The 42,929-nt window shown below is 72.2% G+C and carries 46 protein-coding genes and 1 pseudogene; 24 read left to right on the plus strand and 23 right to left on the minus strand.

All coding sequences use genetic code 11. The features are described from left to right. Positions 1-154: 154 nt before the first annotated feature. A complete protein-coding gene (locus LB823_RS17265; protein WP_224649249.1) occupies positions 155-1,192 on the plus strand; it encodes a LacI family DNA-binding transcriptional regulator in 1,038 nt (345 codons plus the stop codon). A gap of 34 nt (positions 1,193-1,226) precedes the next feature. Here LB823_RS17265 and LB823_RS17270 read toward each other — a convergent pair whose 3' ends face one another. After that, the gene (locus LB823_RS17270) at positions 1,227-1,580 is read right to left on the minus strand and encodes a sterol carrier family protein (RefSeq protein WP_224649348.1); all 354 of its coding nucleotides are present in this window, start codon (positions 1,578-1,580) and stop codon (positions 1,227-1,229) included. 132 nt (positions 1,581-1,712) lie between these two features. Between LB823_RS17270 and purF the strand changes: the two genes are divergently transcribed. Together purF and purM are read left to right on the plus strand one after the other, a co-directional pair. Further along, a complete protein-coding gene (purF, locus tag LB823_RS17275) occupies positions 1,713-3,275 on the plus strand; it encodes an amidophosphoribosyltransferase (RefSeq protein WP_224649251.1) in 1,563 nt (520 codons plus the stop codon). Between the two features lie 73 nt (positions 3,276-3,348). Beyond that, positions 3,349-4,425 (plus strand): phosphoribosylformylglycinamidine cyclo-ligase, encoded by a 1,077-nt coding sequence (gene purM, locus LB823_RS17280; protein ID WP_224649253.1) that lies wholly within the window; start codon positions 3,349-3,351, stop codon positions 4,423-4,425. 73 nt (positions 4,426-4,498) lie between these two features. Here the strand turns inward: purM and LB823_RS17285 are convergent, their stop codons facing one another. The 3 genes from LB823_RS17285 to LB823_RS17295 all read right to left on the minus strand — a co-directional run bounded on the left by LB823_RS17285 (position 4,499) and on the right by LB823_RS17295 (position 6,486). Then, positions 4,499-4,699, minus strand: coding sequence for a DUF3073 domain-containing protein (locus LB823_RS17285; protein WP_224649256.1), 201 nt, complete (start codon positions 4,697-4,699; stop codon positions 4,499-4,501). A 135-nt stretch (positions 4,700-4,834) separates the two neighbouring features. Continuing rightward, a complete protein-coding gene (locus LB823_RS17290) occupies positions 4,835-5,473 on the minus strand; it encodes an MOSC domain-containing protein (protein ID WP_224649259.1) in 639 nt (212 codons plus the stop codon). Then, positions 5,470-6,486: a folate-binding protein YgfZ gene (locus tag LB823_RS17295; RefSeq protein WP_224649350.1), complete on the minus strand. Its 1,017-nt coding sequence runs from the start codon at positions 6,484-6,486 to the stop codon at positions 5,470-5,472. Before LB823_RS17295 ends, LB823_RS17290 begins: the two co-directional genes overlap by 4 nt. Before the next feature lie 92 nt (positions 6,487-6,578). Here LB823_RS17295 and LB823_RS17300 point away from each other — a divergent pair, with 92 nt between their 5' ends. The 6 genes from LB823_RS17300 to cydC all read left to right on the plus strand — a co-directional run bounded on the left by LB823_RS17300 (position 6,579) and on the right by cydC (position 14,820). Further along, the gene (locus LB823_RS17300; RefSeq protein ID WP_224649261.1) at positions 6,579-7,442 is read left to right on the plus strand and encodes an aminodeoxychorismate lyase; all 864 of its coding nucleotides are present in this window, start codon (positions 6,579-6,581) and stop codon (positions 7,440-7,442) included. A 60-nt stretch (positions 7,443-7,502) separates the two neighbouring features. Further along, on the plus strand, positions 7,503-8,885 hold the full coding sequence (locus LB823_RS17305) for an amino acid permease (RefSeq protein ID WP_224649263.1): 1,383 nt from the start codon (positions 7,503-7,505) through the stop codon (positions 8,883-8,885). A gap of 218 nt (positions 8,886-9,103) precedes the next feature. After that, complete coding sequence (locus LB823_RS17310; protein ID WP_224649265.1) at positions 9,104-10,609, plus strand: cytochrome ubiquinol oxidase subunit I; 1,506 nt, start codon at positions 9,104-9,106, stop codon at positions 10,607-10,609. A gap of 9 nt (positions 10,610-10,618) precedes the next feature. Further along, positions 10,619-11,653: a cytochrome d ubiquinol oxidase subunit II gene (gene cydB / locus LB823_RS17315; protein ID WP_224649278.1), complete on the plus strand. Its 1,035-nt coding sequence runs from the start codon at positions 10,619-10,621 to the stop codon at positions 11,651-11,653. Next, entirely contained in the window at positions 11,646-13,250 is a 1,605-nt protein-coding gene (gene cydD / locus LB823_RS17320) for a thiol reductant ABC exporter subunit CydD (protein WP_224649280.1), read from the plus strand. Before cydB ends, cydD begins: the two co-directional genes overlap by 8 nt. Then, positions 13,243-14,820, plus strand: coding sequence for a thiol reductant ABC exporter subunit CydC (gene cydC / locus LB823_RS17325; RefSeq protein ID WP_224649282.1), 1,578 nt, complete (start codon positions 13,243-13,245; stop codon positions 14,818-14,820). The genes cydD and cydC overlap by 8 nt, the downstream gene beginning before the upstream one ends. Here cydC and LB823_RS17330 read toward each other — a convergent pair. Beyond that, positions 14,787-15,614 carry an SDR family NAD(P)-dependent oxidoreductase gene (locus LB823_RS17330; protein WP_224649285.1) on the minus strand — a complete coding sequence of 276 codons (828 nt, stop codon included), beginning with the start codon at positions 15,612-15,614 and terminating at the stop codon, positions 14,787-14,789. The genes cydC and LB823_RS17330 overlap by 34 nt on opposite strands. A 23-nt stretch (positions 15,615-15,637) precedes the next feature. Next, the gene (locus tag LB823_RS17335; RefSeq protein WP_224649287.1) at positions 15,638-16,213 is read right to left on the minus strand and encodes a TetR/AcrR family transcriptional regulator; all 576 of its coding nucleotides are present in this window, start codon (positions 16,211-16,213) and stop codon (positions 15,638-15,640) included. Between the two features lie 78 nt (positions 16,214-16,291). Between LB823_RS17335 and LB823_RS17340 the strand changes: the two genes are divergently transcribed. Continuing rightward, the gene (locus tag LB823_RS17340) at positions 16,292-16,825 is read left to right on the plus strand and encodes a pyridoxamine 5'-phosphate oxidase family protein (RefSeq protein WP_224649289.1); all 534 of its coding nucleotides are present in this window, start codon (positions 16,292-16,294) and stop codon (positions 16,823-16,825) included. A 49-nt stretch (positions 16,826-16,874) separates the two neighbouring features. Next, positions 16,875-17,552: a DUF899 family protein gene (locus LB823_RS17345; RefSeq protein ID WP_224649292.1), complete on the plus strand. Its 678-nt coding sequence runs from the start codon at positions 16,875-16,877 to the stop codon at positions 17,550-17,552. A gap of 219 nt (positions 17,553-17,771) precedes the next feature. Here LB823_RS17345 and LB823_RS17350 read toward each other — a convergent pair whose 3' ends face one another. Beyond that, positions 17,772-19,322, minus strand: a complete 1,551-nt coding sequence (locus LB823_RS17350; protein ID WP_224649294.1) for a hypothetical protein — start codon at positions 19,320-19,322, stop codon at positions 17,772-17,774. Next, entirely contained in the window at positions 19,319-20,269 is a 951-nt protein-coding gene (locus LB823_RS17355; protein WP_224649296.1) for an ABC transporter ATP-binding protein, read from the minus strand. Before LB823_RS17355 ends, LB823_RS17350 begins: the two co-directional genes overlap by 4 nt. A gap of 90 nt (positions 20,270-20,359) precedes the next feature. On the opposite strand from LB823_RS17355, the gene LB823_RS17360 reads away from it, so the two are divergent. Beyond that, positions 20,360-21,055 carry a TetR/AcrR family transcriptional regulator gene (locus LB823_RS17360; RefSeq protein WP_224649298.1) on the plus strand — a complete coding sequence of 232 codons (696 nt, stop codon included), beginning with the start codon at positions 20,360-20,362 and terminating at the stop codon, positions 21,053-21,055. On the opposite strand, the gene LB823_RS17365 is transcribed toward LB823_RS17360, so the two are convergent. Together LB823_RS17365 and LB823_RS17370 are read right to left on the minus strand one after the other, a co-directional pair. Continuing rightward, positions 21,052-21,699 (minus strand): FABP family protein, encoded by a 648-nt coding sequence (locus LB823_RS17365; RefSeq protein ID WP_224649300.1) that lies wholly within the window; start codon positions 21,697-21,699, stop codon positions 21,052-21,054. The two genes, LB823_RS17360 and LB823_RS17365, sit on opposite strands and share 4 nt — an antisense overlap. A gap of 116 nt (positions 21,700-21,815) precedes the next feature. Then, positions 21,816-22,835, minus strand: coding sequence for a LacI family DNA-binding transcriptional regulator (locus LB823_RS17370; protein ID WP_224649303.1), 1,020 nt, complete (start codon positions 22,833-22,835; stop codon positions 21,816-21,818). A gap of 133 nt (positions 22,836-22,968) precedes the next feature. Here LB823_RS17370 and LB823_RS17375 point away from each other — a divergent pair, with 133 nt between their 5' ends. The 5 genes from LB823_RS17375 to LB823_RS17395 are packed head-to-tail and all read left to right on the plus strand — an operon-like array spanning position 22,969 to position 27,142. Beyond that, positions 22,969-23,973, plus strand: a complete 1,005-nt coding sequence (locus LB823_RS17375; protein ID WP_224649305.1) for a substrate-binding domain-containing protein — start codon at positions 22,969-22,971, stop codon at positions 23,971-23,973. Next, positions 23,970-24,929 (plus strand): ABC transporter permease, encoded by a 960-nt coding sequence (locus LB823_RS17380; protein WP_224649307.1) that lies wholly within the window; start codon positions 23,970-23,972, stop codon positions 24,927-24,929. Before LB823_RS17375 ends, LB823_RS17380 begins: the two co-directional genes overlap by 4 nt. Beyond that, on the plus strand, positions 24,926-25,720 hold the full coding sequence (locus LB823_RS17385) for an ATP-binding cassette domain-containing protein (protein ID WP_224649309.1): 795 nt from the start codon (positions 24,926-24,928) through the stop codon (positions 25,718-25,720). Before LB823_RS17380 ends, LB823_RS17385 begins: the two co-directional genes overlap by 4 nt. Further along, positions 25,710-26,537 (plus strand): PfkB family carbohydrate kinase, encoded by an 828-nt coding sequence (locus LB823_RS24120; RefSeq protein WP_224649311.1) that lies wholly within the window; start codon positions 25,710-25,712, stop codon positions 26,535-26,537. The genes LB823_RS17385 and LB823_RS24120 overlap by 11 nt, the downstream gene beginning before the upstream one ends. Beyond that, positions 26,519-27,142 (plus strand): nucleoside/nucleotide kinase family protein, encoded by a 624-nt coding sequence (locus LB823_RS17395; RefSeq protein ID WP_224649313.1) that lies wholly within the window; start codon positions 26,519-26,521, stop codon positions 27,140-27,142. The genes LB823_RS24120 and LB823_RS17395 overlap by 19 nt, the downstream gene beginning before the upstream one ends. Before the next feature lie 8 nt (positions 27,143-27,150). Here LB823_RS17395 and LB823_RS17400 read toward each other — a convergent pair whose 3' ends face one another. The 10 genes from LB823_RS17400 to LB823_RS17440 form a co-directional block, all read right to left on the minus strand. Beyond that, positions 27,151-27,819 carry an alpha-ketoglutarate-dependent dioxygenase AlkB gene (locus LB823_RS17400; RefSeq protein WP_224649315.1) on the minus strand — a complete coding sequence of 223 codons (669 nt, stop codon included), beginning with the start codon at positions 27,817-27,819 and terminating at the stop codon, positions 27,151-27,153. Position 27,820: 1 nt separating this feature from the next. After that, positions 27,821-28,528 carry a 2OG-Fe(II) oxygenase gene (locus tag LB823_RS17405; RefSeq protein ID WP_224649317.1) on the minus strand — a complete coding sequence of 236 codons (708 nt, stop codon included), beginning with the start codon at positions 28,526-28,528 and terminating at the stop codon, positions 27,821-27,823. Continuing rightward, the gene (locus LB823_RS17410) at positions 28,525-29,127 is read right to left on the minus strand and encodes a methylated-DNA--[protein]-cysteine S-methyltransferase (RefSeq protein WP_224649320.1); all 603 of its coding nucleotides are present in this window, start codon (positions 29,125-29,127) and stop codon (positions 28,525-28,527) included. Before LB823_RS17410 ends, LB823_RS17405 begins: the two co-directional genes overlap by 4 nt. Next, a complete protein-coding gene (locus LB823_RS17415; RefSeq protein WP_224649322.1) occupies positions 29,124-29,594 on the minus strand; it encodes an RNA polymerase sigma factor in 471 nt (156 codons plus the stop codon). The genes LB823_RS17410 and LB823_RS17415 overlap by 4 nt, the downstream gene beginning before the upstream one ends. Continuing rightward, on the minus strand, positions 29,591-30,124 hold the full coding sequence (locus tag LB823_RS17420) for a methylated-DNA--[protein]-cysteine S-methyltransferase (RefSeq protein ID WP_224649325.1): 534 nt from the start codon (positions 30,122-30,124) through the stop codon (positions 29,591-29,593). Before LB823_RS17420 ends, LB823_RS17415 begins: the two co-directional genes overlap by 4 nt. A gap of 83 nt (positions 30,125-30,207) precedes the next feature. After that, a complete protein-coding gene (locus LB823_RS17425; RefSeq protein ID WP_224649328.1) occupies positions 30,208-31,251 on the minus strand; it encodes an alpha/beta fold hydrolase in 1,044 nt (347 codons plus the stop codon). Between the two features lie 145 nt (positions 31,252-31,396). Then, positions 31,397-31,702 carry a DUF1416 domain-containing protein gene (locus LB823_RS17430; RefSeq protein ID WP_068522737.1) on the minus strand — a complete coding sequence of 102 codons (306 nt, stop codon included), beginning with the start codon at positions 31,700-31,702 and terminating at the stop codon, positions 31,397-31,399. A gap of 11 nt (positions 31,703-31,713) precedes the next feature. After that, positions 31,714-32,541, minus strand: coding sequence for a sulfurtransferase (locus LB823_RS17435; RefSeq protein ID WP_224649331.1), 828 nt, complete (start codon positions 32,539-32,541; stop codon positions 31,714-31,716). Positions 32,542-32,673: 132 nt separating this feature from the next. Further along, positions 32,674-32,757 carry a putative leader peptide gene (locus tag LB823_RS24175; RefSeq protein WP_369123335.1) on the minus strand — a complete coding sequence of 28 codons (84 nt, stop codon included), beginning with the start codon at positions 32,755-32,757 and terminating at the stop codon, positions 32,674-32,676. Between the two features lie 71 nt (positions 32,758-32,828). Further along, positions 32,829-33,644, minus strand: coding sequence for an LmeA family phospholipid-binding protein (locus tag LB823_RS17440; protein ID WP_224649333.1), 816 nt, complete (start codon positions 33,642-33,644; stop codon positions 32,829-32,831). A gap of 109 nt (positions 33,645-33,753) precedes the next feature. Here LB823_RS17440 and LB823_RS17445 point away from each other — a divergent pair, with 109 nt between their 5' ends. From LB823_RS17445 to LB823_RS17475, 7 genes are all read left to right on the plus strand, one after another. Next, complete coding sequence (locus LB823_RS17445; protein ID WP_224649335.1) at positions 33,754-34,488, plus strand: response regulator transcription factor; 735 nt, start codon at positions 33,754-33,756, stop codon at positions 34,486-34,488. After that, positions 34,489-35,364 carry a mycothiol synthase gene (mshD, locus tag LB823_RS17450; RefSeq protein ID WP_224649337.1) on the plus strand — a complete coding sequence of 292 codons (876 nt, stop codon included), beginning with the start codon at positions 34,489-34,491 and terminating at the stop codon, positions 35,362-35,364. Positions 35,365-35,533: 169 nt separating this feature from the next. Then, the gene (gene pstS, locus LB823_RS17455; RefSeq protein ID WP_255603900.1) at positions 35,534-36,619 is read left to right on the plus strand and encodes a phosphate ABC transporter substrate-binding protein PstS; all 1,086 of its coding nucleotides are present in this window, start codon (positions 35,534-35,536) and stop codon (positions 36,617-36,619) included. A gap of 110 nt (positions 36,620-36,729) precedes the next feature. Then, on the plus strand, positions 36,730-37,737 hold the full coding sequence (gene pstC / locus LB823_RS17460; protein ID WP_374201346.1) for a phosphate ABC transporter permease subunit PstC: 1,008 nt from the start codon (positions 36,730-36,732) through the stop codon (positions 37,735-37,737). Next, positions 37,734-38,648 (plus strand): phosphate ABC transporter permease PstA, encoded by a 915-nt coding sequence (gene pstA / locus LB823_RS17465; RefSeq protein WP_224649339.1) that lies wholly within the window; start codon positions 37,734-37,736, stop codon positions 38,646-38,648. The genes pstC and pstA overlap by 4 nt, the downstream gene beginning before the upstream one ends. 14 nt (positions 38,649-38,662) lie before the next feature. Further along, positions 38,663-39,439: a phosphate ABC transporter ATP-binding protein PstB gene (pstB, locus tag LB823_RS17470; protein WP_224649341.1), complete on the plus strand. Its 777-nt coding sequence runs from the start codon at positions 38,663-38,665 to the stop codon at positions 39,437-39,439. 49 nt (positions 39,440-39,488) lie between these two features. After that, a complete protein-coding gene (locus LB823_RS17475; protein WP_224649344.1) occupies positions 39,489-40,628 on the plus strand; it encodes an FHA domain-containing protein in 1,140 nt (379 codons plus the stop codon). A 66-nt stretch (positions 40,629-40,694) separates the two neighbouring features. Here LB823_RS17475 and phoU read toward each other — a convergent pair whose 3' ends face one another. From phoU to LB823_RS17490, 3 genes and pseudogenes are all read right to left on the minus strand, one after another. Then, the gene (gene phoU / locus LB823_RS17480; RefSeq protein WP_212553810.1) at positions 40,695-41,357 is read right to left on the minus strand and encodes a phosphate signaling complex protein PhoU; all 663 of its coding nucleotides are present in this window, start codon (positions 41,355-41,357) and stop codon (positions 40,695-40,697) included. Positions 41,358-41,422: 65 nt separating this feature from the next. Then, a complete protein-coding gene (gene dusB / locus LB823_RS17485; RefSeq protein WP_224649346.1) occupies positions 41,423-42,625 on the minus strand; it encodes a tRNA dihydrouridine synthase DusB in 1,203 nt (400 codons plus the stop codon). A gap of 131 nt (positions 42,626-42,756) precedes the next feature. Further along, a pseudogene (locus LB823_RS17490) lies at positions 42,757-42,929 on the minus strand (acyl-ACP desaturase); the annotation flags it as partial.

The following is a 42,929-nucleotide window of genomic DNA, read 5'->3' on the forward strand; positions in this document are numbered from 1 at the left end:
GGGCGGGCTTCGGGATCGGCGTCATCGGGCCTCCACGGGGATCGGTCGCGCCGCGCGGGGCGGCGGCGCTGTGTGGCGCGGATCACGCTAGGTAGCCAAATCGATTTGGACAAGGGAGCGGGCGAGAATTCTTCGCGGGGCTAGCGTGGGGGTCATGAGCAGCCGCCCGCGGATCGCCGACGTCGCCCGCCGCGCGGGCGTCTCGGTCACCACGGTCTCGCACACCTTCAGCGGCAACGGCGTCGTCGCCGCGGAGACCCGCGAGCGCGTGCGCGCCGCGGCGCACGAGCTCGGCTACCGACCCGACGTGCTCGCGCAGGGCCTGCGCCGCAACCGGCTCAGCGTGCTCGCGCTCGTCGTCCGCCCGCTTGACCGGATCGACCCGGGCGACCTCCACGGCGTCGACTACTTCCTCCGGCTCGCCGGCGCCGCCGCGATGGCCGCGCTCGACGCGGGCTACTGCCTCATGCTGGTCGGCGACCCCGCGCGGGACGACGCCCCGTCGGCCGCCCTCGCCGCCGAGGGGATCCTGCTGACCGAACCGACCCGCGACGACCCGCTGATCGACCTGTGCGAGCGCATCGGGACGCCGTGCGTGACCGTCGGACTGCCGCCGCGCGCCGACGGGACCTGGGACGACGGTGCGCCCGGGCACGTGGGGATCGAGACCGAGCGGATCACGCGCGACGTGCTCGAGCACCTCGCGGCCGCCGGCAGCCGGGCGATCGCCTTCCTCGCGGCCGACGAGCAGGACGAGTGGTCCTTGCGCTCGATCGAGGTGTACCGCGCCTGGTGCGCGGACCGGGGGATGCCCGCCACCGTGATCGTGCACGCCGACGCGCTCGGCGCTCTGGCGGGCGTCGACGCGGTCGACCGCTGGTTCCCGGAGGGCTCCGTGCCGGGCGTCGACGGTGTGCCCGACGCGGTGTACTGCCTCGCCGCCGCGCCCGCCGTCGGGGCGGCCGACCGGCTGCGCGCACTCGGCCACGAGGTGCCGGGCGCGGTGCGGATCGCGGCGGGCTCCGACGCCGAGGAGGCACGCGCCGCGGACATCACCGCCGTCGACCTGCAGCCCGAGGAGCTTGCCCGGCGGGCGGTCACGACGCTGGTCGCGGCGCTGCGCGGCACGGACGCCCCCGGTCCGTCCGGCGGCGTCGGGCGACTCGTGCCCCGCGGCTCGACGGCGCGCTGAGGCGCTACCGCCGCGGGATCCACAGCCTCGGGATCTACAGGCGCAGGATCGGCAGGTAGCGGGCGATCTCGCCCGCGCGGGAGCCGCTGGCGGCCAGGTCGGCGGCCTCCGTCGCCTCGTCGACGGTGACGAGGCCCGTCGCGAGCCGCAGCCAGACGCGGGGCGCGCACTCCACGACGTTCGGGGGCGTCCCGCGGGTGTGCCGCAGGCCCTCGATGCACTGCACGGCGACGAAGGGCGGCACCCGTACCTCGACGGATCCGCCCGGCGCGTCCTGGGCCAGGGTGCGGGCCGTCGACCGGACCGCGGCGGCGATCGCGGCGCGCGGGGGAGCGGGCGCGTCCTCGTCGACGATCCAGTCCCGGACGGCCAGTACGGCGGCCCGCATCTCCGCCGGATCGATCGCCTTTGCCACGCGAACCCCCTGTCTCCGGGAAGAAACCTACTCGGCGATTCGTTTCCGCTGGCGGATCGGTCCTACAATCGGATCAGGCCACGCCCCCAGCCCCAGGAGTCAGCCGTGCAGCAGCTTCCGCTCAGCGTCGTCAACAACGCCCCGCTCGATGACGGTGAGGAGCAGGAGCCCCGGGAGGAGTGCGGCGTCTTCGGCGTCTGGGCCACCGGGGAGGATGTGGCGAAGCTCTCCTACTACGGCCTCTACGCCCTGCAGCACCGCGGCCAGGAGGCCGCCGGCATCGCCGTCGGCGACGGCCAGCAGGTCCTGGTCTTCAAGGACCTCGGTCTGGTCAGCCAGGTCTTCGACGAGCAGACGCTGAGCTCGATGCCCGGCCACGTGGCCATCGGCCACTGCCGCTACTCGACCACCGGCTCCACCACCTGGGAGAACAGCCAGCCGATCTTCCGCACCACCAGCGCGGGCAACGGCGTGGCGCTGGGCCACAACGGCAACCTGGTGAACACCGCGGAGCTCGCGGAGCGCGCCGTCGAGCTCGGCGTCGCCGGCGGGCGCCCGCGCAGCGCGGCCACGTCCGACTCCGACATCCTCACGGCGCTGCTCGCGCACGCCGCGGCCGACCGCACCCTGGAGCAGGCCGCGATGGAGCTGCTGCCCACGGTGAAGGGCGCCTTCTGCCTCACCTTCATGGACGAGCACACGCTGTACGCGGCGCGCGACCCGCACGGCGTGCGCCCGCTGAGCCTGGGCCGCCTCGATCGCGGCTGGGTCGTCGCCTCCGAGACCGCGGCCTTCGACATCGTCGGCGCCTCCTTCGTGCGCGACATCGAGCCGGGCGAGCTGCTCGCCATCGACGAGGACGGCGTGCGCTCCACCCGGTTCGCCGAGCCCACTCCGAAGACCTGCATCTTCGAGTACGTCTACCTGGCACGCCCCGACTCGGTGATCCACGGCCGGTCCGTGCACTCGACCCGCGTCGACATCGGCCGCCGCCTGGCCCGCGAGCACCCCGCCGACGGCGACCTGGTGATCCCGGTGCCGGAGTCGGGCACCCCCGCGGCCGTCGGCTACGCGCAGGCGTCGGGCATCCCGTACGGCCAGGGCCTGATGAAGAACGCCTACGTGGGCCGCACCTTCATCCAGCCCAGCCAGACCATCCGCCAGCTGGGCATCCGGCTCAAGCTCAACCCGCTGCGCGAGGTGATCCGCGGCAAGCGGCTCGTCGTGGTCGACGACTCGATCGTCCGCGGCAACACCCAGCGCGCGCTGATCCGGATGCTCCGCGAGGCCGGCGCCGCCGAGATCCACGTGCGCATCGCCTCGTCGCCGGTGAAGTGGCCCTGCTTCTACGGCATCGACTTCGCGTCCCCGGCCGAGCTCATCGCCAACGGCGGCGGCGCCGATTCCATGGAGGCCATGGTCGAGTCGGTGCGCGCCGCGATCGGCGCCGACTCGCTGGGCTACATCTCCCTCGACGAGATGACGGCCGCCACCGAGCACGCCGGCGAATCGATGTGCCGTGCCTGCTTCGACGGCGTCTACCCGATCCCGCTGCCCGAGTCGACCTCGATGGGCAAGGCGGTCCTGGAGAACATGCTCAAGGCGGGCACGCAGGGCGACCCGCTGCAGGCCGACAACGACAACGCCTCGGCGCTGCGTCGCCCCTGAGCACGCTCGTCCCGGCGGGGTCGTCGACTCCGCCGGGCGCCCGAGGGCTCCCGGTCCGGTAGCCTATGGATCCGTGACGGATTCCAACACCCACCCGCCTCAGGGTGCCTCGTACGCCGCTGCCGGAGTCGACATCGAGGCCGGTGACCGGGCCGTCGAGCTCTTCAAGCCGCACGCCAAGCGCGCGACCCGCCCCGAGGTCCTCGGCGGCCTCGGCGGATTCGCCGGCCTGTTCGCGCTCAAGAAGTACCGCGAGCCCGTGCTCGCCGCGTCGACCGACGGCGTCGGCACCAAGATCGCGGTGGCCCAGGCCATGGGCAAGCACGACACCGTCGGCATCGACCTCGTCGCCATGGTGGTCGACGACCTCGTCGTGACGGGCGCCGAGCCGCTGTTCCTGCAGGACTACATCGCCGTCGGCAAGGTGGTCCCCGAGACCGTCGCCGAGCTGGTCGGCGGCATCGCCGAGGGCTGCGTCCGCGCCGGCTGCGCCCTGCTGGGCGGCGAGACCGCCGAGCACCCGGGCCTCATGGCGGAGGGCGAGTACGACCTCTCCGCGACCGGCGTCGGCGTCGTCGAGGCCGACGAGGTGCTCGGCCCGGACAACGTGCGCGCCGGCGACGTGGTGATCGCCATGAAGAGCTCCGGCCTGCACAGCAACGGCTACAGCCTGGCGCGCAAGGTGCTGCTCGACTGGGGCCACATGGACCTCGGCGGCTACGTCGAGGAGTTCGGCCGCACGCTGGGCGAGGAGCTGCTCGAGCCCACCGCCATCTACGCCCTCGACTGCCTGCGCCTCGCGCAGGAGACGCAGGTGCGCACCTTCTGCCACGTCACCGGAGGCGGGCTCGCCGCCAACCTCGGCCGCGTGATCCCCGAGGGCCTCGTCGCCGAACTGGACCGCAACACGTGGAGCCCGTCGGCCGTCTTCGCGCTCATCGCCCAGCGCGGCCGCGTGGAGCAGGCCGAGATGGAGAAGACCTTCAACATGGGCGTCGGCATGGTCGCGATCGTCGCGCCCGAGGACGTGGACCGCGCGCTGGCCGTGCTCACGGCACGCCACATCGACAGCTGGGTCCTGGGGACGATCAAGAAGTCCGACGGTGCGGGAGATCGGGCCGTACTGAGCGGCTCGCACCCGAAGTTCTAGGAACGCCGTAGGCACCGTGACCCACGGTCACGGTGCCCAACGGCTCCGGTACGAAACGAGAAGGCGCGACGCGTCAGGCGCGGCGCCACTCCTCTTCGCGATACGGCTCCCCCGCGACGTCGCTCCACTCGGGGTGCGAGGCGATCACGTCCGCCTCGTCGCTCTCACCCGTCGTCAGCTCGTCCTGCAGCCTTTTCAGGTCAGTGCTGGGCGAGCTGTACTTGAGCTCGCGTGCAACCTTCGTCTGCTTCGCCTTTGCCCGGCCGCGGCCCATGGGGGACCCCCTTGCGCAATGAAGGGGCGGCCAGCTACCGGATTGCCCGGCGGGTGGCGGCCCCTTTCTCCGTTTAGTAATTCTTCCTGACGCCCAGTTTAGCGTGCTCGCGCCGATGGTGCTGCCGCCTGGGTGTCAGTCGGCGCGTTTGAGGGCCTTCGCGGCGTCCCGTTCGACCTTCGGGGGCAGGTCACCGGCCATGAGGAGGGCCCGCAGCCGGTCCGGCCGCGTCGCGCGGAACAGGTCCCGCACGGTCGCTCCGTGCTCCGGGACCTCCGCGACGACGATCGGGTCGCCCGCCGCCACGGGGCCGGGCGTGACGACGCGGAAGTAGGCGCCCGAATCGCCGCGGGCCATGAACCGCGCCAGCCAGTCGTCCTCGCCGGACCACAGCGCGAACGTGCGGCACGGGGTCCGGGGGATCGTCACCTCGAGCTCGAGCGTCGCCCCGACCCGCAGCCGGGTGCCGACCACGAGGTCGGTGGTGTCGCCGTCGAGGCGCAGGTTCTCCCCGAACCAGCCGGGCGGGAGGTCGCGGTCGAGCTCGTCGGCCCAGCGCCGCGCCTCGTGCTCGGAGTAGGCGTAGACGGCCTGCTCCTCGCCGCCGTGGTGCCGGGTGTCGCAGACGTGGTCGGTGACCGGGCCCAGCGGGCCCACGTCGACGGGGCCGTCGGCCGGCCGTTTGTCGATGGCGGTGCGCTGCTCCGGCTTGCGCGGGTCGAGCCGTCGTTCCTCGCCGACGACGCAGACCGCGACGACCCTGGTCGGCGTCACCGGCCGCGCAGCCGGTCGACCGCGGACCGTCCGGCCTGCTGCCCGGCGTCCGCGGAGGGCGTGACGTCGGTGTCGATCGCGGCGGCGGCGCCGCCGGCGTCGAGCTTCGCGTCGTCGGGGATCGAGCGCTTGATCAGGGCGAGGGCGATGGGCCCGTAATCGGCGTGCTCGACGACGGTGCCGAGCCGCCCGACGGTGCGCCCGTCCAGCGTCACGGGGTCGCCCGTCGCGGGCCGCGCGTCGGCGGAGCCGTCGAGGTGCAGCAGCACGAGGCGGCGCGGGGGCCGGCCCAGGTTGTGCACGCGCGCGACGGTCTCCTGCCCGCGGTAGCAGCCCTTGTCGAGGTGCACCGCGGTGCCGATCCAGTCCACCTCGTGCGGGATGGTCTTCTCGTCGGTGTCGACGCCCTGCCGGGCGCGGGCGGCGGCGACCCGTCGGGCCTCGTAGGCCCAGGTGCCGGCGGGGCGCGCCCCGGCGGCGACGAGGGCGGCGAAGTCCGCGCCCAGCCGCTCGCGCGGCACGATGAGGTTCACCTCGCCGGGATCGGTGCGGCGGACGCCCTCCACCTGCGCTGCGACGGTCTCGGCCTCGGGTCCGATCACGGTGAGCACCGCGAGGTCGTCCCGCGCCTGCACCTGCACGTCGGCCCGGAAGACCATGCGCTGCAGGTACGTCGCGAGGTCCGGGCTGAGCGGGGCCTCCTTCGGCGCGAGCGCAGCGGGCTCGGTGTCGAGGTAGGTCGTGCCGTCGACGTCGATGAGGTGGAAGTGGTCGAGCACGCGACCGCTGCCGTCCAGGTTGAGGTTCTGGGTCGCGGTGCGATCCGGCAGGTGCGTCAGGTGCTGGCTGGTGATCGAGTGCAGCCAGGACAGGCGCTCGGGGCCGGTCAGGGTGATCACGCGGCGGTGCGAGCGGTCGATCACCGCGGCGCCGCGTTCGGCCGCGCGTTGCTCCCCGAACGGATCCCCGAAATGCCAGGTCACGCCGGTGTCCGGCGTGTCCTCGGGGTTCATGATGCCGGACGTGGAATGTTCTTCAGTCGACACTCCTCAAGCCTACCCCGCTGGCCGCGCGGCGCTTCGGGGCGTCGAATACTGTTGCCGCCATGGCATCCGTGGTGGTCACCCTGGACGGTTCCGTGCGCGCTCCCGACGCGCCCCTGCTGTACGCCGACGACCTCGGCGCGGTCCGCGGCGACGGCTGCTTCGAGACGGTCCTGGTCCGTGACGGCGCCCCGCTCAAGGGCCGCGCCCATCTCGACCGGCTGGGCCGTTCGGCCGCCGCGCTCGGCCTCCCGGCGCCCAACGACGGCGCCTGGTGGGCTGCGATGCAGCGCGCCGCGATGCTCTACGGCGAGGAGGCGGGGAGCGCCGAGGGCGCGTTGCGGCTCGTCTACACGCGGGGCCGCGAGTCCGCGCCCGGCACGCCCACCGCCTACGTCTCGGTCTCGCCGCTGCCCGACCGGGCGCGGCGCGCGCGGACCGAGGGGATCTCGGCCATCACGCTCGGCCGGGGCTATTCGACGGGGCTCGGCACCGACGCGCCGTGGCTCCTGCTCGGCGCGAAGACCCTCTCCTACGCCGTGAACATGGCCGCCGCGCGGTACGCGGAGAAGCAGGGCGCCGACGACGTGATCTTCACCTCCAGTGAGGGCCGCGTCCTCGAGGCGCCCCGCGCCACCGTCGTGGTCGCCCGCGGCCGCACCCTCGTCACCCCGCCCGCCGAGCAGGGCATCCTGCCCGGCACCACCGCCCGCGCCCTGTTCGACGCCGCGGAGGACAAGGGCGTCGCCACCGCGGTGGAGCCGCTCTTCCCCGTGGACCTGGTCATGAACGACGGGGTGTGGCTGGTCTCGTCCATCACGCTGTGCGCGCGCGTGCACACTCTGGACGGCCGCGCCCTGCCCGACGCGCCCATGGACGCGACGGTCCGCTCCCTCATCGAGGCGGGAATCGCGAACACCCCCTAGCGTTTCCGGACAATCCGGGCACGGCCTGCGGCGGCGCCGCGACGGGCATAGCGTCGCGGGATGAGTACGCGCGAGGACACCGGCACCGAGGGCGATCAGCTCGGCACCAGTCTCAAACCCCGGCACATCACGATGATCTCGATCGCGGGCGTCATCGGCGCGGGCCTGTTCGTGGGTTCGGCGAACGCGATCAAGCTGGCGGGGCCGGCGGTGCTGATCTCCTACAGCCTCGCCGGGCTGCTCGTGATCCTGGTGATGCGGATGCTCGGCGAGATGGCGACCGCGCACCCGGACACGGGCTCCTTCTCGACCTACGCCGAGCGGGCGCTGGGCCGCTGGGCGGGCTGCAGCATCGGGTGGCTGTACTGGCTGTTCTGGGTGCTGGTGATCCCCGTCGAGGCGACCGCCGCCGCGGTGATCCTGTCGAAGACGGTCGGCGGCCCGCAGTGGTCGTGGGCACTGCTGGTGGTGGTGCTCCTCACCGTGACGAACCTGTTCTCCGTCGGCAACTACGGCGAGTTCGAGTTCTGGTTCGCGCTGATCAAGGTTCTCGCGATCGCGGCCTTCCTGGTGCTGGGCGCGCTCGCGATCTTCGGGCTGCTGCCGGGCTCGGGGGTCTCCGGCGTGAGCCATCTCTGGGACACCGGCGGGTTCATGCCGAACGGGGCCGGGGCGGTGATCGCGGCGATGCTCACGACCATGTTCACGTTCATGGGCTCGGAGATCGTGACGATCGCCGCCGCCGAATCGCCCGAGCCGGCCAAGGGCATCACCAAGGCCGTGAACTCGGTGGTCTGGCGGATCTGCCTGTTCTACATCGGCTCGATCTTCGTGGTGGTGGCCCTCGTCCCGTGGAACACCCTCGACTCGGCGACGGGGTCGTACCAGGCGGTCCTGCAGGCCATGAACATCCCGGCCGCCGCGGGGATCATGGACGTCGTGGTCCTCGTAGCCGTCGCGTCGTGCCTCAACAGCGCGCTCTACACCGCCTCGCGGATGCTGTACTCGCTCGCCAGCCGCGGCGACGCTCCCCGGGCCGCGGGCCGGACCACGAAGCGGGGCGTCCCCGCGGTCGCGGTCCTGGCGTCGATGATCCTCGGCTTCCTCGCGGTGATCGGCAACTACGTGCTGCCCGAGAAGCTGTTCGGCTACCTCCTGGCCACGACGGGCGCGGTGGCCCTGTTCGTCTACCTGGTCATCGCGATCAGCCAGATCGCCCTGCGCCGCCGGGAGAGCACCCCGTCGCCGCTGCGCATGTGGTTCTTCCCGTGGGCGACGTACGCGGTGATCGCCTTCATCGTCTTCGTCATCGTCGCGATGATCGTCGACCCGGACCAGCGCAGCGCGGTCGGCCTGTCGACGGCGCTGGCCGTGATCGTGGTCGCCGCCAGCGTCGCGCATCAGAAGCGCATGGAACGACGGTCCGCCGTCACCTCGCGCTGAGCGCGGAGGGGCGTCGGCGAATCCGCCGTGCGCCCCGCGGGCGGGGCGCGCCGGGCCTACGGTGGACACAACGGGTTGGCCAGGGCGCGCGGACGTGGGCTGTGTCTCAACACTTGGGATCGGAGGCGATCTCTACTACCATCGGTAGTAATTACTACTGAACGTAGTAGAAGGGTCGGCGACGATGCCGGCCCGACCCCTCGGCCCAGGGAGTACGCATGACCGCGTTGGACATCGCCCGCTGGCAGTTCGGCATGACCACGGTGATGCATTTCATCCTGGTGCCGCTCACGATCGGCCTCGCGCCGATGGTCGCCACCATGCAGACCCTCTGGCTGGTGACGGGGAAGCAGGCTTGGCTCAAGGCCACGAACTTCTTCGGCAAGCTCTTCCTCATCAACTTCGCACTGGGCGTGGCCACCGGCATCGTCCAGGAGTTCCAGTTCGGCATGGCCTGGAGCGAGTACAGCAAGTTCGTCGGCGACGTCTTCGGCGCACCGCTCGCGCTCGAGGGCCTCGTCGCCTTCTTCATGGAGTCGACCTTCCTCGGCCTGTGGATCTTCGGCTGGACGCGGCTGCCGAAACTCGTGCACCTGGGCTGCATCTGGATGGTCGCGCTCGGCGTGAACGCCTCCGCCTTCTTCATCATCGCCGCGAACTCCTGGATGCAGCACCCCGTGGGCGCCACCTTCAACCCGGAGAAGAACCGCGCCGAGCTCACGAGCATCTGGGAGGTGCTCACCAACTCGACCACCCTCGCGGCGTTCCCGCACACCGTCTTCGGCGCGTGGCTCACCGCCGGCACCTTCGTCGCCGCGATCGGCGGCTGGTGGATGGTGCGGGGCATGCGCAAGGGCGACCCCGACGCGATCGAGCTGGCGCAGTCGATGCGTCCCGTCACCCGCTTCGGTCTCGGCGTCATGATCGTCTCGGCCGTGGGCCTGGGCATCACCGGCGACGCGCAGGCCAAGCTCATGTTCGAGCAGCAACCCATGAAGATGGCCTCGGCGGAATCGCTCTGCCACACCGAGACCGGCGCCAGCTTCTCCCTGCTCACCATCGGCACGCACAACAACTGCGAGTCGGTGACGCACGTGCTGCAGGTGCCGTACGTGACCTCCTTCCTCGCCAACGGCGACCCCAACTCGACGCTCAAGGGCGTCACCGAGCTGCAGGCCGAGGCCGTCGAGAAGTTCGGCCCGGGCGACTACCGCCCCAACCTCTTCGTCTCGTACTGGGCCTTCCGCGCGATGATGGGCTGGTCGATCGGCTCGGGCGTGCTGGCGCTGGCCGGCCTGTGGGTAACCCGCCGCGGCCGCGTCCCGAACCAGAAGTGGTTCAGCCGGATCTGCCTCATCGCGCTGCCCACGCCCTTCCTCGCCAACACCTCCGGCTGGGTGTTCACCGAGATGGGCCGGCAGCCCTGGGTGGTGGTGCCCAACCCGAACGGCGACCCGACGATCCGGCTCACCGTGGGGCAGGCCGTCTCCGGCCACTCCGTGACGATGATGGCCTTCTCACTCGTCACCTTCGCCGCCGTGTACGGCACGCTCTACCTGCTGTGGTTCTTCCTGCTCCGGCGGTACGTGATCAAGGGCCCGAACCTGCACAGTCCGCTGGACCCGCCGCACGACGACGATGATCCGCCCGCCGACACCGACGCCCCCGAGGGCGCGGAGCCGGGCCGGAAGGCATCGTCGGACCACCTCTCCTTCGCGTACTAGGAGGCCGCCATGACTCTCCCCGACTACTGGTTCCTCGCCATCGGCTTCCTGTTCACCGGCTACTTCGTGCTGGAGGGCTTCGACTTCGGTGTCGGCATGCTCATGCCGATCCTGGGCCGCAAGCGCTCCCACGCCGACGCCGAGGAGCGCCGCCGCGTGCTGCTCAATACCATCGGCCCCGTCTGGGACGGCAACGAGGTGTGGCTCATCACCGCGGGCGCGGCGATGTTCGCCGCCTTCCCCGTCTGGTACGCCGAGGTCTTCTCCGGCTTCTACCTCGTGCTGCTCGCGATCCTGGTGGGGCTCATCACCCGGGTCTGCGCGATCGAGTGGCGCGGCAAGATCGACGAGCCGCGGTGGCGCGGCTGGGCGGACGTCGGCATCGGCCTCGGCTCCTGGATCCCCGCCTTCGCGTGGGGCCTGGTCTTCGCGAACATCGTGCACGGCGTCGACCTCGACGAGCGCGGCGGCATGACCAGCGAGGTCTGGGACCTGCTCAACCCGTACGGGCTGCTCGGCGGGATCGCGACCCTCGGCCTGTTCCTCCTGCACGGCGCGATCTTCGTCGCGCTCAAGTCCGACGGTGACGTCCGGGTGGACGCCCGGAGCCTCGCCGTGCGGATGTGGCTGCCCGTCACCGCGATCGGCGCCGTCTTCGCGGTGTGGACGCAGCTCGAGCACGGCAAGCCGTGGACCTGGGCGATGGTGGTCCTGGCCGCCGCCGGCCTGCTGGCCGCGGGGCCGCTCGTCCGCGCCGGGCGGGAGCTCGCGGCGTTCCTCGCGACCTCGCTGACCGTCATCGGCGTGAGCGTCCTGCTCTTCGGCTCGCTGTTCCCGAACGTGCTCAACGCGACGGACCCGGCCCGCACGATCACCATCGAGGCCGCCGCGTCCTCGCACTACACCCTGGTCGTGATGTCCTGGTGCACCGTCGTGCTGCTGCCGCTGGTGATGATCTACCAGGCGTGGACCTACTGGGTGTTCCGCCAGCGGATCTCCGTCGCGCAGATCCCGCCGTCGATCGGCCTCAGCCCCCGTGCCTGACACCCGGGCCCCCGTCGACCCGCGGCTGCTCCGGTACGCGCGCAGCTCGCGCGGGTTGATGGTGACCGTGATCGCCTGCGGCGTCGTGGAGACCGCCGCGGTGATCGCGCTGGCCTACGCGCTCGCGACGGCGCTGGCGCGCCTGGTGACCGGCAACGCGGACGTGACGCAGCCCGTCGTGCTGGCGGTGGCCGCCGTGACGGTACGGGTCGCGGTGAGCCACCTGCGATCCCGCATCGAGCGACGCTCCGCCGACCGGGTGGTCTCCGAACTGCGGTCCGCCGCACTGGACGCCGTCGGTCCGGGCCGGACCCCCGTCGACCGGGAGGAGCTGCGCACCGCGCTCACCCGCGGCCTCGACGACCTTCCGCCCTACCTCACCGGCTACGTCCCCGCCCTCGCGCTGAGCGCCATCGCGACGCCGGTCCTCATCCTCGCGATGTTCCTCGCGGACTGGGTCTCCGGCGCCATCGCGCTCGGCACCCTCCCGCTGCTGCCGATCTTCATGGTGCTCATCGGCCTGCTCACCCGCGACCGCACGCGGCGCCGCCTGGACGCGATGTCGCGGCTCTCCGCGCGGCTGCTCGACCTCGTGGCCGGCCTGCCCACGCTGCGGGCCCTGGGCCGCGAGCGCGGACCCGAGCGCACGGTCCGCGACCTCGGCGCGCGCAACGAGACCGAGACGATGGGCGCGCTGCGGATCGCGTTCCTCTCGTCCTTCGCGCTCGAACTGCTCGCCACCCTGTGCGTCGCCCTCGTCGCGGTGAGCATCGGCCTGCGGCTCGTCTACGGCGAGATGACCCTGTTCGCCGGTGTTTTCGCGCTGATCCTCGCGCCCGAGGTGTACCGGCCGCTGCGCGCGGTCGGCGCCGGCTTCCACGCCGCCGAGCAGGGGCTCGAGGCCACCGGCCGGGTCTTCGCCCTGCTCGACGCCCCCGCGCCCGCCGCGGTGCGCGGCACCGCGCGCCCGGGCGTGCTCGTCGCCCGCGGCGTCACGGTCGACGGGCGGGACGGGGCGGCACCGTCGGGCTTCGACGGTGCCTTCGCCCCCGGCCGGCTCACCGTGCTCACCGGGCCCAACGGCTCGGGCAAGTCCACGCTGCTCACCGTCCTGGCGGGCCTCGCGGCGCCGGACGCGGGCGAGGTCACCGTCGACGGTGCGCCGCTCGCCGGGGGCCCGGAGTGGTGGGCGCACGTGGCGTGGTGCCCGCAGCACCCGTACCTGGAGCCCGGCACCCTGGAACACAACTTCACGCTGCTGGGCGCCCCCGCAACGGATTCCGTGCCCGAGGTGCTCGCCGCGACCGGCCTCGAGGAGGTGATCGCGGAGCGCGGCTGGGAGCGGCCCGTCGGCACCGGCGGGGCCGGGCTGTCCGCCGGGCAACGGCAGCGGCTCGCGCTGGCCCGCACCCTCGCGCTCGGCCGGGACGTGCTGCTCTTCGACGAGCCCACCGCGCACCTCGACGAGGAGCTCGCCGCGCGCGTCCTCGCCGAGCTGCGCGCCCGCGCGGACGCCGGCGCGACCGTCGTGGTCGCGGCGCACGACCCGCAGGTGCTCGCCGCCGCCGACGAGGTGCTGGAGGTGACGCGTGCATGACCTGCTGATCTGCCTGCGGGCCATGCGGACCCGTCCGCTCGCCGTGCTCGGCGCGGTGGGCGCGGGCGTGCTCACGGCCGCCAGCGCCCTCGCGCTGGCGGGGCTCTCCGCGTGGCTCATCACCAAGGCGTGGACGATGCCGCCCGTGCTGGCGCTCTCGCTCGCCGTGACCTCCGTGCGCGGGCTCGGCATCACCCGCGGGCTGATGCGTTACGTCGAGCGGCTCGCGTCGCACCGGCTCGCGCTGCGCGGGCTCACCGAGCTGCGGGCCGCGCTGTACCTGCGGCTCGCCGGGGCCGCGCCGGCGGAGTCCGTGCGGCTCTCCGGCGGCGAGCTGCTCGCCCGCACCGGCGCCGACGTCGACGCGGTCGGCGATGCGCTGGTGCGCACCGTGATCCCCGCCGCGGTCGCGGCGACGGTCTCGGTCGCGGCCACCGCCTGGATGTGGTTCCTCGATCCCCGCGCCGGGATCGCGCTCGCGGTCTGCCTGCTGGCGGCGGGGCTCGTCGCGCCGTGGCTGACCGCGCGCGCCACCCGCGACCGCGCGGCCGCGGAGGCCGCGGGCAGCGAGGCCTTCGGCGCCGCGGCCTCGGCCGTGCTCGACCACGCGGGGGAGCTCGCCGTCGCGGGCCGGCTGGACGAGGTGCGGGCCCGCGCCGCCCGCGCCGAGGACGCCCGACGGTCCGCCGTCGACCGCGCGGCCCGCACCGGCGCGCTGGCGGACGCGGCGATCCCGCTCGCCGTCGGCGTCGCCGTGGTCGCCGCGCTGCTCGTCGCCGTCGCCCGGATCGACTCGGCGGCCGCGACCACCCTCGGCATCCTCATCCTGCTGCCGCTCAGCGCCTTCGAGGCCGTCTCCGTGCTGCCCGACGCGGCGCGGCAGTACGTGCGCTCCGCCGACGCTGCGGGCCGGCTCGCGCCCCTGCTGACCCTGCCCTCGGTGCCGGCCGGCACCGTCCCGGTCGCCCCGCACCCGCGGCTGGAGCTGGGCGCGCTGGCGCTCGACCCCGGCGACCGCCTGGCGGTGCGCGGCGCCTCCGGGGCGGGCAAGACGACCCTGCTGCTCGCCCTCGCGGGTCTCGACGACCGCGGCGGCGAGGTCCTCGTCGACGGGACGCCCGCGCGCGACTGCGCGGACCTGCCCGCGTCGGTGGGCTTCTTCGGCGAGGCCGCCCACGTCTTCGCGACGACGGTGGCGGAGAACTGCCGCGTGGCGCGCGGCGACGCCACCGACGCCGAGATCGACGCGGCCCTGCGCCGGGTCGGGTTGGGGGAGTGGATCGACGGCCTGCCGGACGGCGTGCGGACCCCGCTGGAGCACGGCGCCGACTCGCTCTCCGGCGGCCAGCGCCGCCGGCTGCTCCTGGCGCGGGCGCTGCTCAGCCCCGCGGGCGTCGTCCTGCTGGACGAGCCGACCGAGCACCTGGACGCCGCCGACGCGGAGCGGCTCCTCGCCGAGATCCTCGACCCCGCCGGGCTGTTCCCCGGGCGCACCGTCGTCGTGGCGGGGCACGCGGAGCCGCCCGCGGGCGTGCGTCAGTGGGAGATGGACCGGCTCAGGTCCGCGTAGCGCTCGGCCTCCGCGTGCTGGGCCTCCGTCGCGCGCAGGATCGCGTGCAGCGCATCCTTCCCGAGGTAGAGGCGCGTCGGCGGGTCGGGCATCGCCGCGACAGCGACGAGCGCCCGCGCCAGGAGCGCGGGGTCGCCGCCCTGGTTGTGGTTGAGCCGGTCGAGCGCGGCGAGGGTGCCGGCGACGGCGGCGTAGTCGTCGATGGCGGTCGCGGGGCGGCGGCTCGACGAGGCGTCGAGGAAGTCGGTGCGCACCCCGCCCGGGCAGATCGCGACGGCGTGCAGCCCGAGCGGCGCTATCTCTGCGGCGAGGGCCTCGGTGAGCAGGAGGACCGCGGCCTTGGACGCGCTGTAGATCCCCTGCGCGGGGCCGGTGACGCTCGCGGAGATCGACGCCAGGTTGAGGATCCGTCCCGACCGGCGCGCCCGCATGCCCGGGAGCACCGCCTGCGTGACCGCGAGGACGCCGAAGACGTTGACGTCGAAGTTCGCCCGCACGTCGTCGAGCGCGACCTCCTCGACCGCGCCGAGCAGCGAGTAGCCGGCGTTGTTGACCAGCACGTCGATGCGGCCGAGCTCCTGCTCGACCCGCGCGACGGCGCGGCGCACGTCCGCCTCGTCGGTGATCCGCATCGGCAGGGCCAGGACGTTCGGGTCGTCGAGTTCGGCCGCGAGCTTCTCGGGGCTGCGGGTGGTGGCGGCGACGCGGGCGCCGCTCGCGAGCGCTGCCTTCACCACCTCGAGGCCGATGCCCTTGGACGCTCCGGTCACCAGCCACACGGGGGAGTCGCTCATGACCCCATGGTGCTCCGCCGCGCTCAGTCGCGCAGGATTCCCGCGATCGCCGCGTCGACCGCGGCCTCGGCGAGCGGCCACTGCTGATCGCCCGGCAGGTGGTGCAGCGGCCCGCGCAGGGCCATCTCGGCGAAGCCGTGGACCATCGACCAGCAGGACCAGGTGGCGGACCGTCGGGCCTCCGGGCGCAGCAGGTCCGCGTGCACCAGGAGGTCCAGGGCCTCCGACAGCGCGACGTACGGCGGGATCCCGTTGAGCGACTCCGGGTCCGGTGCCTCGTCGCCGAAGAAGCACACCGAGAACCAGCCCGGCTCGGCGAGCGCGAAGGCGATGTAGCCGAGGCCGACGGCCCGCAGGCGCTCGACGGGGCCCTGGCCAGGGCTGACGGGCATCGCGTCGGCCATCCGCTGCTCGATCGCGGCGCTCACGGCCCGCAGGAGCGCGAGGCGGTCGGGGAAGTGGCGGTACGCGGCGTTGGGGCTGACCCCGACCCGGCGGGTGACCTCACGGATGGTCAGCGCCGACGGTCCGCCGGCGCGCGTCACCTCGAGGCCCGCGTCGACCAGCGCCTGCGCCAGGTCACCGTGGTGGTACGCCATGCTCTTGTGTCCCCCGTCCCTCAAGTGTACGGTGTGAACATAACAGATGTGGACGCTGTGAACATGCCAGGAGGCGCGATGACCACCAGCACGACGCCCGAGCCGGTCCTGCACCCGGAGTTCAGCAGCCCCGGGGCCGTCGCCACGTCGTGGGCGGAGGTCGCCGCGGCGCTCGACGGTGCCGAGATGTTCCGGCTCAGCACCGTCCGCGCCGACGGGAGGCCGCACGTGTGCCCGCTGCCCGCGATGTGGCTCGACGGCGCGCTGTACTTCGTGACCGGCTGGGAGGAGCAGAAGGCGCGGAACCTCGTGCACGATCAGCGCTGCGTCCTCACCACCGGGACCGACGCGTACCGCCACGGGCTCGACGTCGTCGTCGAGGGCCGCGCCGAGCGCTGCACCGATCGCGCCGTGCTCGAGACCCTCGCGCGGATGTGGCGCGACCGGCTGGACTGGCCCTACGACGTCGACGACGACGGCTTCCGCCACCACGCCGACGGGCTCGCGCCCAACCCGGACGCCGCCTCGCTCCCCGTCTTCGGCGTGCGCCCCGACAAGGTCCTGTCGTTCTCCCGCGGCGATCACTTCGCTCAGACCCGCTTCCGGCCCTGAGCCCCGCCATGTCCGTCCCGAGACTCCCACCCCGAGAGAGGAACCCGTCATGAACGCCATTCCCACCGTCGTCGACCGCGAGACCTGGCAGAAGGAGCTCGACGCACTCCGCATCCGCGAGAAGGCCGCCACCCGCGAGCTCGACGCCATCGCCGCGCAGCGGCGCGCCCTGCCCGCCGTGGAGCTGCCCGAGTACCGGCTGATCGCCGAGGACGGATCGTCGGTGACCCTCGCCGACGTCTTCGACGGCCACTCGCAGCTGCTCACGTACCACCACATGTGGACCGACGGGAACGAGTGGCAGTGCCCGGGGTGCACCGGGTACACCTCGCAATTCACGCGGCTCGACTCGCTCGCGAACTGGGACGCGCGCTTCGTGATCGTCACCAACGGCCCGATCGACGAGGTGCTGGCGTACAAGCAGCGCGTCGGCAACACCATGACCTGGTACTCGAGCGCCGGGAGCACCTTCGGGGCCGACGTGGGCGCGGGGCCCGGCGAGGGCTTCGGGCTCAACACCTTCGTCCGCGACGGCGACACCGTCTACCGGGTCTGGGGCACCGAGGGCCGCGGCTCGGAGCAGCTGAGCTACCTGTTCGGCATCCTCGACGCGCTGCCCTACGGCCGGCAGGAGAAGTGGCAGGACGCCCCCGAGGGATGGCCGCAGAAGGAGACTTACTCGGGATGGGCGTCCTCGCAGCAGATCGCCGGCTGGTACGGCGCCTGACCAGCATGTTCGCCCTCCGGATAATTCCGTTGCCGACGCCCAGGAGCGGGCGTAGCGTCGAAGACGTCAACGGAAAGGAGGTGATCCAAGAAATGGTGAATTTCAGGATCAAGGAGGTGGCTGACCGCTAGGCGGCCACCCACCTGGAATACGGCAGGCCCCGGGAGCGCGTGATGTTCACGCACCCGGGGCCTGTTTCCGTTCCGGGGCCGGCGCGGCTCAGCCCGCGGCGAGGTCCCGCCGCGCGGCGAGGGCCGGCGTCGCCGCGCCGAGCACGACGGCGAGCGCCCCGAGGACGACGGTGGCGGTCAGGTCCGGCGCGTCGATCGGCAGGGTCCCCACCGCGTGCAGCGGGGACAGGTCCCGCGCCCAGCCGGGCAGCCGCAGCGTCTCCGCGAGCAGTCCGACGACGCCCGCCCAGGCGAGCGCGACCCACCCGAGGAGGACGGGGCGCACGGTTGCCGCCCGGGAGGCGAGCCCGACGAGGACGATGACGGCCACGGGGATCAGGTAGCCGGCGCCCGCCGCGAGGGCCGAGCCCACCTCCGCTCCGCGCCCGGTCGCGAGCGCCGTCGCGACGCCCAGGACCGCGGCGCCGCCGAGCAGGACAGCGCCCGCGCCCGCGAGCGCGACCGCGCCCCAGGAGGGCCACCAGGTCCGGAGCGGGACGCGCGTCGCGGCGACGAGGCCGAGCCGGCCCTCCGATTCCTCCGCCGAGAGGGTGCCGGCGGTGCTGAGCCCCGCGGCGCCCGCGCTGAGCGCGATGAACAGGAGCGCGAGGCTGCTCACGAGGTCGGTCGCAGACCGCACCCCCATCGCCTCCAGCAGAGCGGGATTCGCGTCGATGAGGCGGGTCACCTCGTGCGAGAGGGCGCCGAACACCGCCGCCCAGACGGCGGCGAACGCCGCCCAACCGACCAGCGTTCCGGCCGCGAGCCGGGCGGCCAAGCCCAGCGGCGAGGCGAGCCGCGCTCGCGCCCGCGGCGGACCGAGCCGCGGCGCCACCACGCCGGCGCCCAGGTCGCGGCGCCGCGCGATCGCCACCGCGCCGGCCGTCGTCAGCGCCGTCATCGCGGCGAGGGCCACCAGCGGCCACAGCTGCGGCGCGGCTCCGAACGGGCGGATCTCGGCGGGCCAGCCGAGTGGGCTCAGCCAGGTGGCGTCGAGGCCGCGGCCGTCGACCGTCGCGCGGACCAGGAAGGTCGCGAGCAGGAAGCCCAGCGCGAGGGCCCACGCGGTGCGGGCGGTCTGCGCGAGCTGTCCGGCGACGAGGCCGACGCCCGCGTACGCCGCCATCAGCAGCCCGATCCCGGCGCCGTAGCCGGCGCTTCCGGTGGCGAGCGTTGAAAGGACGCCCGCGGCCGTGCACGCGCCGCCGATCACGATCGCCGCGGAGGCCAGGGGCGCGAGCGGGGCGATGCGCGTCGCGGTGATGAGTTCCGTGAGGCCGGACTCCTCCTCGCGGCGCGTGTGCCGGATCGCCAGGCCGATGCCGCACGCCGCCACCAGCAGTTGGCCGAACAGGCCGACCTCCAGCGCGGTGATGCCGCCGGCGGTGTCCAGGTCGTAGCCGCGGCCGTTGAAGGCCGCGCCCGCCGCGGAGTCGCCGATGGAGGCGGCGTACCCGGCGCGGGCCTCCGCGGTGCCGTAGAGGCCGGCGATGCTCACGGCCGTCACCGCGACCAGGCCCGCGATCGCCGCCGGCGCGGCGAGCAGGCCCACCCGCCCGGAGCGCAGGCGCAGCCTGATCACGGTGACGAGGCCGTTCATCGGTTGCTCCCCGCGGTCTCGGCGCTGCCCGCCTCAGCGCCGTCCGCCTCGTCGCGGTAGTGACCGAGGAAGAGCTGCTCCAGGCTGGGAGGGTGCACCGCGAGCTCGGTGGGCCCGGCGGCCGCGACCGCGGCGACGGCGCCGGCCAGCCCGGCGTGCGAGGCCGTGAGCCGCGTGCGGATCCCCGCGGCGGTGCCGGCGGTCTGGAGGTCGGCGACGCCGGGCAGGCCCTCGAGGCCCGTGGGCGGCGCGGGGGTGACGGCGTCGATCGCGGTGCGGGTGCCGGCGCGCAACTCCCGGAGCGTGCCGGTGGAGACGGTGACGCCCGCGCGGACGATGGTCACGCGGTGGCACAGCGCATCGACCTCGGCGAGGATGTGGCTGCTCAGCAGGACCGTCCGGCCCTCGGTGTTGCGCTCGCGGACCGCGTCCTGGAAGTGCGCCTCCATCAGCGGGTCGAGCCCCGAGGTGGGCTCGTCCAGGACGTACAGGTCCGCGTCGCAGGCGAGGGCGGCGATGAGCGCGACCTTCTGCCGGTTGCCCTTGGAGTAGGTGCGGGCCTTCTTGCGCGGGTCCAGTTCGAAGCGCTCGATCAGCTCGTCGCGGCGACGCGGGTCGAGGTGTCCCTGTAGGCCACCGAGCACGTCGATGCACTCGCCGCCGCTCAGGCCCGGCCACAGCGAGACGTCGCCGGGCACGTAGGTGAGGCGGTCGTGGACCGCCGACGCGTCCGCGCGCGGATCGAGACCGAAGACCCGGGCCTCGCCGCCGTCGAGCCGCAACTGCCCGAGCAGCGCGCGGATGGTGGTCGACTTGCCCGCGCCGTTCGGGCCGAGGAAGCCGTGCACCTCGCCCTCCTCGACGGTGAGGTCCAGTCCGTCCAGCGCGACGGACCGGCCGAAGTTCTTGCGGAGGCCTGATGCGGAAACTGACAGTGACTTGCTCATGACAGTGACTGTACGACTTTCGTCCGCCCTTGGGAAGATGATTCTGCGAGTGACTGTCAGAATGGACGGTGATCGAAGGAAGGGGTCCTGATGCCGGAGCCGATGAACACCGCGGTGCGCGATGCCGCCGGGCACGCGGACGGCCCGGCGCCGCAGCCGACTCTCCGCGAGCGCAAGAAGATGGCCGCGATGGTCCACATCCAGCGGTTGGCGCTGCGGATGATCGACGAGCGGGGTTTCGACTGGGTCACGGTCGAGAAGATCGCGGCCGAGGCGGAGGTCTCCCCGAGCACCGTCTACCGGTACTTCGGCACGAAGGAGGGGCTCATCCTCACCGACGCCTTCGACTCGCGATCGCTCGCGACGATGGGACATCTTCTTGCGCAAGGGGTCCCACCCTGGGAGGCGGTGACGAAGGCGGTCATCGACATGTCGGTCGAGACGAAGGACGAGCTCGACGAGACGGCCCCGATCCGCGCGCGGCTCTGGTTCGAGATCCCCTCGGTGCGCGCTGCGGCGTTCCTCATGATCGACGAGGCGACCGAGCATCTCGCGGAATCCGTGGTCGCCGGAGGGCGGTACGACCGCTATGAAGCGCGGGTGATCGCGAACGCGATCCTGTGGTCCCTCGTCGCCGCACTGCGGAACTGGCACGAGGCCGGCGGTGGGGACGACTGGCACGCGCACATCACGGGCGCGATCGACACCCTGCGTCGGTTGGGGGTTCCGCCCGCGCCGGGAGCTGCGGCGCCGAATGATCCTGAGGGGATCGCGCCGGGGAACTAGCCCGCGTAGCGGTTGAGCTTGGCGCTCAGGCGGGGGATGAGCTCGCCGTCGGCGTCGATGCGCTCCTCGACGTAGGCGAGCGCGCCACCCTGCTCGACGAGGCCGTACAGCCGCTTGGCGGCGCCGGCGAGCGGCGACGACTTGGAGCGGATCACGACGTCGGCCTCGAGCTCCCACGCGGTCTGGGAGACGGGCTTGCCGTAGTAGAGCTCGACGATGCCGCTGGCGTGGGTGACGACGAACTCGATCTCGTCGTCCTCGCCGATGCGCCAGAAGCCGGCCTCGCGCAGGTCGGGCTCCGAGAACTCGCCCTTGTCGTCCAGCTTCCAGGACCGCGCCTCCCACGAGAGGAAGTTCTGGCCGTCGTGGCTGACGACGATCTGCTGCCCGAAGTGGTAGTCGCCGGCCGCGTCGTGGCCCTCGCCCTCGCCGCGCCAGATGCCGACGAGGGGGAGCAGGCCGAGCAGGCCGGAATGCAGGTCCGGGCCCTGCCGCAGGTTCGCCGTGTCGTCGGCGAGCGGCAGCCCGGGGAGGTTCGAGATGTTGCGCGACGAGGTGGTCTCGGCGCGCTCGACGGCGGCGTCCAGCGCCTCCTGACCGGTACCGGCGGAGACGGAAGCGTCGGGGGTGGCCTCGTCGGTCACGGCGGGCTTACTGCCCGTCGGTGAGGACGCGGTACATCACGAAGATCGCGAACGCGAAGATCGCGACCGACGCCACCGCCATGAGGATCTCGAAGAAGATGACCATGGCCTCGATACTAACCCCCGGCGTGCGGCCGCTCGCAACCGCACGAGTCGCGGTGGTGGAAGGCTGTGGGCAATCTCTCGACCCGCCGCGGACCGTCGAATCCCTCGATCCGTTCGACGAGGAGGTCGACGCACCGCCGTCCGATGGCCTCGACGTCCTGGGCCGCGGCGGTGAGGCCGGGGGAGAACAGGTCGGACCACTCGAAGTCGTCGTAGGCCACGAGCGCGACGTCGTCGGGAACGCGCAGGTCCAGATCGCGCAGAGCCCGCATCGCGCCGACCGTCATCTCGTTGTTGAGCACGACGAGGGCGGTGGGCCGCGGCGCCCGCGCGCGGAACATGGCCAGGGTCTGGACGCGGGCCTCGTCGGCGCGCGAGTCGCCGCAGCGCACGTGTCGGGGCGCGGCGCGCAGCCCCGCGGCGTCCATGGCGCGGACGAAGCCCTCGGTCCGCTCCTCCGTGGATTGGATGCCGGGCCGGCCGGTCAGGACGCCGATGCGCCGGTGGCCGAGTTCGGCGAGGTGGGTGGTGAGCCGGACGACGGGTTCGGCGCCCTCGGACGCGACCTGGTCGACGTCGGCGGGGGAGAGTCGGTCGATGAGCACCAGGGGCGTCCCCGCCGCTTGGACGGTCGGGATGGTCCGCTCCTCGGATCCCGGCGACGGCGCCATGATCAGCCCGTCCACACGGCGATCGAGCAGCGAGCCGACGAGGCGGTGCTCGATCTCGGTGTCGTCGTGGGAGTCGCCCATCATCAGCGTGTAGCCGAGCTCGCTGGCGCGCGACTCGATCGCGCGCATGAGGGGGCCGAAGTACGGGTTGCGTCCGGCGGCGATGCTCAGCGCGAGGACGCCCGACCGCGACGTCGCGAGCGCGGCCGCCAGGGCGTTCCGCCGATAGCCCGTGGAGGCGATCGCGGCGAGCACCGCGTCGCGGGTGCGGGGGTCCACGCGCCGGGTCTCGTTGATGACGTGGGAGACGGTGCTGATCGACACGCCGGCGGCGGCGGCGACGTCGGCCATGTTTCCCATCGGCCCAGTCTGCCCGCCCGCGATTCGGTGGCGCAAGCGTTTGCGCAAACCCTTGCGCGGGTTTCAGCTGCGGGTATAGCGTCGCAACCACTCGTCAGTCGTGTGATCCGCAACACAGTCGAATGGAGTCCTCATGTCGAATCGGAAGAGCCTGCGCATCGCGGCGGTGTGCTGCGCCCTCACGGTCAGCCTCACCTCGGTGGCCGCCTGCAACCGCGACGGCGGTTCGTCGGGCGACGTCAAGGTCGGCCTGATCACCAAGACCGATACGAACCCGTTCTTCGTGAAGATCCGCGAGGCCGCCAAGAAGCAGGCCGACGCGAAGGGCGCGAGCCTCGTCGCGCTCGCCGGCAAGTTCGACGGGGACAACGAGGGCCAGGTCGCCGCGATCGAGAACCTGGTCAGCCAGGGTGTCAAGGGCATCCTCATCACCCCGAACTCGTCGACGGGCATCCTCGCGGCGATCAAGAAGGCCCGCGACGCGGGCGTCGTCGTCATCGCCCTCGACACCGCGACCGACCCCGAGAGCGCCGTGGACGCCACCTTCGCCACCGACAACAAGGAGGCCGGCCGCCTGCAGGGCGCGTGGGTCAAGGGTGCGCTCGCGGGTCAGCCGGCGAAGCTGCTCATGCTCGACGGCACCCCGGGCAGCACCGTCTCCGAGTTCCGGCACCAGGGCTTCCTGCAGGGCATCGGGCTGGCGGAGAACGCGCCCGAGGTGGCGGGCAAGGAGACCACCAACGGCGACCAGACCAAGGCGCAGACGGCGATGGAGAACCTGCTGCAGCGCGTCCCGGACGCCAACGCGCTCTACACGATCAACGAGCCCGCGGCGGCCGGCGGGTACGAGGCGGCGAAGAAGGCGGGCAAGGCGGCGCAACTGGCGATCGGCTCGATCGACGGCAGCTGCACGGGCGTGGACAACGTGAAGAAGGGCGTCATCGGCGCCACCGTGCTGCAGTTCCCGGCGAAGATGGCCGAGCAGGGCGTGGACGCGGTGGTCGCCTTCGCCAAGGACGGCACCAAGCCGACCGGCTTCACCAACACGGGATCCCAACTGGTGACCGACAAGCCGGTCGCCGGCGTCGAGTCGAAGGACACCGCGTGGGGCGCGCAGAACTGCTGGGGACAGGCGTGAGCCTGGCCCGGCCGTCCCTGGCGGGCGTCCTGCGGGAGCCTCTCGCGGGGCCGCTCGCCGCCCTCGTCGTCGCCTGCGTGGTCTTCTTCATCCTCACCCCGCAGTTCGCGACGGGCTACAACATCTCGCTGATCCTGCAGCAGTCCATGGTGATCGGGATCCTCGCCGTCGCGCAGTCGCTCATCATCCTCACCGCGGGCATCGACCTGTCGATCGGCGCGACGTGCGTGCTCGGCACCGTCGTCCTGGCGAAGGTGGCGGGCACCGACCCGGTCCTGGCGATGGTGGCCGCCCTCGGCGTCTGCCTCCTGATCGGCGCGGTCAACGGGGCGCTCGTGACCCTGCTCAAGCTGCCGCCGTTCATCGTCACGCTCGGCATGTTCACCATCGTGGCGGCGGCGACCCAGCTGTACGCGGGCTCGCAGACGTACCGCGTGGCCGACGGTCCGCTCACCTTCCTGGGCAAGGGCTTCGACGTCGCGGGCTTCCCGCTCACCCTGGGCCTGCTCGTACTCCTGGTGGTGTACGCCGCCGCCTGGTACGTGCTCAACCGCACCGCCACGGGGCGGCACGTCTACGCGGTGGGCGGCAACCCCGTCTCCGCGTCGCTCGCCGGCATCAAGACCTCCAAGACGGTCTTCGGCGTGTACCTGGTGTCCGGGCTCATCGCCGTGATCGCGGCGTGGGCGGCGCTCGGCCGCATTCCCACGGCGGACCCGAACGCCTTCCAGACCGCCAATCTCGACACCATCACGGCGGTCGTGATCGGCGGCACCAGCCTGTTCGGCGGCCGCGGCTCGGTGCTGGGCACGCTGGTCGGCGCGCTCATCGTCGGCGTGCTGCGCAACGGGCTCACGCTGGTGGGGATCGACAACCTGTACCAGAACATCGCGACCGGCGTCCTCGTCATCGCCGCCGTCACGCTGGACCAGATCTCGCGCAGGAGGCAGCAGTGACCACCGCCGACCGCACGCCGGTGCTGCAGGCCCGCGGCCTGGTGAAGAACTACGGGCAGGTCCGGGCCATCGCCGGCGCGGACTTCGAGCTGCGGGCGGGCGAGGTGCTGGCCGTGATCGGCGACAACGGCGCCGGCAAGTCCAGCCTCATCAAGGCCCTGTCGGGGGCGCTCGTCCCGAGCGAGGGCGAGATCCTGCTCGACGGTGCGCCGGTCCACTTCCGCAGCACTCTGGACGCCCGCAACGCCGGCATCGAGACCGTGTACCAGGACCTCGCCGTGATCCCCGCGCTGGACATCGCCGCGAACGTCTACCTGGGGCGGGAGATCCGTAAGCCGGGCGTCCTCGGCTCGGTGTTCCGCCAGCTCGACCGGCGGGCCATGCGGGACGCCGCGGCGGGGTACCTCGCGGACCTGCAGATCGGCATCACGTCGCCGACGCAGGCCGTGGAGACCCTCTCCGGCGGGCAGCGGCAGGGCGTCGCGGTGGTGCGGGCGGCCGCCTTCGGCAAGAAGGTGATCATCATGGACGAGCCCACCGCCGCCCTCGGCGTCCGCGAGTCGGGCCAGGTCATCGACCTCATCCGGCAGATCCGCGATCGGGGCACGCCGGTGATCCTGATCAGCCACGACATGCCGCACGTCTTCGAGGTGGCCGACCGCATCCACGTGCACCGCCTCGGCCGCCGCGCCGCCGTCGTGGATCCGAAGCAGCGCAGCATGTCCGAGGTGGTGGCGCTGATGACGGGCGCGCTGGCGCCGACCGACGAGGAGGCGGCCGGTGGGCCGTAGCGGGCCCCGGGGCCTCTTCGTGGGGCTCGCCACCGTCGACGTCATCTCCCGCGTCGACGAATCGCCGCCCCGCAACGGGAAGGTCACCGCGGTCCGGCAGGACGTCTCCGGGGGCGGCCCCGCCCTGAACGCCGCGGCGGTCTTCGCCGCCCTCGGCGGGCGAGCCGTGCTCGCCGCGCCGGTCGGCGACACCGCCCTCGGCCGCCTCGTGTGCGAGGACCTCTACGCGTGCGGGGTCGAGCTCCTCGACCTCGCCCCACCGGGTTTCGCGCCGCCCGTCTCGTCGGTCACGGTCCACGCCCCGTCGGGCGACCGGCAGGTGGTCTCCTTCGACGGTTCCGGGTACCCCGACGCCGTGCCGCCGATCCACGCCGAGGGCTTCGACGTGGTGCTGCTCGACGGGCACGGCCTCGCCGCCGCGCGGTCCGCGATGCGCAGCGCCGTAGCCGCGGGCGTCACGACGATCCTCGACGCCGGCCGCTGGCGCCCCGTCTTCGCCGACCTGCTGCCGCTCGCCGCACACGCCGTCTGCTCCGCGGACTTCGTTCTGCCCGGGGACGTCCCGACGCCGCCCGTCCTCGCCGTGACCGACGGTGCCGGGCCGATCCGGTACCGCGACCACGGGGCCGAGGGCACCGTCGACGTTCCGGCGATGGCGGTGGTCGATACGCTCGGGGCGGGCGACGTGCTGCACGGCGCGTACGCCTTCGCGATCGCGCGGGGCGAGGCAGTCGCTGACGCACTGCGCTTCGCGGCGGCTCACGCCTCCGCGAAGTGCCGATACCCGGGGGTGAGGGCGTGGCTGGCGACGCTGTGACGGACGAGCTGCTCGCTCGCGCACGGGAACTGATCGCGCGGCCGGGGCGCGCTCTGCTCGGCATCGCCGGGGCGCCCGCGTCCGGCAAGTCGACGCTGGCGGAGCAGCTGGTGGCCGCGCTCGGCGACGACGCGGTGCTGGTCCCCATGGACGGCTTCCACCTCGACGACGCGGTCCTGCGCCGGCACGACAGCTGGGGGCGCAAGGGCGCCATCGACACCTTCGACGATGCCGGCTTCGCCGAGCTGCTGCACCGCCTGCGCGCGGCCGACGGCACCGTCTACGCCCCGCGGTTCGACCGCGCACTCGAGGCCTCGATCGGCGGCGCCATCGAGGTGACGCCGGACGTCCCGCTCGTGGTGACCGAGGGCAACTACCTGCTCGCCGAGACCGGCGCGTGGCCCCGCGCCCGGGCCGCGCTCGACGAGGTGTGGTTCCTGCGTATCGATCCCGCCTTGCGTCGTCAGCGACTCATCGAGCGGCACATGCGTTTCGGCCGCGGCCCCGAAGAGGCCCGGGCACGCGCCGACGGCACCGACGAGACCAACGCCCGGCTCATCGAATCCACGGCGCCGCGCGCGGACCGCATCGTCGACGGGGCCTAGCTGCGAGGTCAGCCCTCCATGCCGGTCTCGCGGAGGGTGAGGTTGATCCGCCCCGTCTCCAGGCCGCAGCCGGGCGGCGCCGTCCCGGGCTGCACGGCGGTGACGCCGTGGAAGGCCAGCCGGGACGGGCCGCCGAAGACCACGAGATCGCCGGATTCGAGCGTCACGTCCGCGTAGGGGCGGTTCCGGTTCTCCGTGTTGCCGAGCCGGAAGGTGCAGCTGTCGCCGATCGACAGGGAGACCACCGGCGCGCGGGAGACCTCGTCCTTGTCCTGGTGCATGCCCATGCGGGCTCGTTCGTCGTAGAAGTTCACCAGCGCGGTGTCGGGCGTGTACCGCTCGACCTCGCCGGCGTCGTGCCCGGTGTCGGCGAGCGCGCTCCGGCCGGCCCGCACCAGCCAGTCCGGGAAGGGGAGGACGCGAGCGCCGTTCACATCGGTGGCCTCCCGCGAGTAGCGGTAGGGCTGCCAGTGCCAGCCCAGGCACACCGTGCGCACCGACATCGGGTGCCCGCGCACCGTCGCCGCGCGGATCGGCACCGGCCCGGTCGACCACTCCCGGAACCGGCGGACGATCCATTCCTGCTGCGCGAGGTCGAGCCAGCCGCGGATCAGGTACGCGCCCGGCGCGAGGTCGACCACGGCTCGGTCGGGCGGGAACAGCATGTCGGAGCCCATGTCACGCCGCGTCGTGGAAGACCAGGGCCAGCGTGTGCCGCTCGCCGGAGCGGACCGTCGAGACCCCGTGCCGCACGGGCGCCGCGGACCAGCCCCGCGCGGAGCGGACCGGGCGATCGCGGGTGGTGAACACGAAGCAGTGCCCGCGCGGCAGCGTGAAGGACGTGCCGCGGGACTGGGCGCGGGGCCGCTGCTCGAGCAGCAGGAACTCGCCGCCCTCGTGGTCCACACCGGGATCGTTGAGCGCGATCACCACCTGCAGCGGGAAGACCAGGTCGCCGTACAGGTCCCGGTGCAGCGCGTTCCAGTCGCCGGCGCCGTACTTCAGGAGGATCGCCGTCGACTTCCGCTGGCCCGCCTCGTGGCACATCGCGAGCCACTCGTCGAGGTCGTCGGGCCACGGCGCCTCGCGGCCCAGCCGCTCCCACCATCGTCGCGCGATCGGCAGCAGGTGCGGATACAGCGCGTGTTTGAGCTCGTCGATCGGCTCCGGATACGGCCGGGCGAAGTAGCGGTACTCCCCGGCGCCGAACCGGTACCGCTCCATGTCGATCGTGCTGCGGAACAGCTCTTCCCGCCCGTACAGCTCCCGCAGTTCGACGGTGCGCTCGTCGGACAGGAGGCGGGGCAGGAGCGCCCCGCCCACCGCGTCGAGCTCGGCGGAGACGGCGCCCCAGTCGGCGGAGTCGAGCCCCGGGGCGGCGCTCATGCGGCCGACTCCAGCTCCAGCAGGGCGGCTTTCGCCTCCACGCCGCCGACGTACTGCCCGATGCCGCCGTCGGACTTCACGACGCGGTGGCACGGGACCACCACGGGCAGGGGGTTCGTGGCGCAGGCGGTGCCGACGGCGCGGACCGCCGCCGGGCTGCCGACGAGCTCGGCCACCTGCTTGTAGCTCAGCGTCGTCCCGTAGTCGATGTCGGGCAGCCGGCTCTGCACCAGCTGCCGGAAGCCGTGCGAGAGGGCGTGATCGAGCGGCAGGTCGAACGCGGTCCGCCGGCCGGCGAAGTACTCTTCGAGCTCGCGGGCCGTCGCGTCGAGCCGTCGTGGCGCACGCAGCACCCGCGGGCTCACCTTCTGCGCCAGCGTCTCCAGGACGGCGTCGTGGTCCTCGCGGGCGTAGGCGACCCGGACCAGGCCGCGCTCGGTCGCCGCGAGCAGCAGCCCGCCGACGGGGGAGTCGACGACGGTGTAGGCGATGTCGAGCAGGCCGTCCGCCTCGGCGCTCGCCGCGAGGCGGGCGCGGAGCCGGGCGAGGGCGTCGGTATCGGCCGGCGCCGAGAGGGTGTCGGTGATCTTCTCGCTCATGAGAGTTCCTCCCTGGTGCGAGTGGTTCGGAGTTTCTTGAGGCCGTCGGCGGCCGCGCGGCGCGCGGCGTCGACGGTGCCGCCGAGGATCTCGGCGATCTCGGCGTAGGGCAGGTCCGCCGCGTAGCGGTACGCGACGGCCTGCCGCTGCTTGTCCGGCAGGGCCGCGACGGCGACCCAGAGGTCACCGTCGGGCGGGGCGGAGACGACGGGGCGCTCCGGGACGGTGTCGACGGGGACGGCGCGCCGCTGCGCCGCCCGGACCTGGTCGATGGCCTTGCGGTGCGCGATGGTCACGAGCCAGGCCTCGACGTTGGCCGATTCCGGCAGGTCCGGGTAGGCGCGCAGCGCGGAGAGGAAGGTCTCCGACCACGCGTCCTCGGCGTCGTGCGGGCCGAGGATCGCGCGGCAGACGCGCAGCACCGTGGCGGCGTGCTCGTCGACGACGCGCTCGAACGGTGGTTTCACGCCGCCCCCGGGGTGTGGGCCCCCATGCCCGGGAGCCAGGGCTCGCCGTCGGCGGCGGCCTCGACGTCGAGCAGGATCCGCTTGCGGCGCAGGCCGCCCGCGTACCCCGTCAGCGTGCCGTTCGACCCGAGCACGCGGTGGCACGGGACCAGGACGCACAGCGGGTTCGCGCCGACGGCCTGCCCCACGCCCCACGCCGACGTGACGAAGCCGAGCCGCTCCGCGAGGGCGCCGTACGTCGTGGTGGTGCCGTACGGGATCTCCCGCAGGGCGGCCCAGACGGCCTCCTGGACGTCGCTGCCGTGGGTGGCGAGCGGCAAGTCGAAGTCGCGGCGGTCCCCGGCGAGGTAAGCGCGGATCCGATGCGCCGCCTCGTCGAGCAGGACATCGGTGGCGACGCGCTCCCCGAACGACGACTCCGCCGGCCGGCGGATGTGGTGGCGGAAGTACACGCCGGTCACGGCGCGTCCCTCGGCGACGAGCGTCAGCTCGCCGAGGGTGGTCTCCGCCACGATGTGCCTGGTGCTCATGATCTCTCCTCGTCTCGATCCTGCTCTGTAGACGCCGCGGGCGGGCGGAACGTGAGATCCGGATCTCCAGGAGAATCGAGGGGCTACCCGGTGTAGCCGGGGCGGGCGAGCAGCTCCCGCAGGCCGGCGTCGATGAAGGCCGTGTCGACCGGGTTGGCGCCGCCGCCCGCGAAGTGGCCCCACACGCCGGGGATCACCCGCACCTCGCCGTGCTCGATGAACTGCGAGGCCCACGCCTCGTCCTCCGGCGGGAAGTACAGGTCCTTCTCCGCGGGCATCGCCAGGAGGGGGCACTTGATCGAGCGCAACGCGGCCTCGTGGTCGCCGTCGAATCCGGGGGTGTTGCCGACGTTCCCGGCGTGCCACGTGCCGATCATGGCGATCAGGTTGTTGGGGTCGCGGCCGTCGCGGAAGAACTGCTCCCAGAAGCCGTAGAGGAAGTCGTCGAGCGAGGTGAAGCCCAGCTCGCGCCAGGTCTCGTTCCAGTAGAAGGCCTGGGAGAAGCCCCATCCCGAGTAGATCCGGGCGAAGGCGCGCAGGCCCTTGATCGGCGGGCGCGCGGGCTCGTAGTCGCCGTCGGCCCACGCGGCGTCGGCCCGGAGCGCCTCGCGCAGGGATTCGAGGAACACCTGGTTGTGCGGTGCGGTGCGGCTGGAACCGCAGAACGGGGCCGCGCGCTGCACCATCTCGGGGTGGCTCACCGCCCACTGATAGGTCTGGCCCGCGCCCATCGACCAGCCGGTGACCAACGCGATCGTCGAGATGCCCCACTTCTCGGTGAGCAGGCGGTGCTGCGCCTCGACCTGGTCGTAGAAGGTGACGAGCGGGAAGCGGGCGTGGTCGTACGGCGAGGCGGCGTTCGACGGGGAGGTCGAGAGGCCGTTGCCCAGCATGTTGGGAATGACGATGAAGTACTCGTCCGGGTTCAGGGTCTTGTCGGTGCCCACGAGCCACTCGTTGTCGGTGTGCCAGCCCGAGTACCAGGTGGGGTAGACGATCACGTTCGACTTGTCGGCGTTGAGTGTGCCGAAGGTCTTGTACGCGAGGCGGGCGCCGCGCAGGGTGTGGCCGGACTGCAGCGTGACGTCGCCGAGCTCGAAGTACTCGGCGTCGGAGGGAGCGGGCACGGTGGGACTCCTCGGGTAGCGGATTCGCGACGTAGTACCGAATCGGTACTGATCCCCGACGCTACCCGTCCGATTTCCGCCGGGTAGCGGAAAACGGAAAGGGCGCGCACCCGGAATCCGGATGCGCGCCCCTCACCTGTCCGGCCTACTTGGCGACGGTGATGTCCTGGTTGTAGACGCCGTTCGACTCGGGCGAGACCTGGATGTCGCCGTTGCCCACGGAGGACAGCGCGCGCAGCGTCCAGGTGCCCGGCGCCGCGAAGAAGCGGTAGTCGCCGGTGCCCGAGGCCACGACCTCGGCGGTGAACTCGCCGGTGCCGTCGAGCAGGCGCACGAACGCGCCCGCGACGGGGTTACCGGCACCGTCGAGGACCTGACCGGTCAGGACGGTCTCCTTCTCGACGTCGACGCCTGCGGGCAGGACCTGGCCCTGCTTCGGTGCTCCACACATGATGGTCTTCCTTACTTCTCGATCGGGGCGCCCACGAGGGAGCCGTACTCGACCCACGAGCCGTCGTAGTTCTTGACGTTCTTCTTGCCGAGGAGCTCCTGCAGCACGAACCACGTGTGCGAGCTGCGCTCGCCGATGCGGCAGTACGCGATGGTCTCCTTGGACTCGTCGAAGCCCTTCTCCGCGTACAGCGTCGCGAGGTCCTCGTCCGACTTGAAGGTGCCGTCCTCGTTCGCGGTGGTCGACCACGGGATGTTGATCGCACCGGGGACGTGGCCGCGCTGCTGCGCCTGCTCCTGCGGGAGGTGCGCCGGCGCGGAGATCTTGCCGGAGAACTCGTCGGGCGAACGCACGTCGACGAGGTTCTTCTTGCCGATCGAGTCGATCACCTCGTCGCGGAAGGCGCGCAGCGACAGGTCGACGGGCTTGGCCTGGTAGCTCGTGGCCGGGCGGGACACCGCATCGGTCGACAGCGGGCGGGCGTCGAGCTCCCACTTCTTGCGGCCACCGTCGAGCAGCTTCACGTCCTGGTGGCCGTACAGCTTGAAGTACCAGTAGGCGTAGGCGGCGAACCAGTTGTTGTTGCCGCCGTACAGCACCACGGTGTCGTCGTTGCCGATGCCGCGCTCGGAGAGCAGCTTCGAGAAGCCCTCCTGGTCGAGGAAGTCGCGACGGATCGGATCCTGCAGGTCCTTGCGCCAGTCGAGGCGGACGGCGCCCTGGATGTGGTTGTCGTCGTAGATCGACGTGTCCTCGTCGACCTCGACGAAGACGACACCCGGGGTGTCGAGGTTCTGCTCAGCCCAGTCTGCGGAGACCAGGACGTCGGAGCGAGCCATGAGGATCCCTTTCGTTGATTCCTAATGGACGTGAAGTGACAGCGAAATCGCTACTTCGAGGGGTGCGCGGATGCGCTGGGAGGGCATGGGGATGCACCGAGGATCGGGCACCCGGCCCGGGGAGAGGCGGGACTAGCCCAGACAGCAACAACCGGCCATACGGCACAGATCGACCGCCAGACGGCGGGTGAGCAGCAGCTCACAGCGGTTGCGCATGAGACCGAGAATACCCAACCCGCGCGATTCCGTCACGGGAGGGTCACGGGGCCCTCAGCGGCGCGCGGGCCTCAGGCCAGCGGCCGGTAGAAGGCGCCGGGGGTGACGGTGACCCCGTCGGCCTCGCCGAGCAGCACCACGTCGGCGTTCTCCGCCCGCGCGCCGGTGGGCGCGACGCCGAAGGGCAGCGCCATCCGCGGCAGCACCCGGGTGAAGGCGGCCAGGACCGTCCGGTCCTCGCCCGGTAGCAGGTCGGCCGACGCGTGATCCTCGGGACCCGAGTAGATCCCGGTGGCGCGCACGGAGATCGCGTCGCCCTCGTTGGTGAAGTCCGCGGCGACCGAGATCAGGACGGTGCGCTTCGGCTCGGCGGGGGTGGGCAGGGGGACGGTGCCGGTGAGGACGATGCCCTTCGACGCCTTCACGTAGCCGTCGGCGGGGCTGCCCGCGCCGGCGCGCTTCGGGGCGGGCGTGTGCACCTGCAGGTCGACGATGTCCATGTACCGGCCCACCGTTTTCTGGTCCAGCCGCACGCGCGCCTCCACGTGCCCCGCGGCGATCGGGGTGTCCGGCGCGAACGTCGGCAGCAGGCCGCCCGGGATCCGGACGTCGGCCATCTCGGCCTCGAGCCGGGCGGAGCGATCGTGCACCGTCGCCGGGACGGCGATCGTCAGCTTCGGGTGCTCCCCGCCCGAGGTCAGGTAGGGGAACCCGCCGATCGTCACCTCGGGGTCGTCGGACAGGCCCGCGGCCGCCCGCAGCTCGCGCGACAGGCGGTACTCGGCCGTCGCCGCGGATCCGAGTTCGGCGAGCAGCGCGACCGTGAGGAGCGTCGCTAGGGCGATCAGAACCCGCCTGATCCACGCCCGTCCCTGCCCCTGCGCCACGCTCGCACCCTCTCGTCGACACCGACGCCGTCACGCGCGGCGTTCTGACCACCGCTATTCTGACATTCGACATTTTCTTCGAGACCGCCGCGCACTGTGGGGAGGGCATGTGGATCTGATCCTGCTCACGTCCGACCGGGAGCCGGACACGGTGCTGCCGTCGCTGTCGCTGCTGCCGCACACGGTGCGCACGCTGCCCGCCGACGTCTCGTCGCTGCTGGAGGTCGGACCGGCGGAGGTCGCCCTCGTGGACGCCCGCACCGACCTGGTGACGGCGCGCGGCCTCTGCCGGCTGCTCGGCAGCACGGGCGCGGGCCGGATGGCCGTGGTCGCGGTGCTCACCGAGGGCGGGCTCGTCGCGGCCAGCGCCGACTGGGGCCTCGACGACTTCCTCCTCCCCACGATCGGGCCCGCCGAGATCGACGCCCGGCTGCGGCTCGTCGCCGCGCGGCGCGACGCCGGCGGCGAGGACGAGGTGGCCGACAAGGTCACCCTCGGCGAGCTGGTCATCGACGAGGGCACCTACACGGCCCGCCTGCGCGGCAAGCCGCTCGACCTCACCTACAAGGAGTTCGAGCTGCTCAAGTTCCTGGCGCAGAACGTGGGCCGCGTCTTCACCCGCGCCCAGCTGCTGCAGGAGGTGTGGGGCTACGACTTCTTCGGCGGCACCCGCACCGTCGACGTGCACGTCCGGCGCCTGCGCGCCAAGCTCGGCGCCGAGCACGAGGGCATGATCGGCACGGTCCGTAACGTGGGCTACAAGGCGGTGCGGCCCGTGCGCGGCAAGGGCGAGCGCCCCGTCGAGGACATGGAACCGACGGACGAGGATCTCGAGGAGATGTAGATGGTCGACGTGGTGCGCGGTCCGATCGCCGATGCGGAGGCGGTGCTCGGGATCGCCGGCGCCGCGGAGGCCGCCGATGGCATCGGCCCGCTCTCGGAGCAGTTCCGCCTCGGCATCGCGGGCGACGGCCCGCACGTGCTCGCGCGGGGCGCGGGCGGCGCACCGTCGGGCTACGCGGGGGTCGTGGTGCCGCCGGCCGGCGGGCCCGGCGCGGCGGAGGTGGTCGTCGCACCGTCGGAGCGCCGACGGGGCCTGGGCCGCGCCCTGGTGACCGGGGCTCTCGACCTCGTGGGCGACGGCGGCACGGTGTGGGCGCACGGGGACCTCCCTGCCGCCCGCGCGCTCGCCGCGAGCCTCGGCCTGACCGCGGTGCGCACCCTGTTGAACCTGCGTCGCCCGCTCGCCGGGCTGGACCCGGTTCCGGCCCCGTCCGCGGGGGTGACCGTCCGGACCTACGCGGGCCCGGCCGACGACGCCGCGATCCTCGCGGTGAACAACGCCGCCTTCTCCTGGCACCCCGAACAGGGCGGCTGGACGGGCGAGCAGATCGACGAGCGGACCGGCGCCGACTGGTTCGACCCGGCGGGTCTGTTCCTGGCCGTCGACGAGCAGGACCGCCTGCTGGGCTTCCACTGGACGAAGGTCGCCGATCCGGCCGCGGGCCTTGGCGAGGTGTACATCGTGGCGGTCGCCCCCGCAGGTCAGGGACGCGGGCTGGGGCGGTTGCTGACCGCCGCCGGGCTGGAGTACCTGGCCGGTCGCGGCCTCGCGGAGGTGGAGCTGTACGTGGAGGGCGACAACGAGGCGGCCCTGCGGACCTATACCCGGCTGGGTTTTGAGGAAAGCGAAAGACACGTCGCGTACGCACTACGGTAATCCACTCGACCGGGCGAGTTTCCCGTCCGTTCACCCGGGACACCCGATTCGGACACCCGGCCTCCCTATGTTGCTGGATGACACCCGCAAAGTGCCGGGGTGATCAGTCCTGACTCGACCCGGAGGAATCTCGGTGAACTTCAAGCGTGGATCCGTATCGGCCCTGGCCATGGTGGCCGCCCTGTCCCTGACCCTGTCCGCCTGTGGCGGCGAGGAGTCGAGCGAGGCCGCGGGCAGCTCGTCCGCCGGCGGCTCCGGCGTGCAGTGCGACGGCAAGCTGCAGCTCAAGGGCAGCGGCTCGACGGCGCAGGCCAACGCCATGACCGTCTTCAAGAACACCTTCGCCCAGGACTGCTCCGGCGCGAACGTCGACTACAGCGGCAACGGCTCGGGCCAGGGCATCACCGAGTTCACCTCGGGCCTGACCAACTTCGGCGGCTCCGACTCGCCGCTCAACGCCGACCAGGCCAAGAAGGCCGAGGAGAAGTGCGGCGCTCCCGCCCTGAACCTCCCTCTCGTCTTCGGCCCGATCGCCGTCGCCTACAAGCTGCCCGGCGACGTCGCCGTGAACCTCTCGGCCCCGACCCTGGCGAAGATCTTCAGCGGCGTCGTCACCAAGTGGAACGCCCCCGAGATCGCCGACGAGAACAAGGGCACCGCGCTGCCCGACCTGCCGATCACCGTCGTCTTCCGCTCCGACGAGTCGGGCACCACCGAGAACTTCCAGAAGTACCTCGGCTCCGCCGCGCCGGCCGAGTGGTCCGCCGACAAGAAGGGCAAGGCCTTCAAGGGCGGCACCGGCCAGGGCGCGAGCGGCAACGCCGCCGTTGCCGCGACCGTGAACAAGGCCGAGGGCACCATCACCTACGCCGAGTGGAGCTTCGCCAAGGCGCAGAAGCTGCAGGTCGCCAACATCATCACCTCGGCCGGTCCCGAGGCCGTGAAGCTCTCGAGCGAGTCGGTCGCCAAGACCATCGAGTCGGCCAAGTTCAAGACCCCGGGCAGCAAGGACCTGGTCATCGACACCGAGGGCTTCTACAAGCCGTCGGCGGCCGGCGCCTACCCGATCGTGCTCGCGACCTACGAGATCGTGTGCTCCAAGTACGCGGACGCCGAGGTCGGCAAGGGCCTGAAGACCTTCCTCAAGGTCGCCGCCAGCAAGCCGGCGCAGGACCAGCTCGCGGGCCAGGGCTACGCCCCGATCCCCGAGTCCTTCCGCACCACGCTCACCGAGTCGATCGACTCGATCCAGTAAGACACTGCTGAACCACCGGGCGTCGTGCGGGCGGCCAGGCACAATGGCACTCGCACGACGTCCGGCTCAGCCGGAAGGACGATTTTCGCGTGGCCGAACAACGGGGAAACATGGCGACTGAGGATTCGACGGACCGCGACGCCGACGGCGCCGTAGCGGCCACCGACGGGGCTCCCACCCGCACCACCTTCGCCGGCGGTCACGACCGCATGGAGAAGATCTTCAAGTGGGCGGCGTACGCCTCGGGCGTCCTGCTCGTCGTGGTGATCGCGCTGATCTTCCTGCAGCTCGTGGTGCAGGCGGTCCCGGCGCTCACCAAGAACAACGTCAACTTCCTCACCAGCTCCGAGTGGCAGACGACCCCGTCGAACATGCGGTTCGGCATCCTCGAGCTGCTGAAGATCACGGTCCTCTCGTCGGTGATGGCGCTGATCATCGCGGTCCCGGTGGCCGTGGGCATCGCGACCTTCCTCGTGCAGTACGTGCCGCAGCGGCTCTCGCGGCCGCTCAGCGCCGTGATCGACCTGCTGGCCGCGGTCCCGTCGATCATCTACGGCCTGTGGGGCATCTTCGTGCTGGCGCCCTTCCTGGTGCCGCTCCAGAAGTGGCTCAACGAGAACCTCGGCTGGTTCTTCCTGTTCAAGACCGGCAACGTCGAGCTGTCGCTCGGCTCGACGGTCTTCACCGCCGGCATCGTGCTCGCGATCATGATCCTGCCGATCATCACGTCGATCACGCGCGAGTCGCTGCGGCAGACCCCCGTCGCGCACCAGGAGGCCGCGCTGGCCCTGGGCGCCACCAAGTGGGAGGTCATCCGCCTCACGGTGTTCCCCTACGGCCGGTCCGGCATCGTCGCGGGTTCCATGCTGGCCCTCGGCCGCGCCCTGGGCGAGACCATCGCGGTGCTCATCATCCTGTTCGCCGCCACCAAGACCTCCATCTGGTCGCTGTTCGACAGCGGCTACACCTTCGCTTCGAAGATCGCTTCCGCCGCCGCTGAGTTCGACAACGTCGATCAGCGCGGCGCCTACATCGCCGCCGGCCTCGTGCTGTTCGTGCTCACCTTCGTGGTGAACGCGGTCGCCCGCTGGATCGGCGGGGGACGGGTGAACGGATGACCGCCACCGAGCTCGACGACGTCGCCAAGAGCGGCACCGTCTTCCACCGCACGTCGACGGCGCGCCGGATCAAGAACAACGCCGCCGCGATCATCTTCGGCGCGTGCTTCCTGCTGGCCCTCGCGCCGCTGATCTCGCTGCTGTACATGGTGATCGCCAACGGCGTCCCGGCGATCATCCATCCCGAGTGGTGGACCAAGTCGATGGTCCGCGTGGCCCCCGACTCCTACGCCGGCGGCATCCGGCACGCCCTCTACGGCACGCTCGTGCAGGCCGGCATCGCGGCGCTGTTCTCCGTGCCGATCGGCGTGATGGTCGGCATCTTCCTCGTCGAGTACGCCGAGGGCACCCGCCTGGGCAGGGTCACCACCTTCATGGTCGACGTGCTCGCCGGCATCCCGTCGATCGTCGCGACGCTGTTCATCTTCGGCATCTGGATCACCACGTTCGGCATGCCCCAGTCCGCCTTCGCGGTGAGCCTCGCGCTGATCCTGCTCATGGTCCCCGTCGTCGTGCGCTCCACCGAGGAGATGCTCAAACTCGTGCCCAACGAGCTGCGCGAGGCCTCCTACGCGCTCGGCGTGCCCAAGTGGAAGACGATCGTGCGGATCGTGCTGCCGACGGCCGCGTCCGGCATGGTGTCCGGCGTCTTCCTGGCGATCGCCCGCGTGGTCGGCGAGACCGCGCCCGTGCTGCTGCTCGTGGGCATCAGCGACCGGATGAACTACGACCTGTTCAACGGCAACATGTCGTCGCTGCCGCTGTTCATCTACGACCAGTACCGCAACAACCCCGGCGCCGTCGGCGAGTACCGGGCGTGGGGCGCCGCCCTCACCCTGGTGATCCTCGTGGGCATCGCGAGCGGCCTGGCCGCCCTCATGTCCCGGCTGCTCGCCCCCAAGACGAAGTAACAAGGAGAACCGACATGGCGAAGCGCCTGGACATCAAGGACCTCAACATCTACTACGGCGCCTTCCACGCGGTGCAGGACGTCTCGCTGACGGTGCCGCCGAACTCGGTCACGGCGTTCATCGGACCGTCCGGCTGCGGCAAGTCGACGGTGCTCCGGTCGATCAACCGCATGCACGAGGTGACCCCGGGCGCGCGCGTCGACGGGCACATCACGCTCGACGGCACCGACATCTACGGCACCGGCGTGGACCCGGTTGGCGTGCGCAAGACCATCGGCATGGTCTTCCAGCGGCCCAACCCGTTCCCCACCATGTCGATCCGCGACAACGTGGTGGCCGGCCTCAAGCTGCAGGGCATCCGCAGCAAGTCGAAGCTCGACGAGGTCGCCGAGCAGTCGCTGCGCGGCGCGAACCTCTGGGGCGAGGTCAAGGACCGCCTGAACAAGCCCGGCGGCGGCCTCTCCGGCGGCCAGCAGCAGCGCCTGTGCATCGCCCGCGCGATCGCCGTCAGCCCCGACGTGCTGCTCATGGACGAGCCCTGCTCGGCCCTCGACCCGATCTCGACCCTCGCCATCGAGGACCTGATCGGCGAGCTCAAGCAGAAGTACACGATCGTCATCGTCACCCACAACATGCAGCAGGCGGCCCGCGTCTCCGATCAGACCGCCTTCTTCAACCTCGAGGCCACCGGCAAGCCCGGCAAGCTCATCGAGATCAACCCGACGGAGAAGATGTTCTCCAACCCGGACGAGCGGGCCACCGAGGATTACATCTCGGGCCGCTTCGGCTGACGGGTCACACCGATACGGCGTCGTCGGATATCGGCCGTATCCTATGGGGATGACATCGCAGCCCCGGACCGGCGACCGGTACAGCACCGTGCTGCCCGGCGACCGCGTGGTGGCCCGCGCGCGCGAGCGGTTCCTGTTCGTGGACGCGCCGGCCGTCGGCGGGCCCGCCGCGGTCGCGGAACTGCGCGCGGCGCTCGAGGTCGACGGTGACGTCGCCCCCGTCCTGAGCGCCATCACCGGCCCGGCCTTCGCCGTCGTCGAGCTGAGGAACGGCACGGCGCGGGCGATGCTGCGCGGCATCGCGGGGGCGGACGTCGAGCTCGCGATCACCGTCGCGATCTTCCCGTCCGCCGCGGCGGCGACGCCCGGTCACGTGCTGCACGCCGGCGGCGACTTCGCGGAGCGCGTCGCGCCCCTGGCCCCGGGCTCGGTGGTCACGGTCACCGTCGGGCCGCCGCCCCCGCCCGCCCCGGTGTGCGTGCCCGGCGCGCTCCACTTCGACGACGGTGCCGTGCCCGGCGCAGGCGTCGTGATCTGGTCGGACGAGTCCGTGCAGCCCGAGGCGGAGGGCGAGATCGCGACGGACGTCTTCCCCGCCGACGCGCCCACCAACGAGGAGCCGACCGGGGTGAGCCCGCTCTTCGCGGCCACCGACTACGAGGTGGACGTCGGCGACGTGAGCGCTGCCGTGGCGGCCGGGCCCACGGTCGAGGGCCGGCGCTGCGCCTTCGGGCACCTCAACGCGCCCGTCGCCGCGTACTGCACCCGCTGCGGCGCCCTCGTCGATCGACGGGCTCCGTTGGAAAGCGGCCCGCGGCCGCCGCTGGGGCTGCTCGTCGCCGACGACGGCACCGCCTTCGTCGTGGAGAACGACATGGTGATCGGGCGCGACCCCGCAGCGTTCGTCGCGCAGCGCGCCGGTCGTTCGCTCGACGGTTCCGGGCGGCTCGCGCCCGTCGTCCTGCCGGACCGCAGCGGCGCACTGTCGCGCGCCCACCTGGAGATCCGCATCGACGGCTGGCAGGTGCTCGCCGTCGACGTGGGCTCGGCGAACGGCACGTGGGTGCGGCCGCCGGGCGCGGCGCAGCCCCTGCGTCTCCCGCCGGGGCAGCCCGTGCCGCTCGGCGTGGGCTCCGACATCCATCTCGGGGGCAGGATCCTGCAGCTGCAGGACGGCGTGGGTTCCTGAGCGCGGGCCCGGCCTGACCTCGGACAGCGGAACGGCCGCCCCGGAGGGCGGCCGTGCGTGCGCGTGCTACTTCGAGATGTCGGCGGTGGGCTCGGGGCTGCCGGTGGCCTGGAAGATCACGCGGCGGCCGATCTCCACGGCGTGGTCGGCGAAGCGCTCGTAGTAGCGGCCCAGCAGCGTCACGTCGACGGCGGCGGCGACGCCGTGCTTCCACTCGCGGTCCATGAGCACGGTGAACAGGTGGCGGTGCAGGTCGTCCATCGCGTCGTCCTGCTCCTCGATCTCCGCGGCCTGCTTCGGGTCCTGGGTGACCAGGACCTCGCGGGCGGAGTTCGCGAGCTCGACCGCGAGGCGGCCCATCTCGGCGAAGTAGCCGTTGACCTCCTCGGGGAGGGTCTTGTTCGGGAAGCGGCGGCGGGTCACCTTGGCGACGTGCAGGGCGAGCGCGCCCATCCGGTCGACGTCGGCCACGATCTGGAAGCCGGAGACCACGACGCGCAGGTCGCTGGCGACCGGCGCCTGCAGCGCGAGGAGGGAGAAGGCCTCCTCCTCGGCGCGGCGGCTCAGCCGCACGATCTCGTCGTGCTCGGTGATGACCTCTTCGGCGAGGGCGAGGTCGGCCTGGAGCAGCGAGTTGGTGGCCTTCTCCATGGCGATGCCCGACTTGTCGCAGATGTCGCCGAGGATGTCGTTGAAAGCAGCCATCTGCTGGATGTACGCGTTACGCATGTGCGCAGTATATCGGCCTTTTCATACACGACCGCAGCGTTGGATGAACGACGGGTGAACGACGGTTAACCGCCGCTCGTCTCCACCTCGGCGCCCGGCATCGCCGCGGCGTCCGACTCCCACGGATCGTCCAGCCAGCCCTCGGGGAGGACCACCTTGCCGGGCGTGCCCTGCCGGCCGCGCGGTCCCTCGGCGTCCTTGGGGAAGGGCACGTCCTGGGGCAGTGTGTCCAGCAGTGCGCGCAGGTCGGCGAGGGTCTTGACCGTGGCGAGCCGCGTACGCAGCTCGCCGCCGGCGGGGAAGCCGCGCAGGTACCAGGCGACGTGCTTGCGGATCTCCCGCATGCCCTTGTCCTCGCCGTGGTGCGCGGCCAGCAGCTCGCCGTGCCGGTACATGATGTCGGTGACCTCGCCCAGGTGCGGCGGGACCGGCATCGGGGTGCCGTTGATCGCGGCGGAGAGCTCGGAGAACAGCCACGGCCGGCCCAGGCAGCCGCGGCCCACGACGACGCCGTCGCAGCCGGTGCGCTCCATCATGGTCACGGCGTCCTCCGCCGCGAAGATGTCGCCGTTGCCCAACACCGGGATGGTGTCGCCGAAGTGGTGGTGCACGTGCTCCTTGAGGCGGGCGATCTCGTCCCAGTCGGCCTGGCCCGAGTAGCGCTGCGCGGCGGTGCGGGCATGCAGCGCGACGGCGACCGCGCCCTGCTCGGCGGCGATCCGGCCGGCGTCGAGGTGGGTGTGGTGCTCGTCGTCGATGCCGATGCGGAACTTCACCGTCACCGGGATCTCGGGGGAGCCCGCGGGGGAGCCGTCGGCGATGCCGCGCACCGCGGCGTCGACGATGCTCGCGAACAGGTTCCGCTTGTAGGGCAGCGCGGAGCCGCCGCCGCGGCGGGTGACCTTGGGGACGGGGCAGCCGAAGTTCATGTCGAGGTGATCGGCCAGGCCCTCCTCGGCGATCATCCGGGCGGCCTCGTAGGTCCACTTCGCGTCGACGGTGTACAGCTGCAGGCTGCGCGGGTCCTCGTCGGGGGCGAACGTGGTCATGTGCATCGTCACCGGATGCCGCTCGGCGAGGGCGCGGGCCGTGACCATCTCGCACACGTACAGCCCCGCGACGGTGCCGGTGCGCGCGCGCTCCAGCTCCCGGCACAGGCTGCGGAAGGCGACGTTGGTGACGCCGGCCATCGGTGCGAGCACGACGGGGGAGTCGAGCTCGAACCGCCCGATGCGCAGCTTGGGCTGCGTCGTGGTGGCTGTGGTCATCAGTGCTCTCCCGTGGTCGTTCATTCCATGATCGCTGGCGGCGGCCGGTTCCGGCAAACCGCGGCGGCCTCGAACGAGAAGAAACCCGCCGGGCCTCGGCGAGGCGCGACGGGTTCCGGTGTGCGTCGGTACTAGACGGCCAGTCCGGCCTTCTCGCGCTTCGCGGCCTCACGGGCCAGCGAGCGGTCGCGCATCTCCTCGAACTTGACGGCGGCGGCTTCGAGCTCGTCGAGGAAGGCGGCGAGTTCCTCGCGGGTGCGCTCGCCTTCGGCGGTGAAGTCTTCGCGCTCGAAGATCTTCCACT

It is taken from the genome of Tsukamurella sp. M9C (assembly GCF_020169415.1).
Lineage (GTDB): Bacteria > Actinomycetota > Actinomycetes > Mycobacteriales > Mycobacteriaceae > Tsukamurella.

What these genes read in the sequence shown, in the direction of transcription:
- LB823_RS17265 (WP_224649249.1), top strand. Translation starts at nt 155, where the DNA reads ATGAGCAGCCGCCCGCGGATCGCCGACGTCGCCCGCCGCGCGGGCGTC.
- LB823_RS17270 (WP_224649348.1), bottom strand. Translation starts at nt 1,580, where the DNA reads ATGCGGGCCGCCGTACTGGCCGTCCGGGACTGGATCGTCGACGAGGAC.
- LB823_RS17285 (WP_224649256.1), bottom strand. Translation starts at nt 4,699, where the DNA reads ATGGGCCGCGGCCGGGCAAAGGCGAAGCAGACGAAGGTTGCACGCGAG.
- LB823_RS17295 (WP_224649350.1), bottom strand. Translation starts at nt 6,486, where the DNA reads ATGAACCCCGAGGACACGCCGGACACCGGCGTGACCTGGCATTTCGGG.
- LB823_RS17300 (WP_224649261.1), top strand. Translation starts at nt 6,579, where the DNA reads ATGGCATCCGTGGTGGTCACCCTGGACGGTTCCGTGCGCGCTCCCGAC.
- LB823_RS17305 (WP_224649263.1), top strand. Translation starts at nt 7,503, where the DNA reads ATGAGTACGCGCGAGGACACCGGCACCGAGGGCGATCAGCTCGGCACC.
- LB823_RS17310 (WP_224649265.1), top strand. Translation starts at nt 9,104, where the DNA reads ATGACCGCGTTGGACATCGCCCGCTGGCAGTTCGGCATGACCACGGTG.
- cydB (WP_224649278.1), top strand. Translation starts at nt 10,619, where the DNA reads ATGACTCTCCCCGACTACTGGTTCCTCGCCATCGGCTTCCTGTTCACC.
- LB823_RS17330 (WP_224649285.1), bottom strand. Translation starts at nt 15,614, where the DNA reads ATGAGCGACTCCCCCGTGTGGCTGGTGACCGGAGCGTCCAAGGGCATC.
- LB823_RS17335 (WP_224649287.1), bottom strand. Translation starts at nt 16,213, where the DNA reads ATGGCGTACCACCACGGTGACCTGGCGCAGGCGCTGGTCGACGCGGGC.
- LB823_RS17340 (WP_224649289.1), top strand. Translation starts at nt 16,292, where the DNA reads ATGACCACCAGCACGACGCCCGAGCCGGTCCTGCACCCGGAGTTCAGC.
- LB823_RS17345 (WP_224649292.1), top strand. Translation starts at nt 16,875, where the DNA reads ATGAACGCCATTCCCACCGTCGTCGACCGCGAGACCTGGCAGAAGGAG.
- LB823_RS17350 (WP_224649294.1), bottom strand. Translation starts at nt 19,322, where the DNA reads ATGAACGGCCTCGTCACCGTGATCAGGCTGCGCCTGCGCTCCGGGCGG.
- LB823_RS17355 (WP_224649296.1), bottom strand. Translation starts at nt 20,269, where the DNA reads ATGAGCAAGTCACTGTCAGTTTCCGCATCAGGCCTCCGCAAGAACTTC.
- LB823_RS17360 (WP_224649298.1), top strand. Translation starts at nt 20,360, where the DNA reads ATGCCGGAGCCGATGAACACCGCGGTGCGCGATGCCGCCGGGCACGCG.
- LB823_RS17370 (WP_224649303.1), bottom strand. Translation starts at nt 22,835, where the DNA reads ATGGGAAACATGGCCGACGTCGCCGCCGCCGCCGGCGTGTCGATCAGC.
- LB823_RS17375 (WP_224649305.1), top strand. Translation starts at nt 22,969, where the DNA reads ATGTCGAATCGGAAGAGCCTGCGCATCGCGGCGGTGTGCTGCGCCCTC.
- LB823_RS17400 (WP_224649315.1), bottom strand. Translation starts at nt 27,819, where the DNA reads ATGGGCTCCGACATGCTGTTCCCGCCCGACCGAGCCGTGGTCGACCTC.
- LB823_RS17405 (WP_224649317.1), bottom strand. Translation starts at nt 28,528, where the DNA reads ATGAGCGCCGCCCCGGGGCTCGACTCCGCCGACTGGGGCGCCGTCTCC.
- LB823_RS17410 (WP_224649320.1), bottom strand. Translation starts at nt 29,127, where the DNA reads ATGAGCGAGAAGATCACCGACACCCTCTCGGCGCCGGCCGATACCGAC.
- LB823_RS17420 (WP_224649325.1), bottom strand. Translation starts at nt 30,124, where the DNA reads ATGAGCACCAGGCACATCGTGGCGGAGACCACCCTCGGCGAGCTGACG.
- LB823_RS17430 (WP_068522737.1), bottom strand. Translation starts at nt 31,702, where the DNA reads ATGTGTGGAGCACCGAAGCAGGGCCAGGTCCTGCCCGCAGGCGTCGAC.
- LB823_RS17435 (WP_224649331.1), bottom strand. Translation starts at nt 32,541, where the DNA reads ATGGCTCGCTCCGACGTCCTGGTCTCCGCAGACTGGGCTGAGCAGAAC.
- LB823_RS24175 (WP_369123335.1), bottom strand. Translation starts at nt 32,757, where the DNA reads ATGCGCAACCGCTGTGAGCTGCTGCTCACCCGCCGTCTGGCGGTCGAT.
- mshD (WP_224649337.1), top strand. Translation starts at nt 34,489, where the DNA reads ATGGTCGACGTGGTGCGCGGTCCGATCGCCGATGCGGAGGCGGTGCTC.
- pstS (WP_255603900.1), top strand. Translation starts at nt 35,534, where the DNA reads ATGGTGGCCGCCCTGTCCCTGACCCTGTCCGCCTGTGGCGGCGAGGAG.
- pstC (WP_374201346.1), top strand. Translation starts at nt 36,730, where the DNA reads ATGGCGACTGAGGATTCGACGGACCGCGACGCCGACGGCGCCGTAGCG.
- pstA (WP_224649339.1), top strand. Translation starts at nt 37,734, where the DNA reads ATGACCGCCACCGAGCTCGACGACGTCGCCAAGAGCGGCACCGTCTTC.
- pstB (WP_224649341.1), top strand. Translation starts at nt 38,663, where the DNA reads ATGGCGAAGCGCCTGGACATCAAGGACCTCAACATCTACTACGGCGCC.
- LB823_RS17475 (WP_224649344.1), top strand. Translation starts at nt 39,489, where the DNA reads ATGACATCGCAGCCCCGGACCGGCGACCGGTACAGCACCGTGCTGCCC.
- phoU (WP_212553810.1), bottom strand. Translation starts at nt 41,357, where the DNA reads ATGCGTAACGCGTACATCCAGCAGATGGCTGCTTTCAACGACATCCTC.
- dusB (WP_224649346.1), bottom strand. Translation starts at nt 42,625, where the DNA reads ATGACCACAGCCACCACGACGCAGCCCAAGCTGCGCATCGGGCGGTTC.